This is a genomic window from Novosphingobium sp. 9U, assembly GCF_902506425.1.
GTDB lineage: Bacteria > Pseudomonadota > Alphaproteobacteria > Sphingomonadales > Sphingomonadaceae > Novosphingobium.
Window position 1 is genome coordinate 278,598 of the sequence record NZ_LR732504.1, and the last position, 55,408, is coordinate 334,005.

At 66.5% G+C, this 55,408-nt stretch carries 62 protein-coding genes and 1 tRNA gene (2 of these 63 only partly in view); 43 read left to right on the plus strand and 20 right to left on the minus strand.

Annotated features, from left to right (window positions below):
- From GV044_RS18045 to GV044_RS18120, 17 genes are all read left to right on the plus strand, one after another.
- Positions 1-31: the 3' end of a FliH/SctL family protein gene (locus GV044_RS18045; RefSeq protein ID WP_236555076.1), read on the plus strand. The gene continues 560 nt to the left of window position 1, outside the view; the window shows 31 of its 591 coding nt (coding positions 561-591); the start codon falls outside the window, past its left edge; its stop codon occupies positions 29-31.
- The gene (locus tag GV044_RS18050) at positions 25-1,350 is read left to right on the plus strand and encodes a FliI/YscN family ATPase (RefSeq protein ID WP_159873432.1); all 1,326 of its coding nucleotides are present in this window, start codon (positions 25-27) and stop codon (positions 1,348-1,350) included. The genes GV044_RS18045 and GV044_RS18050 overlap by 7 nt, the downstream gene beginning before the upstream one ends.
- A 54-nt stretch (positions 1,351-1,404) precedes the next feature.
- Positions 1,405-1,833: a hypothetical protein gene (locus tag GV044_RS18055; RefSeq protein ID WP_159873434.1), complete on the plus strand. Its 429-nt coding sequence runs from the start codon at positions 1,405-1,407 to the stop codon at positions 1,831-1,833.
- Positions 1,834-1,867: 34 nt separating this feature from the next.
- On the plus strand, positions 1,868-3,607 hold the full coding sequence (locus GV044_RS18060) for a hypothetical protein (protein WP_159873436.1): 1,740 nt from the start codon (positions 1,868-1,870) through the stop codon (positions 3,605-3,607).
- 31 nt (positions 3,608-3,638) lie between these two features.
- The gene (locus tag GV044_RS18065) at positions 3,639-4,220 is read left to right on the plus strand and encodes a flagellar basal body-associated FliL family protein (RefSeq protein ID WP_159873438.1); all 582 of its coding nucleotides are present in this window, start codon (positions 3,639-3,641) and stop codon (positions 4,218-4,220) included.
- 8 nt (positions 4,221-4,228) lie between these two features.
- Positions 4,229-5,122 carry a FliM/FliN family flagellar motor switch protein gene (locus tag GV044_RS18070; protein ID WP_236555077.1) on the plus strand — a complete coding sequence of 298 codons (894 nt, stop codon included), beginning with the start codon at positions 4,229-4,231 and terminating at the stop codon, positions 5,120-5,122.
- Positions 5,123-5,181: 59 nt separating this feature from the next.
- A complete protein-coding gene (fliN, locus tag GV044_RS18075; RefSeq protein WP_159873440.1) occupies positions 5,182-5,499 on the plus strand; it encodes a flagellar motor switch protein FliN in 318 nt (105 codons plus the stop codon).
- Positions 5,499-5,780: a flagellar biosynthetic protein FliO gene (locus GV044_RS18080; protein ID WP_159873442.1), complete on the plus strand. Its 282-nt coding sequence runs from the start codon at positions 5,499-5,501 to the stop codon at positions 5,778-5,780. Before fliN ends, GV044_RS18080 begins: the two co-directional genes overlap by 1 nt.
- Positions 5,777-6,571, plus strand: coding sequence for a flagellar type III secretion system pore protein FliP (fliP, locus tag GV044_RS18085; RefSeq protein WP_159873444.1), 795 nt, complete (start codon positions 5,777-5,779; stop codon positions 6,569-6,571). Before GV044_RS18080 ends, fliP begins: the two co-directional genes overlap by 4 nt.
- Before the next feature lie 22 nt (positions 6,572-6,593).
- Positions 6,594-6,866 carry a flagellar biosynthetic protein FliQ gene (locus GV044_RS18090; protein ID WP_159873446.1) on the plus strand — a complete coding sequence of 91 codons (273 nt, stop codon included), beginning with the start codon at positions 6,594-6,596 and terminating at the stop codon, positions 6,864-6,866.
- 12 nt (positions 6,867-6,878) lie between these two features.
- Positions 6,879-7,661, plus strand: coding sequence for a flagellar biosynthetic protein FliR (gene fliR / locus GV044_RS18095; protein ID WP_159873448.1), 783 nt, complete (start codon positions 6,879-6,881; stop codon positions 7,659-7,661).
- Positions 7,662-7,671: 10 nt separating this feature from the next.
- Positions 7,672-8,814 carry a flagellar biosynthesis protein FlhB gene (locus GV044_RS18100; protein WP_159873450.1) on the plus strand — a complete coding sequence of 381 codons (1,143 nt, stop codon included), beginning with the start codon at positions 7,672-7,674 and terminating at the stop codon, positions 8,812-8,814.
- 30 nt (positions 8,815-8,844) lie between these two features.
- Positions 8,845-10,302: a flagellar filament capping protein FliD gene (gene fliD / locus GV044_RS18105; RefSeq protein WP_159873452.1), complete on the plus strand. Its 1,458-nt coding sequence runs from the start codon at positions 8,845-8,847 to the stop codon at positions 10,300-10,302.
- Between the two features lies 1 nt (position 10,303).
- Positions 10,304-10,675: a flagellar protein FliS gene (locus GV044_RS18110; protein ID WP_159873454.1), complete on the plus strand. Its 372-nt coding sequence runs from the start codon at positions 10,304-10,306 to the stop codon at positions 10,673-10,675.
- A 158-nt stretch (positions 10,676-10,833) separates the two neighbouring features.
- The gene (locus GV044_RS22330) at positions 10,834-10,980 is read left to right on the plus strand and encodes a hypothetical protein (protein ID WP_236555078.1); all 147 of its coding nucleotides are present in this window, start codon (positions 10,834-10,836) and stop codon (positions 10,978-10,980) included.
- A gap of 2 nt (positions 10,981-10,982) precedes the next feature.
- Positions 10,983-11,435, plus strand: a complete 453-nt coding sequence (locus tag GV044_RS18115) for a response regulator transcription factor (protein WP_236555079.1) — start codon at positions 10,983-10,985, stop codon at positions 11,433-11,435.
- A gap of 301 nt (positions 11,436-11,736) precedes the next feature.
- Positions 11,737-11,970: a hypothetical protein gene (locus GV044_RS18120; RefSeq protein WP_236555080.1), complete on the plus strand. Its 234-nt coding sequence runs from the start codon at positions 11,737-11,739 to the stop codon at positions 11,968-11,970.
- Here GV044_RS18120 and GV044_RS18125 read toward each other — a convergent pair.
- From GV044_RS18125 to GV044_RS18150, 6 genes are all read right to left on the minus strand, one after another.
- Positions 11,967-12,092 (minus strand): entericidin A/B family lipoprotein, encoded by a 126-nt coding sequence (locus tag GV044_RS18125; protein WP_159873458.1) that lies wholly within the window; start codon positions 12,090-12,092, stop codon positions 11,967-11,969. The genes GV044_RS18120 and GV044_RS18125 overlap by 4 nt on opposite strands.
- A 177-nt stretch (positions 12,093-12,269) precedes the next feature.
- Positions 12,270-12,345 (minus strand) — tRNA-Val (locus GV044_RS18130).
- 136 nt (positions 12,346-12,481) lie between these two features.
- A complete protein-coding gene (locus tag GV044_RS18135; protein ID WP_159873460.1) occupies positions 12,482-13,468 on the minus strand; it encodes a winged helix DNA-binding protein in 987 nt (328 codons plus the stop codon).
- A 164-nt stretch (positions 13,469-13,632) separates the two neighbouring features.
- Entirely contained in the window at positions 13,633-14,646 is a 1,014-nt protein-coding gene (gene hemH, locus GV044_RS18140) for a ferrochelatase (protein ID WP_159873462.1), read from the minus strand.
- Entirely contained in the window at positions 14,643-16,898 is a 2,256-nt protein-coding gene (locus tag GV044_RS18145; RefSeq protein ID WP_159873464.1) for a molybdopterin cofactor-binding domain-containing protein, read from the minus strand. Before GV044_RS18145 ends, hemH begins: the two co-directional genes overlap by 4 nt.
- 32 nt (positions 16,899-16,930) lie before the next feature.
- A complete protein-coding gene (locus GV044_RS18150; protein ID WP_159873466.1) occupies positions 16,931-17,914 on the minus strand; it encodes an Mrp/NBP35 family ATP-binding protein in 984 nt (327 codons plus the stop codon).
- Positions 17,915-18,006: 92 nt separating this feature from the next.
- Between GV044_RS18150 and hflK the strand changes: the two genes are divergently transcribed.
- The 3 genes from hflK (at position 18,007) to GV044_RS18165 (ending at position 21,817) form a co-directional block, all read left to right on the plus strand.
- The gene (hflK, locus tag GV044_RS18155) at positions 18,007-19,257 is read left to right on the plus strand and encodes a protease modulator HflK (RefSeq protein WP_236555081.1); all 1,251 of its coding nucleotides are present in this window, start codon (positions 18,007-18,009) and stop codon (positions 19,255-19,257) included.
- On the plus strand, positions 19,254-20,093 hold the full coding sequence (hflC, locus tag GV044_RS18160) for a protease modulator HflC (protein WP_159873468.1): 840 nt from the start codon (positions 19,254-19,256) through the stop codon (positions 20,091-20,093). The genes hflK and hflC overlap by 4 nt, the downstream gene beginning before the upstream one ends.
- A 182-nt stretch (positions 20,094-20,275) precedes the next feature.
- Entirely contained in the window at positions 20,276-21,817 is a 1,542-nt protein-coding gene (locus GV044_RS18165) for a Do family serine endopeptidase (protein ID WP_201299158.1), read from the plus strand.
- 159 nt (positions 21,818-21,976) lie between these two features.
- On the opposite strand, the gene GV044_RS18170 is transcribed toward GV044_RS18165, so the two are convergent.
- The 3 genes from GV044_RS18170 to msrB form a co-directional block, all read right to left on the minus strand.
- Entirely contained in the window at positions 21,977-23,191 is a 1,215-nt protein-coding gene (locus tag GV044_RS18170) for a HAMP domain-containing sensor histidine kinase (protein ID WP_236555082.1), read from the minus strand.
- A 78-nt stretch (positions 23,192-23,269) separates the two neighbouring features.
- Positions 23,270-25,504 carry a transglycosylase domain-containing protein gene (locus GV044_RS18175; protein WP_159873470.1) on the minus strand — a complete coding sequence of 745 codons (2,235 nt, stop codon included), beginning with the start codon at positions 25,502-25,504 and terminating at the stop codon, positions 23,270-23,272.
- Positions 25,505-25,605: 101 nt separating this feature from the next.
- Entirely contained in the window at positions 25,606-26,025 is a 420-nt protein-coding gene (gene msrB, locus GV044_RS18180; protein ID WP_159873472.1) for a peptide-methionine (R)-S-oxide reductase MsrB, read from the minus strand.
- A gap of 228 nt (positions 26,026-26,253) precedes the next feature.
- Between msrB and GV044_RS18185 the strand changes: the two genes are divergently transcribed.
- Positions 26,254-27,009 carry a Crp/Fnr family transcriptional regulator gene (locus tag GV044_RS18185; RefSeq protein ID WP_159873474.1) on the plus strand — a complete coding sequence of 252 codons (756 nt, stop codon included), beginning with the start codon at positions 26,254-26,256 and terminating at the stop codon, positions 27,007-27,009.
- A 46-nt stretch (positions 27,010-27,055) separates the two neighbouring features.
- Here the strand turns inward: GV044_RS18185 and ligD are convergent, their stop codons facing one another.
- From ligD to lptB, 5 genes are all read right to left on the minus strand, one after another.
- On the minus strand, positions 27,056-29,587 hold the full coding sequence (ligD, locus tag GV044_RS18190; protein ID WP_159873476.1) for a DNA ligase D: 2,532 nt from the start codon (positions 29,585-29,587) through the stop codon (positions 27,056-27,058).
- 221 nt (positions 29,588-29,808) lie between these two features.
- Positions 29,809-30,762 (minus strand): Ku protein, encoded by a 954-nt coding sequence (locus GV044_RS18195; protein WP_159873478.1) that lies wholly within the window; start codon positions 30,760-30,762, stop codon positions 29,809-29,811.
- Between the two features lie 182 nt (positions 30,763-30,944).
- The gene (locus GV044_RS18200) at positions 30,945-31,622 is read right to left on the minus strand and encodes an energy transducer TonB (RefSeq protein ID WP_159873480.1); all 678 of its coding nucleotides are present in this window, start codon (positions 31,620-31,622) and stop codon (positions 30,945-30,947) included.
- Between the two features lie 159 nt (positions 31,623-31,781).
- Positions 31,782-33,278, minus strand: coding sequence for an RNA polymerase factor sigma-54 (gene rpoN / locus GV044_RS18205; protein ID WP_159873482.1), 1,497 nt, complete (start codon positions 33,276-33,278; stop codon positions 31,782-31,784).
- Positions 33,279-33,334: 56 nt separating this feature from the next.
- Positions 33,335-34,126: an LPS export ABC transporter ATP-binding protein gene (gene lptB / locus GV044_RS18210; RefSeq protein ID WP_159873484.1), complete on the minus strand. Its 792-nt coding sequence runs from the start codon at positions 34,124-34,126 to the stop codon at positions 33,335-33,337.
- Positions 34,127-34,355: 229 nt separating this feature from the next.
- On the opposite strand from lptB, the gene GV044_RS18215 reads away from it, so the two are divergent.
- On the plus strand, positions 34,356-34,742 hold the full coding sequence (locus tag GV044_RS18215; RefSeq protein ID WP_159873486.1) for a hypothetical protein: 387 nt from the start codon (positions 34,356-34,358) through the stop codon (positions 34,740-34,742).
- Positions 34,743-34,839: 97 nt separating this feature from the next.
- Positions 34,840-36,186, plus strand: coding sequence for a TldD/PmbA family protein (locus GV044_RS18220; protein WP_159873488.1), 1,347 nt, complete (start codon positions 34,840-34,842; stop codon positions 36,184-36,186).
- 11 nt (positions 36,187-36,197) lie between these two features.
- Here GV044_RS18220 and GV044_RS18225 read toward each other — a convergent pair whose 3' ends face one another.
- Positions 36,198-37,484, minus strand: coding sequence for an HNH endonuclease (locus tag GV044_RS18225; RefSeq protein ID WP_159873490.1), 1,287 nt, complete (start codon positions 37,482-37,484; stop codon positions 36,198-36,200).
- On the opposite strand from GV044_RS18225, the gene GV044_RS18230 reads away from it, so the two are divergent.
- Positions 37,477-38,823, plus strand: coding sequence for an oligosaccharide flippase family protein (locus GV044_RS18230; protein WP_159873492.1), 1,347 nt, complete (start codon positions 37,477-37,479; stop codon positions 38,821-38,823). The two genes, GV044_RS18225 and GV044_RS18230, sit on opposite strands and share 8 nt — an antisense overlap.
- 2 nt (positions 38,824-38,825) lie before the next feature.
- On the opposite strand, the gene GV044_RS18235 is transcribed toward GV044_RS18230, so the two are convergent.
- Positions 38,826-39,512, minus strand: a complete 687-nt coding sequence (locus GV044_RS18235; RefSeq protein WP_159873494.1) for a glycosyltransferase — start codon at positions 39,510-39,512, stop codon at positions 38,826-38,828.
- Between the two features lie 32 nt (positions 39,513-39,544).
- On the opposite strand from GV044_RS18235, the gene GV044_RS18240 reads away from it, so the two are divergent.
- The 4 genes from GV044_RS18240 to GV044_RS18255 all read left to right on the plus strand — a co-directional run bounded on the left by GV044_RS18240 (position 39,545) and on the right by GV044_RS18255 (position 41,405).
- Positions 39,545-40,060, plus strand: a complete 516-nt coding sequence (locus GV044_RS18240; RefSeq protein WP_159873496.1) for a hypothetical protein — start codon at positions 39,545-39,547, stop codon at positions 40,058-40,060.
- A 224-nt stretch (positions 40,061-40,284) separates the two neighbouring features.
- A complete protein-coding gene (locus GV044_RS18245) occupies positions 40,285-40,659 on the plus strand; it encodes a hypothetical protein (RefSeq protein ID WP_159873498.1) in 375 nt (124 codons plus the stop codon).
- A gap of 12 nt (positions 40,660-40,671) precedes the next feature.
- The gene (locus GV044_RS18250; protein ID WP_236555083.1) at positions 40,672-40,890 is read left to right on the plus strand and encodes a KTSC domain-containing protein; all 219 of its coding nucleotides are present in this window, start codon (positions 40,672-40,674) and stop codon (positions 40,888-40,890) included.
- Positions 40,891-40,970: 80 nt separating this feature from the next.
- A complete protein-coding gene (locus GV044_RS18255) occupies positions 40,971-41,405 on the plus strand; it encodes an MAPEG family protein (protein ID WP_159873500.1) in 435 nt (144 codons plus the stop codon).
- A 47-nt stretch (positions 41,406-41,452) separates the two neighbouring features.
- On the opposite strand, the gene GV044_RS18260 is transcribed toward GV044_RS18255, so the two are convergent.
- The 3 genes from GV044_RS18260 to GV044_RS18270 form a co-directional block, all read right to left on the minus strand.
- The gene (locus GV044_RS18260; protein ID WP_159873502.1) at positions 41,453-42,703 is read right to left on the minus strand and encodes an aminotransferase class I/II-fold pyridoxal phosphate-dependent enzyme; all 1,251 of its coding nucleotides are present in this window, start codon (positions 42,701-42,703) and stop codon (positions 41,453-41,455) included.
- Positions 42,704-42,709: 6 nt separating this feature from the next.
- Positions 42,710-42,949: an acyl carrier protein gene (locus GV044_RS18265; RefSeq protein WP_159873504.1), complete on the minus strand. Its 240-nt coding sequence runs from the start codon at positions 42,947-42,949 to the stop codon at positions 42,710-42,712.
- A 98-nt stretch (positions 42,950-43,047) separates the two neighbouring features.
- Positions 43,048-43,410 carry a response regulator gene (locus tag GV044_RS18270; protein WP_159873506.1) on the minus strand — a complete coding sequence of 121 codons (363 nt, stop codon included), beginning with the start codon at positions 43,408-43,410 and terminating at the stop codon, positions 43,048-43,050.
- Here GV044_RS18270 and GV044_RS18275 point away from each other — a divergent pair.
- The 5 genes from GV044_RS18275 to GV044_RS18295 are packed head-to-tail and all read left to right on the plus strand — an operon-like array spanning position 43,397 to position 46,757.
- Complete coding sequence (locus tag GV044_RS18275; protein ID WP_159873508.1) at positions 43,397-43,744, plus strand: DUF3572 domain-containing protein; 348 nt, start codon at positions 43,397-43,399, stop codon at positions 43,742-43,744. The genes GV044_RS18270 and GV044_RS18275 overlap by 14 nt on opposite strands.
- The gene (locus GV044_RS18280; RefSeq protein WP_159873510.1) at positions 43,741-44,394 is read left to right on the plus strand and encodes an HAD family hydrolase; all 654 of its coding nucleotides are present in this window, start codon (positions 43,741-43,743) and stop codon (positions 44,392-44,394) included. Before GV044_RS18275 ends, GV044_RS18280 begins: the two co-directional genes overlap by 4 nt.
- Entirely contained in the window at positions 44,391-44,855 is a 465-nt protein-coding gene (locus GV044_RS18285; protein ID WP_159873512.1) for a RidA family protein, read from the plus strand. The genes GV044_RS18280 and GV044_RS18285 overlap by 4 nt, the downstream gene beginning before the upstream one ends.
- Positions 44,833-45,621 carry a glycerophosphodiester phosphodiesterase family protein gene (locus tag GV044_RS18290; RefSeq protein ID WP_236555084.1) on the plus strand — a complete coding sequence of 263 codons (789 nt, stop codon included), beginning with the start codon at positions 44,833-44,835 and terminating at the stop codon, positions 45,619-45,621. Before GV044_RS18285 ends, GV044_RS18290 begins: the two co-directional genes overlap by 23 nt.
- Positions 45,618-46,757 carry a GNAT family N-acetyltransferase gene (locus GV044_RS18295; RefSeq protein WP_159873516.1) on the plus strand — a complete coding sequence of 380 codons (1,140 nt, stop codon included), beginning with the start codon at positions 45,618-45,620 and terminating at the stop codon, positions 46,755-46,757. Before GV044_RS18290 ends, GV044_RS18295 begins: the two co-directional genes overlap by 4 nt.
- 151 nt (positions 46,758-46,908) lie before the next feature.
- On the opposite strand, the gene GV044_RS18300 is transcribed toward GV044_RS18295, so the two are convergent.
- Positions 46,909-47,250, minus strand: a complete 342-nt coding sequence (locus GV044_RS18300; protein ID WP_159873518.1) for a hypothetical protein — start codon at positions 47,248-47,250, stop codon at positions 46,909-46,911.
- Positions 47,251-47,545: 295 nt separating this feature from the next.
- Here GV044_RS18300 and dksA point away from each other — a divergent pair, with 295 nt between their 5' ends.
- The 10 genes from dksA to GV044_RS18350 form a co-directional block, all read left to right on the plus strand.
- Positions 47,546-48,004, plus strand: a complete 459-nt coding sequence (dksA, locus tag GV044_RS18305; protein ID WP_159873520.1) for an RNA polymerase-binding protein DksA — start codon at positions 47,546-47,548, stop codon at positions 48,002-48,004.
- Positions 48,005-48,134: 130 nt separating this feature from the next.
- Entirely contained in the window at positions 48,135-48,494 is a 360-nt protein-coding gene (locus GV044_RS18310) for a PilZ domain-containing protein (RefSeq protein ID WP_159873522.1), read from the plus strand.
- A gap of 23 nt (positions 48,495-48,517) precedes the next feature.
- A complete protein-coding gene (locus GV044_RS18315; protein WP_236555085.1) occupies positions 48,518-50,092 on the plus strand; it encodes an ABC transporter substrate-binding protein in 1,575 nt (524 codons plus the stop codon).
- 60 nt (positions 50,093-50,152) lie between these two features.
- Positions 50,153-50,536, plus strand: a complete 384-nt coding sequence (locus tag GV044_RS18320) for a DUF4112 domain-containing protein (protein WP_159873818.1) — start codon at positions 50,153-50,155, stop codon at positions 50,534-50,536.
- Positions 50,537-50,577: 41 nt separating this feature from the next.
- Positions 50,578-50,796, plus strand: coding sequence for a hypothetical protein (locus tag GV044_RS18325; protein WP_159873524.1), 219 nt, complete (start codon positions 50,578-50,580; stop codon positions 50,794-50,796).
- A gap of 45 nt (positions 50,797-50,841) precedes the next feature.
- Positions 50,842-51,858, plus strand: coding sequence for an adenosine deaminase (locus tag GV044_RS18330; protein ID WP_201299159.1), 1,017 nt, complete (start codon positions 50,842-50,844; stop codon positions 51,856-51,858).
- An 85-nt stretch (positions 51,859-51,943) separates the two neighbouring features.
- Complete coding sequence (locus tag GV044_RS18335) at positions 51,944-52,735, plus strand: SDR family oxidoreductase (RefSeq protein ID WP_159873528.1); 792 nt, start codon at positions 51,944-51,946, stop codon at positions 52,733-52,735.
- Positions 52,732-53,157: a nuclear transport factor 2 family protein gene (locus GV044_RS18340; RefSeq protein WP_159873530.1), complete on the plus strand. Its 426-nt coding sequence runs from the start codon at positions 52,732-52,734 to the stop codon at positions 53,155-53,157. Before GV044_RS18335 ends, GV044_RS18340 begins: the two co-directional genes overlap by 4 nt.
- Positions 53,158-53,349: 192 nt before the next feature.
- On the plus strand, positions 53,350-55,260 hold the full coding sequence (locus GV044_RS18345) for a glycosyltransferase family 2 protein (RefSeq protein WP_159873532.1): 1,911 nt from the start codon (positions 53,350-53,352) through the stop codon (positions 55,258-55,260).
- A gap of 84 nt (positions 55,261-55,344) precedes the next feature.
- Positions 55,345-55,408, plus strand: the 5' end (the start) of a protein-coding gene (locus tag GV044_RS18350) for a hypothetical protein (RefSeq protein WP_236555086.1). Its footprint extends 374 nt past the window's final position; the window shows 64 of its 438 coding nt (coding positions 1-64); the start codon lies at positions 55,345-55,347; its stop codon lies beyond the right edge, outside the window.

Below are 55,408 nucleotides of genomic sequence, written 5' to 3' on the forward strand. Positions count from 1 at the left end.
CGCCATCGCCGAGGCGCTGCACCAGTGCTGAACCTGTTCGACCCGATCCTGCGTGAACTCTCCGCCGAACCGATCGACCTTGCGCCACGCCGTTATGGATTGGTGGTCGCCTGCGATGGCGGCCTCCTCGAAGTGAGCGGGTTGTCGATCCCGGTCGGCGCGATGTGCCGGGTGGTGAACGGGCGCAACTCCAGCCTCGCCGCCGAAGTGATCGGCTTTCGCAATGGCCGCACGCTGATGATGATGCTGGGCGATTCGGTCCTGCTGCGCCCGGGCGCGCGGGTCTATCCCGAGGGACGACCCGGCATGCTGCCGGTCGGCGCCGCGTTCCTCGGCCGTGCGGTCGATGGCGAAGGCATGCCGATCGACGGCGGCCCGGCGATCCAGGTCCGCAGCGAGTGGCCATCGGGCGGCCTGCGCACCTCTGCGCTCGACCGCAGCCCCGTGCGCGAGACGTTCGACACTGGCGTGCGTTCGCTTAACGCGCTCACCACGTTCGGCGTCGGCCAGCGCATCGGCGTCATGGCCGGCTCGGGCGTCGGCAAGTCGGTGCTGATCGACATGATCGCCCGCGGAGCGGAGGCCGAGATCATCGTCGTCGGCCTGATCGGCGAGCGCGCCCGCGAAGTCTCCGACTTTGTCGAGCGGCACATGCATGACGAGAAGCGCCACCGCACCGTGGTGGTCGCCGTGCCCGCCGACCACGCGCCCAACTTGCGCCTGCGCGGCGCCATGCTCGCCACATCGATGGCCGAGCACTTCCGCGCGCAGGGCAAGAAGGTCTTGCTGATCCTCGACAGCCTCACCCGCGTCGCCCACGCCGCGCGCGAGATCGGCCTGTTGCTGGGCGAGCCGGGCGCGGCGCGCGGCTATCCGCCCTCGGCTCTGGCCACCATTACGAAACTGGTCGAGCGCGCCGGCAACTCGGCGGCGAGCGGCGGCTCCATCACCGGTCTCTACACCGTGCTTGCAGACGGCGACAACCAGGACGACCCGGTGGTCGACACCGCACGCGCCATTCTCGACGGCCATGTCGTGCTCAACCGCGCTCTGGCGCAGCGTGGGCAATACCCCGCAGTCGACATCGCGGCCTCGCTCAGCCGCGTGATGAACGACATCGTCTCGCCCCAGCACCAGAAGCTCGCCCGCGAGTTCCGCGCGCTGACCGCCAGCTACGAGGCCAATCGCGACCTCGTCCTGATGGGCGCGTACCGTGCCGGCGCCGACCCACAGCTCGACAAGGCGATCGCCATGAACGAGCTGCTGACCGCCTTCCTCTGCCAGATCGGCGGCGAGGTGATCGACCTCGACACCAGCGCGGCCCAGCTCGCGGCGCTGCTGGGCGCGTAAGCCTCATGGCGTCTTGCCCATTTCTGTTGCGAGTGACCCTCGGAGCGCGAATCCATGAACGCTGAGGAACGCGCGCGCTTGCTGCGGCTGAAGCGGCTGGAGAAGATCCGCGCCATCGCCAAGCAGACCGCTGCGCGCGAGGCGGCCGAGGCGGAGAGCACGCTCTCGCAATTGCGCATGCTGACCGATCGCACCGGCAAGCTCGCGGCCGACTATGGCGCGCGGCGTGGATCGCAGGACGGCGCCTCGCTGCGCCAGCTCGCCGGGTTCGTCGATGGCTTGGGCATGCTGACCCGCAACACTCGCGCTGACGCGCAGCGCGCCGAAGCGATCGCCGACGCCAAGCTGCGCATGCTCGCCGAGGCGGAGCGCCGCCGTTCGGCCGTCGAAGAGCGGTTCCGGCTGCAGGAAAAGCTGATCGCACGCGGGGCCGAAGCGCCCGCCCTGGGCAGCCGCAAGCAAACTGGCACGGACCTTGTATAGTTAACCCGCGTAACCAACGCGAGTTTGCCGGTTCATGATCGAAGTCTCCGCAACTGCTGCTCCAGCCCTGGCCCTGCCGGGCGCGGTCCTGCCAGCCGCAACGGCGGCCGTTGGCGGCGAAGGCGCGCAGATCGTGGACTTCTCGGCGCTTCTCACCGGTGCGACGCTGACGATGGAGAGCCCCGCGGCTCCTGTCACGGAGCCGGTGCCGGTCCAGGCCCAAGCGCAGGCACAGCTCGTCCCGGCTGCCCCGCAGCCTATTGCCACCGGCAAGACCGGCACCGGCGGCAAGGCAAGCGGCAAGATCTTGCCGGACGGCAAGCTGCCGGAGCCACGCAAAGCCGCCACCGCCGGGGAACCGTCGCCCGAAAGCACGCAGGAGCAGTCGCTCGCAACCGATGCGCTCGATGCTGTCCGTCCCACGGCTGCAACGCTGCCGACGGCGCCCGCTGCCGTAATCCCGCAGGCAATCATGGCGCAAGCCACACCGCAGCCCGCTGCGCAGGCGACAACGCAGGCCATGGCCTCGCAAGAACAGCGCACCACGCCGCTTCTGCCCGCCAAGCCCCTCGAATCCGCGGCCCGCACCAAGGTTGTAGCTCCGGAACCGCTTGCGCGAGCCGTTCAGCCTGCAATCGCGCCCATGCCGGCCGCCACGATCGCGGCAACCCCGCCGGTGCCAGCTGCCACGGCTGCGCCCTCGCAAGCTGCTCCGGCTGTGTTCGCTCAGGGCGCGACGCCGTCCGCTCGGCGGGTTGACCGTGCGCCAGTCAGGCAGTCGGTGGCGCCCGCTGCCGCAGTCCAGGCGCCGATGATCGTCGCACCCGTCAACATGGCGAGCACCGTCCCGCAAGTCGCCGCGCCGGTGCCGCTCGAGCTCAAGGCAGTCCTGACAGCCCCGGACCTCACCGTCACTCCGCCCGAGCAGGCCGCCACCATAAGCGTTCTGCCGGGGCTGACGCGTATGCCCGTTCCTGCGCAAGCCAAGGACGTGATCGCACCCGCTCCTGCCACTCCGGTCGCGGTCGAGCAGCCGCAAGGCACCGCCGCTCCAGCGCCCAAGCCAGCCGCACAGCCCGCCGAGGAAGCTCCGATCCGCAGCACCGGCGATTGGGCCGCAAATCGCGCCGCGATGGTCCTCGCCGCGGCAGTCGATGCTCCTGCGCACAAGCCGGTCGTGCCGGCGCTCCCTACCGCCACGATCGACGCCGCGGCACAGCCTGTGCGCGCCGACATGATCGTCGCCACGTCGCCGGAGCTGCGGCCGGCTCCTGCGATGCCGACCGTCACGCCATCCGTACCGACCGCGCCGACTCAGGACATCGCCGCGCTGGTCGACCGCATCACCGAAGCGCGCGCCGCGGCCGCTCCGCATGCCGTGCGTGCCGCGCTGGTCCACGAGGACTTCGGCTCGATCTCGCTGAACCTGCGGGCCGAGAATTCGCACATCCACGTGACGCTCGGCAGCGCCGATCCGACCTTTGCCCCGGCCGTGCATGCCGCCGCGGCGGCCTCGCTGGCATCCAACGCCGGGGATCAGTCGAGCGACAACGCTCGCCGCGATGCCCAGGGTCAGCAACAGGATACGCCGGCCACCAACACCAGCCAGCCTTCGCAGCAGCAAGCGTCCGGCCAGCAAGGGGCACGCGACCGTGCTGCCGCGGGCGAGCGCAGTGCGGCACGTGAGCAAACTATTAACCATCCTCGCGCCAAAGGTGACGAGCGCGGTCCATCTACTCCGGCGTCGCCGCGACGCAGCGGCATTTACGCCTGAACCCCGTGATTGAGGTCCCCAAGGTAGCACGATGAGCGACAACACCGAAAAGAAGCCCAAGAAGAAGGGCAAGGGCCTGCTGATGAAGGCGGTCGGCGGCGTGGTGCTGCTTGGCGCCGGTGGCGGCGGCGTGTTCGGTCTGATGCAGGCCGGCGTCATCGGCAGCCATGCCGAGGCCAAGGAGGACAACAACCCCAAGCTGATCCGCAAGGGCGAGGAAGATCCCTACGCGCCCAAGAAGGAAGGCGAGGAAGAGGGCGGCGCCGAAGCCGTGTATGGCGAAGGCGGCAGCGAGTACCGCACGGCCTATTACACCTATGACGGCGATTTCACGTCCAACCTCAAGGGTTCGGACTCGCTGATCCAGGTCAGCATCGCCTCGTCCACCCGTCGCGATGGCCGCGTGCTGATGTGGCAGAAGGAGCACGAGCTGGCGATCCGCTCCGCCATTCTCAACGTGCTCGCCGATACCTCGGAAGAGCAAGTCACCTCGATCCAAGGCAAGGAGCAGCTGCAGAAGCGGCTCACCGCTGCGATCAATCACGTCCTCACCGAGGAAGAAGGGTTCGGCGGCATCGACGACGTCTTCTTCCGCAGCTTCATCATTCAGTAAGGCACACCGTGCGGCCCGAACGCTCCTTCATCGCCGACCGTGTCGCGGCGCAGCACTGCCCGGAACTGCTCGGGCCGGCAGCTCCGTGCGACGCGGATCTGCTGCCTTCGCTGGCCCTGCTGTCGGGCCGGCTGGCGCTGACGCTCGCGGGCGGTCTGGCGCGCCTGTCGGGCAGCGAGGCCCCTGCCGTGCGCCCCGACGCTCCGCGTGCGCTGCTTGCCGGCCAGTTGGGCCAGGACGCGTCGAGCCTGGCGAGCCATGCCGTCCTCGGCATCGGGCCGGAGCGGCACCAGGTGCTGCTGACATGCGCAGCGGCGCCGGTGTTCCGGCTTGTCGACCGCGCCTTCGGCGGCCTCGGCACCGTTCCCAATCCGCTGCCCGACGCCTTCCCGCTCTCGGCCGAATTGTTGATCGGCCGTCTCGAGCGGACCCTGGCGACGGCGTTGCAGGATGCGCTGGGCGGTGCGCTGCCGACGGTGCCGCTGCAGCGCGACACCCGCCTGTCGCAGATCGCGCCGTTCACGCCCGATCAGACGGTGTTCGAGCTATCGATGGCAGTCGAGGAGCCGGGCTGTGAGCCCTGGCTGCTCTCGCTCACCTTCCCGCACGCAACCCTGGCCGCCCTCTTCGCCGGTCGCGAGCGCAAGCTCCCCAAGCCCTCGACGCCGCACGCGCCCGATCCGATGAGCGAACCCTTCGCCTCGCTGCCGATCACGCTGACGGCGGTGCTGGTCGACATGATGGTGCCGTTCACCCGGCTTGCCGCGCTGCGTCCGGGAGACGTCATCCCGGTGGCCGTCGCCCGCAGCGTACCGCTCAAGGCAGGCGAGCGCACCGTCGCCACCGGTGCCATCGGCGAGTTCGAGGATCGCATCGCGGTTCAGATCACCACCGCGTTCTGATTCACCAATTCTTTACCATCCAAATTTACCAGACGTTCATCGAACTGGGGAGTTCACCAATGTCCATCCATCCGCGCGGCTTCGACTTTCTGAAAGATGTCGACGTCCGCCTCTCGGTCGAGCTTGGCCGCACCGACATGAAGCTCAAGGACGTGCTGTCGCTTGGCCAGGAAAGCGTCGTGGTGCTTGATCGCCTGACGGACGAGCTGCTCGACGTCATGGTCAACGGCAAGCCGATCGCCAAGGGCGAGATCGTAGCGCAGAACGGCCGCTTCGGCCTGCGCATCGTCGAACTCGCGGGCGAGCAGCAGAGCGCGCCCGTGCCTGAAATCGCTCCGGTCGACTTCGCAGCTTTGGGTGCCGGGAACCTCGGCTGATGTTGTGGTACATCCTCAAGCTGCTGATCATGCTGCCGCTGATCGGCCTGGCGATTTGGGGGTGCCTCAAGCTCGCCCAGAAGGTCCAGGCCAAGGCCGGCATCGGCGGCGGTGCGGGCAAGTCGGTGCGCGTGATCGAGACGACGATGCTCTCGCCCACGCTGAAGCTGGCGGTAATCGAGTTTCATGGCCGTGAGATCCTGGTTTCGGCGGGGCGCAACGGGCTGACGCGACTGGCGGAAGCGCCGGCGCGGGTGAAGCCTGCGGAGTTCGTGGAGTGAACCCGGTACGATCCCTGGTACGCTTGTCGGCAATCGCTGGCACGCTGGCCCTGCTACCCACTACTGCCTACGCACAGGCCCAAGCCGCGGCGCCCGCAGCCTCGTCCGCCATCCCCGGAGCGCTCGATCGCGCATTCGGGTCGATGGGCGGCACCGGCGGCCAGGGCATGACGCTGTCGCTGCAGCTCCTCATGATCATGGGGCTGCTGACGATCCTGCCCAGCCTGGTCCTGATGATGACCAGCTTCACGCGCATCCTGGTCGTGCTCTCGATCCTGCGCCAGGCGCTCGGCCTGCAGCAGTCGCCGCCCAACCAGGTGCTGATCGGCCTTTCGATGTTCCTCTCGCTGTTCGTCATGGCGCCGACGCTGGAGCAGGTGAGTGCGCGCGCAATCCAGCCTTACTCCGCCGGCACCATCAACGCACAGCAGGCCATCCAGAACGCAGGGCAGGAATTCCACCACTTCATGATCCGCCAGACGCGCCAGCGCGACCTGGCGATGTTCGCGGAGATGGCCAAGGCGCCCAAGTTCCAGAACAGCAACGACGTGCCGTTCTCGATCCTGCTGCCGGCCTTCGTCACCAGCGAGCTGAAGACCGCCTTCCAGATCGGCTTCATGCTGTTCCTGCCGTTCCTGGTGATCGACCTTGTCGTCTCCTCGGTGCTGATGAGCCTTGGCATGATGATGATGAGCCCGATGGTGGTTTCGCTGCCCTTCAAGCTGCTGCTGTTCGTCCTGGTCGACGGGTGGGCGCTGCTGATGGGATCGCTCGCTTCAAGCTTCGGTTAACCATTTTCGGCGAGAGAGCCTTATGGACGATATCACCGCTCCGCTGGCCCTTGCGGACCAGATGCTCTGGACCACTGCACTGGTCGCTGCTCCGATCCTGCTGGCCTCGCTCGCCGTCGGCCTCGTGGTGGGCGTGATCCAGGCAGCGACTTCGGTCAACGAGCAGACCCTCACCTTCGTGCCCAAGCTCGCCGTCACCGCGCTGGTGTTGGTCATCATGGGCGGCTCGATGATGGCACTGGTCGGCGACTTCACGCAGGACGTCTTCACCCAGATCGCAACGATCTCGAAATAAGGTCCCGCACTCGTGCTCCAGCTCGATTTCGGCTTCGGCCCGCTGGAGGCCGAGTTCTGGCGCCTGGTCTTCGTGATGACCCGCGTCGGTGCAGCGCTGGTGGCCGCGCCGCTGTTCGGCATGGCCGGCGTACCTGCGCAAGCGCGCGTCATGATGGCGGGAGCCGTCGCGGTTTTGATCTGTGCCTGGTCGCCGGTCGCGGCGCCGGCCAACCTGCTATCGGTCGCCGGTATGGTCAGCGTTGCGGGCGAAGTGCTGGTCGGCCTGGCGCTCGGCTTCGTGCTCCAGTTCGCGTTCGCTGCGCCGGTGATCGCGGCCGAGATGATCGGCGGCGCCATGGGCATGAGCATGGCGACCGCGGTCGACCCCAACTCGGGCAGCCAGTCTCCGGCCCTTGGCCAGTACTTCACCGTGGTCGTCACCCTCATCTTCCTGGCGCTCGGCGGTCACTTGCAGTGGATCGCCTTGGTGATCGACAGCTATCGCGTGTTTCCGCCCGGGCAGACCTGGCTTGGCGCCGAGCGCTTCGCCGAAATCGCCGGGTTCGCCGGCACCATGTTCATCACTGCCGTCGCGATCGCACTGCCGGTCTCGCTGATCATGCTCGTCGTGCAAGTGGTCACCGGCATGCTCAGCCGCTCGGCCCCGGCACTCAATCTGTTCTCGCTGGGCCTGCCCGCGGGCGTGCTGGCCGGGATCGCCGGCCTGATCGTCGCCGCGCCAGTGCTGACCGACCAGGCCAGCCTGCTGACGCAAGAGGCGCTGGCGGCCACTGCCAAGGTGATGACGAAGTGAGCGCGGCCCCATGAGCGAGGACAGCGGCGAAAAGACCTTCGCGCCATCTGCGAAGCGCCTGCGCGATGCGGCCAAGAAGGGCGACGTCCTGCGCTCGCGCGAGCTGGCTACAGCCGGGGCGACGCTGGTCGCGGCCGCCTGGCTGCTGATCGCCGGGCCCTGGGTCTTGGGTCTGTTGGCCGAGACCTTGCGCACCAGCTTCACCTGGGACCGTGCCTCGCTGGAGAACTTCTCGCCCGGCACCATGCTGCTCAAGACTACACTCGCCGTGATGCCGCCCATCGCGGTGCTGGGCGTCGCCGTCATCATCGTCAGCCTCGTCTCGCAATTGAGCTTCGGCGGCGAGGGGCGCTGGATCGGCAGCAATCTCGCTCCAAAGGGTTCACGCCTGAACCCGATGTCGGGCCTCAAGCGCATGTTCGGCGCGAATGGCTGGATCGAAATGGCCAAGGGCCTCGCCAAAGTCGCGCTGCTCGGCACCATGGCCTGGAGCTGGGGGCGCAACAACGTGCCCCAGCTGAGCCGCCTCGGCCGCGGCGACTTGTTCGAGCAGCTGGCCTATGGCTGGCACCAGATCGTCATGCTGCTCTTCGTGCTAGCCGGGGGCCTGACGCTGATCGCCTTCATCGACTTTCCGGTGCAGTGGTTCCGGCGCCATCAGCGGCTGAAGATGTCGATGCAGGAGATGCGCGACGAGCACAAGGAAGCCGAGGGCGCGCCCGAGAAGAAGCAGGCGCAGCGCGAACGCCAGCGTAAGATCGCCATGGGCGGCCTGATCCCTGCCGTCAAAGACGCGCAGTTCATTCTCACCAACCCGACCCACTTTTCGGTCGCGCTCGCCTACGATCCCGAAAAGGCCGGCGCGCCGATCGTGCTGGCCAAGGGACGCGGCGACAAGGCGCTGGCAATGCGCGAGCTCGCCGCCGAGTACCAGGTGCCGGTGCTGGAATACCCCGCCCTCGCCCGCTCGGTCTACTACACCACGCGCGAGCGGCAGGTGATCCGCGAAGAACTATACGTCGCAATCGCCGCGATCCTCGCCTTCGTCTTTGCACTGAAGCGCGGCGAGCATCCGCCTCGCCCCGACGTCGCCGTACCGTTGACCCTGCGCTTCGACACCGAGGGTCGCCTAGATCCCTCGATCGTGGCTTAATACCCATGCGCGCGAGCCGTTCTTAACGCCATGACGACGACCACCTCGACGACATCGACGAGCGCCACGCAATCGCTCGTCAGCCAGCTCGGCGCCGGCAGCGGCATCGACATGGCGGCGCTGGCGACCAACCTCGCCACCGCGCAGTTCGCCAGCAAGGTCGATCGGCTGTCCGCCAAGTCGGACACGCTGACCGCACAGATCTCCTCGGCATCGAACATGAAGGCGATGTTGCTGAATTTCTCGACCTCGGTCGGCGATCTCGTGCGCACCGGCAACCTGTCGCCACAGCCACAGTTCAGCGGGGCGAGCGTCGCGAGCGGCACCCTCTCGGGCACCCGCACGCCGTCCGGCTCCTACTCGCTCGAAGTCACCCAATTGGCCAAGAGTCAGACTCTGGCGAGCGCGGCCTACACCAGCCCCACCGCAGCGACGGACGTGGTCGGGGCCGGGACGCTGAGGTTGCGCTTCGGCACGATCTCAGGCTCGTCGTTCGCCGAGGACGCCGGCCACGCCGCAGTCGACGTTGCCATCGCGCCGGGCGCCACGCTCAACGATGTCGCCAATGCCATTAATGCCAAGAAGACCGGCGTCACTGCCTACGTCGCGCAGACCGGCGCCGGTGCGCAGCTGGTCTTCAAGGGCCAGGAAGGCGCCGCCAACGGCTTTGTCATCGAGGCGAGCGAGGACAGCGCAAATCCGGGGTTGTCGAAGCTTGCGTGGGATCCGTCCGCTACGACGGGCCAGCTCGTCGCCACCGCCGGCGACGCCAGCTTCAAGGTCGACGGCCTGGCGCGCACCTCCAAGTCCAACACGGTGTCCGAGGCGATCCCGGGCGTCACGCTGAAGCTGACGGCGGTCAGCACCGGCACGCCTCCTGTGCCGACCAACGTCACCTTCACCGACACCTCGGCCGCGCTCAGCACGACGATGACGGACCTGACGGGGGCACTCAACGAGATAGCTTCGGCTCTCAACGCCGCGACCGATCCGACCTCGGGCGACTTGCGCGCAGACAGCGGGGCGCGTGCGCTCAAGAAGACGTTCAGCAAGCTTGCCGGCACGACCGTCATGCCGAACGCCACCGGCGCGGCCAAGACGCTGGCCGACCTTGGTCTCTCGACGCAGCGCGATGGTACCTTCGTGCTCGACACCAACCGGTTGAAGGCGACGCTCGCCAAGGACCCCGACGGGGTCGCGTCGATGTTCACGACCGGGCTCTATGGCGTCTACGCCACCGTCGACAAGCTGTACCGCAATGCCACCGCGGCAAGCGATCCGGGCTCGCTCGGCGGCTCGATCACACGCTTCACTAAGCAGCTGGGCCAGGTCAAGGAAGACCAGACCACCGTGGCCGCAAAGCAGGAAACCCTGCGCGCGAACCTGACCGCACGCTTCGCCGTCTCCGACAGCCGCATTTCCGCTTCGCAATCGACGCTCTCGTTCATCCAGAACCAGATCGCCGCCTGGAACAAGTCGGACAGCTGACATGCTGGCGATGCGCTCTCCCCAAGAAGCCTACCGCCGCGTCGACTTCGACGCACGCGTCGCTGCGTCCCGGCCGGCCGATTTGGTGCACTTGTGCATCGAGCACCTGATCGGCGCGCTGGGCACGGCGCTGCATTCGGCCGAAGCGGGCGATAACCACCTCAAAAGCCGCTCGCTCACCCGCGCGCTGACGGCGGTCACTGCGTTGCAGCTGGGCGTCAGCGGCGAGGACGGCGTCGCCTCGGCCTTGCGCCACATGTACGAGGCCGCGCGGCGCACGATCCTGGATTGCGCGACCGACTTCGACTCGGCGCGGATCACCACGTTGCGCGCCGATTTCGTCGATATCGGCCGGGCGCTGCGCGGCGGATGAGCCGTTAATCTCCCGATTCGGTTTCTACGCAGGCCGCTGATTACAACGCCGTCCGCGCGCTCGGCCTTGACCTACCTCGGAAACGGATCGGATCGTCCACCCGCAACCGGCAAAAGTCCGGAATAATCCCCTAGGACAATCCTTTAGGGGCACTGCTGGTGGAACACGTTTCCAATCTCATCCTGATCGATCGCGATACGCGCCGCCGCGCATCGATCAGCCATGCGCTTGCGGCCAGCAGCATCCATGTCGAGCCTTTCGAGAATATCGACGACTGGCAATGGCGTGGCCACGCTCCGGCGTGATCATGATCCATGACGAAGCCGGGACGATCCCCGACCTGATCGAAAAGATGGCCACCGATGGCGAGTGGTATCCCATCATCGCCTTCTGCGAGGAGCCCTCGCCCCGCCAGATCGTCCAGGCCGTGCTCGATGGCGCGGTCGATTATGTCGCCTGGCCGATCAGTGCCGAGGACCTGAACGACACGCTCGCCCGCGCGATCGACAAGTCGGAAGGCGCCGGCAACACCAAACTGCGCGAGGTCATGGCGCGCTCGCGCCTCGATCGCCTGACCAAGCGCGAGCGCGAGGTGCTGGACGGCGTTGCCAGCGGGCTCTCCAATCGCCTGATCGGAGAAAAGCTGTCGATCAGCCCACGCACGGTGGAAATTCACCGCGCCAACATGCTCAACAAGCTCGGCGCCAATCATACCTCCGAAGCGATCCGCATCGCGATCGAAGCTGCGCTGGTGAACTGACGCGACATGGCTTGCTGACGTTCGCCAGACGATGCGGGGCCGGGTACCGCCGGCTTGCTGTTGATAGGCGACGGACAAGCCACACGATCCACAGGGTCTGGGCTGAGGCCGTGCTTTTCCAAGCAAGCCCCCGGCCTGTGCGTGTTGCGCGGGTTCGTATGCCGTCGTCGTAGGACGCGCCCGTCTCGACAGCGTGCTCGTTGCGCCCCATGCTCGCTGTCGCACACTAGCAGCCCAAGGATCTCGCATGACACCTCTCGAACGAGCAGCACGGGCACTTTGGGAAATGTCAGAGCGTACGATGAAAACTCAAGTCGCCGCAGGCAGCACCGTTCCGGAGAGCGAGCCGGACTGGGAGCGATACCTGCCCCAAGTGCGTGCCGTTCTTCAGGCCGTGCGCGAACCGAGCTCTGAGATGAGCGAGGCGGGCGCGGAGATCGTCAGGAACGTGCATGCCGAAGAAGCGGAAGCCGCCTTCGCCAGTGATGCCGCTAACACGTGGCGTTTCATGATCGACACGGCGCTATCGGGCTAATCGACTGTCTCCAAGGCCTGCCCCGCTGAGCCGAGGTCCTTGCCGAAGCCGCGAACGGTGTTGCACCCTGCCAAGGCGAGACTTCCCGCGATAAGTGCGAAAGTGAAGATGCGACGAGCCATGATGCTTGTTCCAGTAGGAGCGTGGTCCACACCCTAACGCAGTCAGCGGCGCTTCCCAAGCTCACCGCGAATGAGCCGAGCGACAGCATGTTCTCGTCGCCAGTTATCGGGAGCGTCCGCCGCTAGCGCCCGCACCACACCGCATGACTGTCAGCAACAAGCCCGACAACAGGACTGTGGTGGGCGGTGAGGGGCTCGAACCCCCGACCCTCTCGGTGTAAACGAGATGCTCTACCAACTGAGCTAACCGCCCGCGCGGTCACCTGGATGACGCGCATGTGCGAGGCGCTATGGCGGGCGCGCTTCTTGCGGTCAACCATCCGGTGCGTTGCGAATGCTCAAGCTTGACCAACCGTGGGCGGGGACGACCCCAGGTTGCGAAAGTCGCTTCAAACCACAGCAGTGCCGGGCCCGATCTCCGCGAAGTAGCGGGCCATGGCGTCGGCGCAGCGGTCGCTCAGTTCGATGAAGGCGCGGCGACGGTCGGTCTGGTCGCCGACGCGCACGAACAGGCCTTGCTCCACCATCTGTCCGATCCAACGCAGCGCTGTGGTCGGCGGAACGCCCGAGGCGATGCACAGCGAGGTCACCGACACGCGGCGGTGCTCGGCGCGCGCCGCCGTGAGATCGAGCAGCATGTCCCAGGCAGGATCGGCGAAGAGCTGGCTATCGAAGTGGCGCGCGCGAAGCTGGCGATGGCGAATGATCCTGCGCACCAGCCGCGGATCGGGCAGCGGCGGACGCAGTGCTCGGGTGACGCGAGCGTCGTCTGAATCGGTTGCGCGGCCGGTCGTCCCGGGAGCGGCCGCAAGCCCTTGCGCGGCCGCCTGCTCGGACGGCGCAAGGCGCTCGATCCGGCCGGCGATCTGGCCGACCTGCTCCGTCAGACGCATGAGGAGATGGCGCTCATCCTCCGACAACTCACGCAGGCGCGCGGAGGGGAACTGCGCGAGAACATGGCCGAGCGCGATCACCCGATCTGCGCGATCGGGGTCGACCAGGATCTGCGCGCCACTCTGGTCCAGGCAGCCGAACACGTCTTCCAACGCGTCCACCACGGTCGAGACGATCAGCCGCGTGCCCGTTCGGGCGGCGCGCACGTCCAGCCGGCTGAGCGCCGCGAGCGTGCCGCCGTCCGCGACCGGGCAGTCTACCATAACCACGTCGCCAAGCGGGCGCGCCTCACCCGTCACAAGCGCGGCAAGATCGCCAACGACGCTGACCCGCAACCCGGCAGCGGCCGCATCCTCGCTCAGCATCCCGCGGATTCGCGATCGGTCGGCATAGATCGACAGCGTCGGCGCCAGCCCGCTCACCTCGTCACCGGTGGCGCCGTAGGTCCAATCCTGGGCGAGCGAATGATCAGCTTTGTTCATCGCGTGTTCTCATCCTAGTGGGACTACATACGAACAATTACGGAACAAACAGAGTATATGTCAAGAATGGATGCGAACAGAGTTCCTCGCCGGCCGATTTGCCGCCAAGTGCCTGAGAGCGCAGACGAAAGCTCGGGGCGGTCGTCGCCTAGCCAGGCCAAAGCTCAAGCCCAGCCGGAGAGCTCGCGGCGAATCAGCTGCTCGATCATCGCCATTCCGGCACTGCCGTCGTTGAGGCATGTCAGTGTCGCGTATTCGCTGCCACCCGCGGCCAGGAAGCTGTCGCGGCCCCGGATAGCCAGTTCCTCAAGGGTCTCCAGGCAGTCGGCCGAGAAGCCTGGCGCGGCCACGACCAAGCGGCACGTGCCGCTGCGGGCTTCGCTCTCGATCACGGTGTCGGTGGCGGGCTCGAGCCACTTGGCGCGGCCGAAGCGGGATTGGAACGTCGTCGTGATCCGCAAATTCGGGAAGCGGCCGGCAAGCGCCGAGGAGAGCAGGCGCGCGGTCTTCTGGCAGTGGCAGTAATATGGGTCGCCGAGACGCAGCGTCCGCTCGGGCATGCCGTGGAACGACAGCAGCAGCGTCTCGGGCACGAACGGCAGCGCGTCGATCTGGGCGCCGAGGTCTTGAGCCAGCGCGTCGATGTAGCCGGGATCGTCGTAGTACGGCGGCAGCGTGCGCACAGCAGGCTGCCAACGCATCGCCGCCAGCGCCTTGCACAGAGCATCCATGACCGAGGCGTTGGTGGCCGCCGAGTACTGCGGATAGAGCGGCGCCACCAGGATGCGGTCGCAGCCTTGCGCCTGCAGCGCGGCGAAGCGGTCGCCGAACGCTGGCTTGCCATAGCGCATCGCCCAGTCGACGATCACGCCATCGCCGATCCCTTCGCGCAAGGCGCGCGCCTGGCGTGCGGTAATGGCAGCGAGTGGCGATCCATCCTCGCCCCATACCTGGGCGTAAGCGTGTGCGGACTTGCGCGGTCGGGTGCGCAGAATCACGCCATGCAGGATCGGCCGCCACACGGCCCGCGGGATCTCCACCACGCGGCGGTCGCTAAGAAACTCGGCCAGGTAGCGGCGCACGGCAGCGGGGCTCGCATCCTCAGGCGTGCCGAGGTTGACGAGCAGCACGCCGACGCGGCCGAAGGCAACGCGCGGGTGATCAGGGGGCCGGGTCACACATCCTCCGAAAGCAGGGGTAACTGCCGCAAGCGCAGCCCGGTTGCCGAGAACAGCGCGTTGGCGACAGCAGGCGCCACGGCGGCCACCCCGAGTTCACCCGGATCGGCAGGTTCGGCCACGCTCTTGACGAAGGCAACCTCGACCGAGGGGCAATCCGCCAGCACCGGCAGGCCCAGTGCGCCGAGCCGCCCGGTGACCGGCAGTCCGGCTTCGTACGCCGTGCTGCACCCGAGCGCGAGCCCGAGGCCGAAGACGAGGCCGCCCTCGATCTGCTGGCGCGCGATATCCACATTGACGATGCGCCCGATGTCGGCAACCGCGCTCAGCTTGTCGACGCGCACGCCGTCTGCATCGCGCCGGGCACTGGCAACCACGGCGATGCGGCCTTCTCCGATCACGTGGCAGGCGATGCCCTGCCCACTGTTATCGGCGCCGCCGCCCCACCCCGATAGTGCGGCGACACGCTGGAGGCATTCGGCCAGGCGTGGGTCGTTGCCCAGCATCGCCATCCGATACGCCAGCGGTTCGCGGCCCGCACGATGCGCCAGTTCATCCACGAAGGATTCGGTGAAGAAGGCAGTGTAGCCGTGGGCGTTGCCGCGCATCCGTCCGCTTGGCAGAGGCACCTCGGCGGGCACGTGGTCGATCGCCAGGTGCTCGATGGCATAGGGTGGGACGGCGCCGGCCAGGACCATCGCGTCAGCCTCGCCCCGCACGGCGGCGATCGCCTCCAGCGGCGCATCCCCGTGGAGCAGCCGGCGGCCGAACTCCTTGGCCGCGGGCGGCGCGGCGATCCGCGCGCGCAGCCCGCCCAGGCGACCCGCCGGATCGACGTTGGCGCCCAGCACCGCGATGACGGGCGTGCGTGGGCGGCCGGCAATGTGCTCCTGCTTGCGCGACCACATGAGCTGCACCGGGCGTCCGCACTCTTTGGCGACCAGCGCCGCCTCCACCACATGGTCGTGCTCCAGGCGCCGATCAAAGCTGCCGCCCAGCGGCATGGGATAGAGCGTAACCAGCAGAGGATCGATGCCGAGCGCACTTGCCGCCGCAGCCCGTGCGGCTTGCGGCGCCTGCGTTCCCACCCAAAGCTCCAGCCGACCCTCATGGAAGTGCGCGGTGGCGCTGGCCGTCTCGATCGTGGCGTGCAACGCGGGGGCGACTTCGTAGCGCAGCTGCAGCGGCAGGCGGCCCGACAAGTAGCTGTCAGGGTCACCGCGACTGTGGATGCGCGTAGCATCGCCCGTTTGCATGGCCTTGTCCATGGCCTCGTCGATCAGGCTGCTGTCGGCGCGGTCGGTGGCGGAGAAGCCTGCATCGATCCGGGAGAGCGCGGTATCGGCCGCCCACCAGTTGGTAGCGACGGCGGCGATCCACTCCGGATTGTGAACCAGCGTGATGAGGCCGCGAACGGCGTGCGCCGCCTCCTTGTCGTAGCCCGCAAGGCGCGCAGCCCCGATCGGCCCGTGGCGGATCGAGGCATGGACCATGCCCGGCAGGCGCACGTCTCCTGCAAAGACCAGACTCCCATCGACTTTCGCGGGCAAGTCGAGGCGCGGGAAAGTCTGGGGCGAGCCGGCGGGCAAGTCGTCGGGGTTCTCACCCGGTGCCTCGGCGCGCAGCGGGGGCGTGCCCGGCGGGTCGAAGCGGGCGGCGAGGCTGGCCAGCGGGCCGAACGGCAGGCGCTTGCCTTCATGCACGACGAACCCCTTTGCGGTGCCGCATTCCTGCCAGGCCACGTTCCAGCGGCTGGCGGCGGCCATGCACAACAGCGCTCGCAGCGAGGCCGCGACATTGCGCACTTGCGCCTCGTAGGCGGCGAGCGCCGTGCCGTCCGCGGTGACGGTGAAGGCATGGTCCTGCGCCCAGCGGCGGACCCAGGCGCCGCCCTCGCCGACGAGCCAGCCGGGCGTTGCCGGCATCGTCAGCTCCGCCCACTGCGCGGCAAGCGGCACGTTGGCGTACAGCGGACTGATCGGCGCGGGCTCCACTGCGATCTGGCGCCAATCGGCACCCAGTTCCTGCGCCGCGACTTGCGGGATCAAGGTGGTGACGCCCTGCCCCATCTCGACTTGCGGCACTGCGACGGTGACCACGCCATCGGCGGCAAGCTTGATCCAGGCGTCGAACGCGACCTCGTCCTTGCCGGGCGTCAACGGCAGGGCATAGCGGCGCGGGCGCACCATGTAGCCGACGACAAGCGCACCGCCTGCCAGACCACCGACCAGGACGCCGCGGCGGCTGGCCATGGCTCAGCGGCGCTCCGCCAAGACGCGCCGGGTCACTGCGACTCCAGCCAATCGGCCAAACGCCGCGCGATCTGCACGAACGCTTCTGCCTGCGGCCCCTCGCCCGCGGCCGACGGTGTACCCGCATCGCTCTCGCGGCGGATGACAATGTCGAGGGGGATGCGGCCCAGGAACGCGTAGTCGAATTCGATGGCGGTGTTCTCGGCGCCGCCATGGCCGAACGGATCGCTAACCTCGCCACAGTGCGGGCAGGCGTAACCGGCCATGTTCTCGACCAAGCCGATCACCGGCACGCCGCCCTTGTCGAACAGCCCGATCGCGCGGGTGGCGTCGATCAGCGCCAGGTCCTGCGGCGTCGAGACGATCACCGCGCCATCGGGCTTGAAGCGTTGCAGCATGGTCAGCTGGATGTCGCCGGTGCCGGGCGGCAAGTCGACGATCAACACGTCGACATCGGTCCAGTCGCCTTCCAGCATCTGCACCAGGGCATTGCCCGCCATCGGTCCACGCCAGGCGATCGCCTGGCCGGGTTCGGCCAGGTGCGCCATCGACAGCACCGGCACGCCCCAGCAGCTCTGCACCGGGATCAGCTGCTTCTCGCGCGCGATCGGGCGCTGCCCTTCGGTGCCGAGCAGCCGCGACTGAGAGGGGCCGTATATGTCCGCATCGACCACACCGACCTTGTGGCCCGCACGCTGCAACGCCACTGCCAAGTTGGTCGAGACGGTGGACTTGCCAACCCCGCCCTTGCCGGATCCAACGGCGATGATCCGCGGCTTGCGCGGCGCAGCGGAGCCTCGCTCCGCCGTCATCGCGACGTGGACTTCCGAGACGCCCGCGGTGCCTTCAAGGGCAGCACGCGCTTGCTCCTCCAGGCCGGTTCGAGCCGCTGCATCCAGTCCCGATGCATCGAGCACTAGGATCGCACGGCCCTCGTTCAGCCGCAGCGAGGTAATCCGCTCAAGCACTTGCGCAGGAAGGTGCGCCTTCAGCGCTTCGACGGGGTCGCTCGACATGTCCTCTCCGGATGGTTCGCGCGACCCCTAGCAAGGAAAAAGCGCGAGAAGGACACTGTTTTTAGCGACAAGCCGTTCCTATAACGACAGCCATGAAAAGGATCGGTGGTGCACTGGCACGCGGGGCGCTCGCCATGTCGGGACGTCGCAGCCCATGGGGCGGTGGCGACGGCAAGGACGGAGAGCCGGGGGATGAGCCTGGCAAGGGCAGCGCGTCAGGAGACGGCGGCCCAAGTGGAGGCGGCAGGGGCGAAGGTCCTTCCGAGCCGGCGCCTCCTCCTGAGCGCGGCCCACGCAATCCCTGGCTGCCGCCCAGCAGCGGCACGCCGGGCGAACGCCCGCGCCGCTCGGCCAGCATCGAGGATATCTTCAAGTCGCGCGATGCACGCAAGCCCGGCAATGGTGGCGGCGGCGGTCGCCCGGGCGGCATGCCGCGCATGCCCGTCCGCCCCGACGGCAAGAGCTGGCTGCCGCTGATCGTCGCAGGCGTCGTGCTGGTCTGGCTCGGCGTTACCAGCGTGCACATGGTGGGCCCGAAGGAAGAGGGCATCGTCATGACCTTCGGCAAGTATGCGCGCACGATCGGCCCGGGCGTGTCGGTGACACTGCCCTGGCCGCTGCAGACTGTCGAAGTCGCGGACGTGACCTCGATCCAGCGCTACACCATTCCCGAGGGCGAGGGTGAGAAGCTGATGCTCACCAGCGACCAGAACCTGGTCGACCTCTCATATCTGGTGCGCTGGAACATCAAGAACCTGATGGACTACCGCTTCCGCCTCTCCGATCCGGAGGACACCGTGCGCGAAGTGGCCGAGGCGGCGATGCGCTCGGCGATCGCCGAAGTGACGCTGGACGGGGCCCTTTCGGGCGCAGGCCGCGCACAAGTCGAACAGGCCGTGCGCGAGCGCATGCAGCGCGTGCTCGATTTCTATCGGGCTGGCGTGGTGGTGCAAGGCGTAGAGGTCAAGAAGGCCGATCCGCCCGCGAAGGTCATCGGGGCTTTCCAGCAAGTCACCGCGGCACAGCAGGATGCCGAGCGGGACCGTTCGAACGCACGCGCCTGGGCGCAGCAGCTGCTTGCCCGCGCGCAAGGTGACGCCGCCGCCTTCGACAAGGTGTACGAGCAGTACAAGCTCGCGCCCGAGGTCACCAAGCGACGCATGTACTACGAGACGATGGAGCGCGTGCTGAGCAACAACGACAAGGTCATTGTCGAGACGAACGGCGTGACACCTTACCTTCCGCTGCCCGAAGTGCGGCGGCGCACTTCGCCGAGCCCCTCGCCATCGGCTACGCCCGGAGCACCCGCGACAAGCGCGACCAGCGGGGGAGCGACGCCGTGAACACCCTCTGGCATGACTACAAGGCGCCGATCGTCGCCGCCATCGTGCTGCTTATAGCGCTGTTATCCAGCGTGATCATGGTGCCCGAGGAAGAGCAGGCTGTGGTGCTGCGCTTCGGCGAACCGGTGCGCGTGATCAACCGCTATCGTCCGAACGTCGCGTATGGCAGCACGGGCGCCGGCCTTTCGCTGCGCATCCCCTTTGCTGAGCGCGTGATGCGCATCGACAAGCGGCTGCTCTCGCTCGACATGCAGCCCCAGCAGGTGCTCTCCACCGACCAGTTGCGGCTGAACGTCGATGCTTATGCCCGCTTCCGCGTGATCGACCCGGTGAAGATGGTCCGCACCGCCGGCTCGCCCGAGCGCGTGCAGGAGCAGCTTGAGCCGATCCTCACCTCGGTGCTGCGCCAGGAACTGGGCAAGCGCACGTTCCGCTCGCTGCTGACGGCCGAACGCGGCCAGGCGATGGAGAACATTCGCGCCGGCCTCGACAAGGAAGCGCGTGAATATGGCGCGCAGATCGTCGACGTGCGGATCAAGCGTGCCGACTTGCCCGAGGGTGCGCTGGAAAGCGCCTTCTCGCGCATGCAGGCCGCACGTGAGCAGGAATCGACGACGATCCGCGCCCAGGGCCAGAAGCAGGCGCAGATCACCCGCGCCGATGCCGAGGCGCAGGCTGCCAAGACCTACGCGGACAGCTTCGGTAAGGACCCGCAGTTCTACGACTTCTATCGCGCAATGCAGAGCTACGACTATGCTTTTGCCGAAGGCGAGGCCGGTACGACCATCGTTCTGTCGCCTGACAACTCCTACTTGAAGGAGTTCAAGGGCCGCTGAAGCCCGGCTTCAACGCGTTTATTCCCGTTGTTGCCGTCGCCTGTGGGAACGCCGGCCATTCAATACCGGTTAAGCCGCCAACGCCTGAATTCTCGAGGGTGCTCGGCGGCGAGCCGGATAGGACGGGGGGTCTCCTGGATGTGGGGGCCACCGCATTGGAGGAAACAAAGGACGTGAAGCCCGTGCGCTATGCTTATGGATTGACCACCGCCCTGCTGGTCGGCGGCGCGACCGCCACGCTCGTCACCGGCCTGCCCGCCGGCGCGCAAGTCGCCCAGAACGAAGCCAGCCAGATGACCAACGTCGTGCCCAGGGCTGGCGCACCGGGCAGCTTCGCCGATCTGACCGCGCAGCTCGCCCCTGCCGTGGTCAACATCTCGACCCGGCAGCGCGTGCAGGTGCAGTCGCAGCAGAACCCGTTCGCCGGCACGCCCTTCGAAGGCCTGTTCGGCGGCCAGGGCGGCGGCGGCAACCAGACGCGCGAGGCGCAGTCGCTCGGCTCCGGCTTCATCATCTCGGCCGATGGCTACATCGTCACCAACAACCACGTCATCACCGCCGACGGTAAGGGATCGCAGGTCGAATCGATAACCGTCACCATGCCGGACGGCACCGACTACCCCGCCAAGCTGGTGGGCAAGGATCCCGAATCCGACCTCGCCGTGCTGAAGATCAGTGCGTCGAAGTCGCTGCCTTTCGTGAAGTTCGGCGATTCCAGCAAGTCGCGCGTGGGTGACTGGGTGATCGCCATCGGCAACCCGTTCGCGCTGGGCGGCACCGTGACCGCTGGCATCATCTCGGCCGTGTACCGCAACACCGGCGGTGGCGCGTACGATCGCTACATCCAGACCGATGCCTCGATCAACCGCGGCAACTCGGGCGGTCCGCTGTTCGACATGAACGGCACGGTCGTGGGCATCAACAACGCGATCTTCTCGCCCACCGGCGGCAGCGTCGGCATCGGCTTCGCGATCCCGGCGGAGACAGCCGCACCCATCGTGCAGAAGCTGATCAAGGGCCAGGCGATCGAGCGCGGGTACCTGGGCATCCAGATCCAGCCGGTTACCGAGGACCTTGCGGCCTCGCTCGGCATCGCCCGCAATCGCGGCGAATTCGTCCAGGCCGTGACCCCCGGAGGCGCCGCGGCCGCCGCTGGCCTGCAGGCCGGCGACGTGGTGGTCCGCATCGACGGCAAGGAAGTGACGCGCGAGCAGACGCTGAGCTTCATCGTCGCCAACGAGCGTCCCGGCACGCGCATCCCGGTCGAGGTGATCCGCAACGGCAAGCGCCTGACGCTGAACGCCACGGTGGGCAAGCGTCCGACGCAGGAGCAGCTGGCACAGGAAGACTTCGGCGCCGATCAGGGCCAGGGCCAGGATCAGGACGACCTGACGCAGCCGCAGCAGGATCCCAATCCGGCGCTGAGCAACCAGTCGCTCGGCTTCGCGTCGATCCCGCTGACGGCGCAGATCGCCCGCCAGCTCGGCGCGGCCGATGGCACCCGCGGCGTGGTGGTGACGGCCGTCGACCCCAGCTCCGACGCCGGCCAGAAGGGCCTGCGCCGCGGCGACATCATCCTCTCGGTCAACTACCAGGACGTGACCGGCCCGCAGGACCTCGACGCCGCCGCACGCACTGCCAAGAGCACCAACCGCGACGCCGTGCTCCTTCGCGTTCAGCGCCGCGGTCAGCCCGCCGCCTACCTGCCGATCCGCATCCGCTGATTGCGCCAGCTCCCAACCTCCTCCGTTAAGGGAGGAGGTTGGGAGCTGGGTGTACTTACGCCGGCGTGGACGCGCCGCCTGGCAGCATCGCTCCTCCACCTCGCACCCCTCCCCGCTTTGGAGGGGAGACTCAGCCGAAGATGATCATGCCCCAGGCGTTCAAGCCGGCCGCGGCGCGTCCAGCAGGCGCCTTGGCATGGCGAACGTGAAGCAGGTCTCCTCCGGGCTCGACGTGACGTTCAGCTCCCCATTGTGCGCCTTGGCGATGGTCGCTGCGATGAACAAGCCCAGGCCCAAGCCATGGCGCGCATCGCTCTGCCCTCCGCGCTCAAACGGTTGGAACAGCCTCGCCTGCGCGCCCGGAGAGATTTCATCACCCGCATTGGTCACGGAGATCTCCAGCACGCCGTGATCCGTGCGGCAGCGCACGGTAACCGGTTCGTCGGGCGAGCCATGCGTCAGGGCATTGCCTACGAGGTTGGAGATCAGCTGACTGACGCGCTTGGGATCGCAGAACACAGAAGCTTCAGTGTCGCAATCGATGACGAGCTCGCGGGCCGGGTGATGCGCGGCCAACTCATCGACGACTTGGACGACCAGTGCCCCGACGTCGCAAGCGACGAAATCCAGCGCAATGCCGTCACCCAGCCGGCCGCGTGAGAAATCGAGGATGTCGTCGATCAGCAATGCCATGCGATCGACACTGCCCTGCATCCGGTCCAGGATCAGCGCCGTGCGCTCCTCATCCGGCTTGCTGCGAAGCATGGCGACGCCCGCCTGCACGGAGGCCAGCGGATTGCGCAGGTCATGGCCGAGCATCGCCATGAACTGCTCACGCTGGATACCGGACGTACGCTCGGCATCGAGATCGGCTTCCGACAGGTCCAGCCGATTGGCCATGTTCAGGTGAAAGCCGATCAGCTCGGCGAACATCTGGAAGATGTTGCGAATTTCAGGGCGATCCAGATCCCGCGGCTGAGGATCGATCGCGCACAGCGTTCCCCACATGCTCCCATCGCCAACGATGATCGGCACGGAGATGTAGCTTCTGAAGCCGTATATACGCGGCGTGTGGTGATCGCGGTACACCGGGTCCGCCTGGGTATCGCTTATAATGACTGACTGGCGTGACTGGCGTATGTCGTTGCAGATCGTCGTATCGAGCTTCAGGTCCCCGCCCGGCTTCAAGCCGAAGTCGATATCGTCGCGAACGGCGCAGGCGACCCATTCCGTTTCGGTGACGCGCGCCACGGCAGCAAAGCCCATCCCGGTCACCCTGCACACGGTGTCGAGGATCGTCGGGACGGCTTCTATCCGGCCGACGACCTCAACAGCATGAGGCTGCGCCATGGCGCGCTGAGCTTTGATGTCCATACGAAGTCATTAGTGGGGCCGACGGGTCCCGAGCAAGGTCCATCTATGCACGGGCAGCGGAGACGCAGCCCCGCAGCGTTACTGCCCGTACGCAGGGGACGTCGTCGGCCGCGGTTGCGGCACGATCCGCACCGGCTGCTGAGGATTCGACCCAGGACGATAACCTCCTGGCGGCGGCGGCGCCCGACGTAGCGCCGGGTCATCCTGGCGCTGGCGTCCCGTCGCCTGCTCCAGGAAGTCATCACCAGCTGCGGCAGGTGCACCGCCCTGTTCCGGATCGCCGCCTGGGGGAGTGCCAGGGCCCACCGAACCATCCTCGTAGCGCGATGGCCCCTCATCGGGACGACGCCGCCCGGCGCCGCCCGGTTGGATCAGGTTGCCGTTATCGTCGGTGTAATAGTAGTCCTCCGGGCTGCCGCTCATCTGCTCGTCGTCGGGTTCCAGCTGCCATTCGGGGAGCTTGAGCTCGGTATCGAACGGCTTGACCGGTCGGCCCTTCACCGCCGTGCGCATGAACGCCGCGAAGGCCGACGCCGGCGCATGGCCGCCCTGCAGGCCCGGCACAGGCCGGGCATCGTCGCGGCCCATCCACACGCCGGTAGTGATCCCGCTAGAGAAGCCCAGGAACCAGCCATCCTTGTTGGAGCTGGTGGTGCCGGTCTTCCCTGCTACCGGCCGCCCGATCTGAGCCGCTCGGCCGGTGCCCGTGGCGACGGCGGACTGCAGCAGGTCGGTGATGCCTGCGGCAACATGCGGCGGCACCAGCACTTGCCCTGCCTGGACCTTGTGCTGGTAGAGCAGCTCGCCCTTGGTCGTGGTCACCTTGACGATACCGTAAGGCTCGATCGCGGTGCCGCCGGCCGAAATGGCCGCGAACGCGCGGGTCATGTCGATCACCCGCACTTCGGACGTGCCCAGCACCATCGAGGGGTTGGTCGCGACCGGCGTGGTGATGCCGAAGCGCCGCGCCATCGAAGCCACCGTGCCGAACCCGACTTCGTTGCCGAGCGAGGCCGCGACCGTGTTCTTCGAGTACGCAAAGGCGGTCCGCACGTCGATCTCGCCCGCAAAGGTGCGGCCCGAGTTGTGCGGGCTCCAACCCTGGATCGTCACCGGCTCGTCCACCACGCGATCGTCGGGCGTGTAGCCCGCCTCCAACGCAGCGAGGTAGACGAACAGCTTCCACGCCGAACCCGGCTGGCGCATCGCCTGGGTCGCACGGTTGTAGTTCGAGTTCACATAGTCGGTGCCGCCGACCATCGCCCGCACGGCGCCGTCGCCGTCGAGGCTGACCAGCGCGCCTTGCGCCCCCTTGGGCACGTTGCCGTCGATCGCCTGCGTCGCGGCGCGCTGCATGCCGGTGTCGAGCGTGGTCCAGACTTCGATCGGCTCATCGGTATCGGGCAGCAGCACGTCGAGCTGCGGCAGCGCCCAGTCAGTGAAGTAGCGGACCGAGTTCTGGCCCTTCTCCTTGGCGATCTTCACCGCATCGAGATCGATGCTGTCGGCATCGGCGTACGAGATCACGCCGGCCTTCGCCATCTGGCTCAGCACGACCTTGCCGCGGTTCTTGGCGGCATCGACGTCGGCGGTCGGCGAGTAGTTGGATGGTGCCTTGACCAAGCCAGCGATGATCGCGGCTTCGGCAGTCGACAGCTCGGTCGCCGGATGGCCGAAGAACTTGCGGCTGGCGGCGTCGATGCCATAAGCGCCGCCGCCGAAGTAGACCTTGTTGAGGTATAGCTCGAGCACCTCGTCCTTGCTGAACTTGCGCTCGATCGCCAGCGCGAGCACGCCTTCGCGGATCTTGCGGCCGAAGGTGCGGCTGTTGTTCAAAAAGATGGTGCGCGCGAGCTGCTGGGTAATCGTCGACCCGCCCTGCCGCCAGCGGCCCTTCTCCACACGGACCATGACCGAACGCGCGATACCCAGCGGATCGACACCGGGATGCTCGCGGAAACGCCGATCCTCGACTGAGACGATCGCGTCCTTCATCACGTTGGGGATACGCTCGTAGGGCAGCCACTGGCCGTAGCTAGGCCCGATCGAGACCAGCTCGGTCCCATCGCGCGCGCGCACGACGATCATCTGCCCATTCTGGCTGCTTTGCAGCGAGGAGAACGAGGGCAGCTCGCGCGCGGTCATGAACACCGCGGTGCCCAGGAAGATCGCAGCCAGCAGCGCGAGCGCCGTTCCCCAGATCAGAACGCCGCGCACGATGCGCCGCCACAAGGGTCTGCGCGCCGGCCCAGGCACCGGCTCGACGGAACGGCGGCCCGGACCTTCGCGGCGCCGGCCGGTATCTTTCGGCATTCCTGGTACGAACCCCCGTAACGAGCGATCAACAGCCTGCGACGCCTACACCGTGGCGCAAGCTTTTGTAACCCGCGCTTAACGGCGCTAAGTGCGCAAGCTCAGGCCTGGGTACCCTGCGCTCCATCCTTGGGCTCGAAATCCAGCGCCGCCGAGTTGATGCAATAGCGCAAGCCCGTGGGTCCGGGACCGTCAGGGAACACGTGGCCGAGATGGCCCTCGCACGTGGCGCAGCGCACTTCAGTGCGGACCATGCCATGGCTGGCATCGCGATGCTCGTCCACGGCGCCGCCCTCGACGGGTGCGGTGTAGCTCGGCCAGCCCGACCCAGAATTGTACTTGGTGTTGGACGAGAACAGAGGCGAACCGCAGCCGGCGCAGGTATAGAGCCCGTCCTGCTTGTTCTTCTCGTACTTGCCGGTGAAGGCGCGTTCGGTGCCGGCCTGGCGAAGCACCTGATACTGCTCCGGGCTCAGCTTCTCGCGCCACTCGGCTTCGGTCAGTTCGACTTTGTCGGTCATGCGTGTGATCTCCTTGGATGCCAAGATGGCGATCGTTCACCGCCATTTCCAGCGTGAGGACCCGTTCATGCGCTACGGCACTCGTCCGTCCTGGAAACGCTCGCGCAACGAACCTTGCACTTATGTGAACCAATTAATCCTTGTTGCGTTTGAATCGCAGAAGCGACCTTGCCTTGCAGCGCTCCGCGCCCGTATGGCTTAACAAATGTTGAGAGTTGGAGTGCTTTAGTGAACGATCCCTTGGGCAAAGCACGTCTTTTCCTCAAGGGACGCCTTCGCCACGCGCTGAGTGATCAAGAGGCCGCGCTGCTCGACTCCGTGATCGACGACGGGGAGCGCGTCCCCGATGGTTATCTGGTGCAGCGCCGGGCCGTGCCGGCCACGCACAGCACGCTCCTGCTTGACGGCTTCATTGCCCGGGTCATCGATGATGGCGGCACGCGCAATATCGTCAGCGTGCAAGTGCCCGGCGATTTTGTCGATCTGCATGCCTTTGCGCTGAAGCGGCTCGATCACGATGTCGTGACGATCGGCCCCGCGCTGCTGGGCAGCGTGGCGCACGAGAAACTCGCGCAGATCGTCCGAGACGAGCCGCACCTGACGCGGGTGCTGTGGTTCTCCACGCTGCTGGATGCCGCGATCCATCGCGAGTGGATCCTCAAGCTCGAACAGTTGAAGGCCGAGGAGCGGCTGGGCCACATCATGTGCGAGTTGTGGCATCGGCTGAACTTCGTCGGGCTGGCCGACGCGCATGGGTTCAACATGCCGCTGCTGCAGACGCACCTCGCGAATGCCTGCGGCACGACCGCGGTGCACATCAACCGGGTGATTAAGGCCGTGCGCCAGCGCGGATTGCTGGAGATCAACCGCGGCCGCGTCACCATGCCCGACCGTCCGGCGCTGGAGCGCTTCTCGCATTTCAAGCCGGACTATCTCTATGGGCATGGCTCGCTGTTTCTCAGCGAGGATTTGCGGGAGCCTTAGACCGGTTGAGACCCTACCGTGCAAGGGGAGGACCTGACCAAAGTTCTTACAACTCCGGCAGCGCCTGCTCTGCGAAACCCCAGCCTTTCAGCGGCTTGCCCTGCGCTCGCTGCAGCAGCTTAGCGCTATCGGCAATGGTGAAGCCGTTGGCACGATCAAAGCCGTCGAGTTCGTCCCAGGCGATCGGCACGGCGACAGGCGCGCCGGCCCGCGCCCGGGCGGAGTAGGGCACCACCGCCGTCGCGCCGCGCTGGTTGCGCAACCAGTCGATGAAGATCTTGCCCTTGCGCTTGGCCTTGCTCATCGTTGCGACGAAGCGATCCGGCTCGGCCATCGCCAGCGCCTCGGCAAAGCGCCGGGCAAAGTCCTTGTGCGTGTCCCAATCGTGGTCTGGAGTGAGCGGGGCGATCACGTGCACGCCCTTGCCACCCGACAACATGGCATAAGTCGTCAGGCCTAGGTCGGCGAGACGATCGCGGATGTCCTTGGCCGCGCTTTTCACATCGCCGAAGTCGAGGCCTTCGTCGGGGTCGAGGTCGATGATCAGGCGGTCAGGCCGTTCGACCGCGTTCGCCCGCGCGCCCCAGCCGTGGAATTCGATCGTTCCCATCTGCACGCACTGCAGCAGCCCGTCGGCGCTCTCGACGTAGAGATAGTCCTCGCTGCCGCCGTCCTTTTCGCGGACGGGCACATGGTGGACGTGCTCGCCGAACGTCCCACTGTCGTGCTTCTGGAAGAAGCACTTCTTCGCCCGGCCTTGCGGACAGCGCACCAGGCTGATCGGGCGGTTGCCAGCGAAGGGCAACATGATCGGTGCGACTTGCGTGTAATATGCGGCGAGTTCGCCCTTGGTCTGGCCGCTCTCGGGGAAGATCACCCGATCGGGATTGCTGATTGCAACAGTGGGCGCGGCGGCGGGAGCCTTTGCCGGCGTTTCGGGCGCCACCTGTTCTGCCGGCTTGTCGCCACGCAGACCCAGGAAGCTGGCGTGCCGCACCCGTCCTTCGCCGGTGAATTCGGCAAAGGCGATCTCTGCGACGAGTTCGGGTCTGACCCACTTGGCTCCGCGCGCCTCGACGCGCGGCACCTCCAGCGGCGCCTTGTCGAGACCAATCGGCTCAAGCTTGCTCCAGAGGTCGGCGAGAGTATCACCATCGAAGCCGGTGCCGACCTTGCCTTTGTAGACCAGCTCGCCGCCTTCGTTCTGGGCCAGCAGCAGGGAGGCGAACGGCCGTAGCTTGGTGCTCGACTTGGTCCAGCCGACCACCACGAATTCCTGCCGGCTGATGCACTTGACCTTGACCCAGCTCTGCGAGCGCTTTCCGAGGTATGGGGCGTCGATCTTTTTGGCGATGATCCCTTCCTGGCCCGCCGCACACATCGCACCGAACAGCTTCTCACCCGCGCCGATGACATGGTCGGCGACATGGATCGGCGGCTGCGCCTGCGCCAGCAGCGCTTCCAGCCGCTCTTTGCGCTCGATGTTGGGCAGGCTGGTCAAGTCTTCGCCATTCAGCTCCAGCAAGTCGAAGGCGAACATCTCCAGCAGGTCCTTGTCGGTCTGCGAGCCATGACCGCGCTTGAGCACCGCCTGCAATGAGGAGAAATCCGGATTGCCGTCCTTGCCATAGGCGACGATCTCGCCGTCGATCAGGCATGGCGGCAAGTCGAGCGCGGCCAGCGCGCGCACCAGCGGTGCGAACTTGTCGCTCCAGTCGTGGCCGTTTCGGGTGTAGACGACCACTTTCTCACCAGCCGCCGCGACCAGCGCTCGGTAACCATCGAACTTGATTTCGTGCATCCACTGGTTGCCGGCGGGTACGGCATCGACCAGCGTCGCAAGTTGCGGAGCGCGAAAAGCCGGCGGCTTGCCTGCGCCCTTGCGCTTCGGCCTGGCAGGCTTGGACTCGGCCGCGTTGTGCTCGGCCGCGGCCTCCATCTGCGCGGTGAAGGCCTTGCCTTTCTTGCCGGCAAGCGCGAACTCGCCCTGCTTGTCGGCCTCGATCTCGGCTAGCGAGCGGCCGGTGAGCACGCTGGTCAACGCGTGTTCGACCAGCTGGTCGCCTTCCTGCGCGAACTGGTCCTTCACCTTTCGCAGCAGCCAGTTCTCGCGCTTTTCGCCAGGACGCGGCTTCAGGCGGATCAGCATCCACTCGCCTTTCATCCGCTCGCCATCGAGGGTGAAGTGCAAGTGCCCTTGCTCCAGGTCCTTGGCACTCTTGCCCGCGATCGGTGCCCAGGTTCCCTTGTCCCAGAGCATCACGGTGCCGCCGCCGTACTCGCCTTTCGGAATCGTGCCCTCGAACTCTGCGTAGCTGAGCGGGTGGTCCTCGGTGCGCACCGCCAGGCGCTTGTCGTCGGGATCGGGGCTCGGGCCCTTGGTGACGGCCCAGGACTTCATCACGCCGTCGACTTCGATGCGGAAGTCCCAATGCAACCGTGTCGCCGCGTGCTTCTGGACGATGAAAAGGTTGCCGGTGTCGCTCTTGGCCGCCTTGCCGGCAGGCTCGGCGGTCTTCTTGAAGTCACGCTTGGCGTTGTATTCCGCGAGGGGATCGGATTTCGTGCGCGTCGCCATGGCTCAGCCCTCTCCTGGGCTGCACGAAGGCGCGGTGCCGGTAGCCCACACGACCTCGTCACCCTGAACTCGTTTCAGGGTCCATCGTGCCGTACGCCCTGTGCTCGGTGTCAGTAAACCGCCGATGCCGATGGCGCCCCCACCCGTCAGGCTATCTCGACAGATGGACCCTGAAACGAGTTCAGGGTGACGATGAGCATGACGACGGTTCGGCTGGCCGCTCATGCGCGTTTACGCGCGCGCGGAGCGGGGGCATCGGTGGTTTTCTTGGTCGGCGCCTTCTTCGCGGGCGCCTTCTTGGCAGGTGCCTTTGCCGGCGCCTCCTCCTTCTTTGCGGCTGCCTTCTTGGGCGCTGCCTTCTTCGCCGCCGGCTTCTCGCTCGCAGCAGCGCCGCTGCCCACCGAGCGCTTGAGCGCCGCCATTAAGTCGATCACGTTCGAACCGCGGCTGGCAGGTTCCTCGACATCCTCGAGGATTTTCTTGCCCTTGGCCTTGGTCTTCTTCTCGATCAGGCCTTTCAGCGCGTCGATATAGCGATCGTGGAACTCGGCCGGCTCGAAAGGCGCGCTCTTCTTGTCGATCAGCGTCGTCGCCAGGTCGAGCAGGTCTTCGCTCGGTTTGTCCTCGGGGATTTCGTTGAAGTAGCTCTGCGCGCGCTTCACTTCGTCTGCATAGCGCAGCGTCTCCATGACGATGCCCTTGCCGCAGGGCCGCAAGGACACGAGCTGCTCACGCCCACGCACCGACAGCTGCCCGAGCGCGATCTTCTTGGTCTTGCGCAACGCCTCGCGCAATACGACGAACGCCTCGTCCGCCAGATCGTCGGCCGGAACGACGTAGTAAGGCTTCTCAAAATAGAACACGTCGATCTCGTGCTGATCGACGAACTGGACCAGTTCCAGGGTCTTGCGGCTCTCGATCTTCACCGCCTCGATCTCGTCGTCTTCCAGCAAGACGAAGTTGCCCTTCGACACTTCGTAGCCCTTGACGATCTCGTCGTGGTCGACCGGACCGATGCCCTGGACCACCTTCTCGTAATTGATCGGCTTGCCCGAGGGCTCATGAATCTGGCGGAAGCTGATCGCCGCGCCGGACTTCGTGGCGGGATAGATCTCGACCGGAATCGAGACCAGCGCCAGCCGGATCTGACCCTGCCAATACGCCCGTGCCGCCATGTCACGCTCCTTTTCGCGGAGTCCATAGCTCGCGAGGCGGAGGAGGGTTCCCGTGGGTGGGAGTGGTTCTTCCAAAGGATCGAAGGTATCCGGGACGACGCCTCGTGAGGCGCGGAAAGGAGGCGCCGCCCCGGAAAGGTGCGTCCGGCTTATTGCTGGCCGGATCGCCCTGGCTCGTTGGCTCAGTCCTGCGGGATGACCCAGTGGATCGAGCCGGAATAGGTGCCGCTCACGCGTGCGCCGCTGCCGTCCGTTGCGGGTTCGAAGCGGGCGCGCTTGGCGACATACTTGCAGGTCGCCGCGTCGAGTTCGGCAGCGCCGCTGGAGCTGGTGACGCGGCAGTCGGTGACCTTGCCATCGCCGCCCACGGACACTTCGAAGCGTGCGATGCCCTGCTCGCCGCGACGCAAGGACACGGCCGGGTAGTCGCTGGTAGTGACCCACTGGACGGGATCGTTGCGCGGGCGCACCGACTTGGGCGCAAAGGCCGGCTTGTCGACGAACGGCGTGGCACTCGGCCCCGGCGGGTCGATGGTCGGTGGATCGATCGGCTTGATCGGCAGGTTGACGATGAAGTCATCCGTCGCGAAGCGATTGGGTGCAGCATCGAGAGGAGGCTGCGACCGTGCACGTGGGGTCTGCGCAGTTGCCGTCGCCTGCTCGACCGGCGTCACCTCCGGGGGCGGAGGCGGCGTCTTCTCGATCGGGATGTTGGTGCCCTGCAGCACGGTCGTGAACTTCTCGACGTATTCGACACCCAGTCCCGTTACCAGGCCATAAAGCGCCATGCCGTGCAGGCCCGCGACGGTTACAACCGCCAGGGTCTTGTTCCTGTTCGGCATCCTTTCAGCGTAAGCCATAAGGACATCCTCTCCATGTCGGGGCTTCTCAACTGCGGTTCGTCGCAGCGGAGCCTCGATCATGTAAGAAGCTACCACGATTATAGAAAAGGCAAACAGCTTTTTACTAAGCAATACAAGCATGTACTTAAACCTGCTTACCATCACCTAGCTAAGTACCTACCGCACTGCAGCAATCGCCTTCTGTCGTCGGCGCTGGACCGAGCTGCCGAGACCGATTGCCTCGCGGTACTTGGCAACCGTGCGCCGCGCGAGATCGTAGCCCTGCGCCTTCAGCAGATCGACAAGCGCGTCGTCGGAAAGGATCGCCTTAGGCGCTTCGGCATCGATCAGCTTGCGGATGGCGGACTTCACCGCCTCGGCCGAAGCGCCCTCGCCGCCAGCCGTCGAAATACCTGAGGTGAAAAAGTATTTTAGCTCGAACGTGCCCCGCGCGCAGTGCAGATACTTGGAAGACGTGACCCGGCTGACGGTGGATTCATGCATGCCGATCGCTTCTGCCACCGTCTTCAGGGTCAAAGGCTTCAGGTGCGAGACGCCGTTGCGGAAGAAGCCTTCCTGCTGCTTCACCAGTTCGCTCGCGACCTTAAGGATGGTCTTCTGGCGTTGGTCCAGCGCCTTGATCAGCCAGTTCGCATCTGCGAGCTTCTCGGAGAGCCACCCGCGTGAAGCCTTGTCGCCGCAGCTGCCTTTCAGCTCCACGTAGTAGCTGCGGTTGACGATCAGCTTGGGCAAAGTCGCCTCATTGAGCGCGATTCGCCAGCCGCCATCGCTTGCCGGCTCGATCAGGATGTCGGGCGTCACTGCGCCGCCGCTCTCGCCGCCATAGCGCAGGCCGGGCTTGGGATCGTAGCCGCGCAGCTCGGCCAGCATGTCGGCGAAGTCTTCCTCGTCGACACCGCACATCTTGCGCAGGCGGGCGAACTCGCCGCGCGCGACCAGGTCGAGGTTGTCGATCAGCCGCGCCATGCACGGATCGTAGCGGTCCGCCTCGCGCGCTTGCAGCGCCACGCATTCGGACAAGTTGCGTGCGCCGACGCCAGTGGGGTCTAGCGCCTGCACGGCGGCAAGCGCCTCTTCCCCATCGGCAAGCGGCACGGCCAGGTCCTCGCAGACCTCGCGCAAGGGCACCGGCAGGTAGCCGGCATCGTCGAGCAAACCGATCAGATAGCGCGCGATGCCTGCCACATGCGGATCTGGAGCGACGAGGCCGATCTGCGCCTCAAGGTGCTCGACCAGCGTCTCGCCCAAGGCACCGCGCTCGTCGATGCCGGGCCCCTCCTCGCCGCCGCCGAGCCGCAGCTCGCTGCTCCAGGATGTATCGAGGCCGTCGCCGGTGTCACGCTCGGGCGCGGCCGCGGCAGGATCGATGTCGAGCGGGCGGTCGTCGGCGGCTCGGCCCTCGCCGATCAACTGGTCGACGCGCGAGCTTTCCAGGCTGGTCGCGCGGGGGTCCGGCAGTTCCGACGCGTCGCCGATCGCAGGCTCTGCCGGCGCGGCACCGACGTCGAGCAAGGGATTGGCCGCCAGCGCATCGCCGATGAAGGTCTCGATCTCGAGATTGGACAGCGCCAGCAGCTTGATCGCCTGCTGCAGCTGCGGCGTCATCACCAGCGACTGGCTCTGCCTGAGATCGAGGCGTGGCCCCAGCCCCATCGCTTAGCTGCCCGTGGCAGGACTCACAGCGTGAAGCCCTCGCCCTGCCAATGGATTCACAAGGTGAATCCTTCACCGAGATACAACCGTCGCACGTTCTCGTCGGCGACCAGCGCTTCGGGGCTGCCCGCGAAGAGCACCTGGCCGCCATAGATGATGCAGGCCCGGTCGACGATGTCGAGCGTTTCGCGCACGTTGTGATCGGTGATGAGAACGCCGATGCCGCGCGTCTTCAGGTCCTTCACCAAGTCGCGGATGTCGGAAATCGAAAGCGGATCGATGCCGGCGAACGGCTCGTCCAGCAGCATGATCGACGGCTTGGCCGCCAAAGCGCGCGCGATTTCGCAGCGGCGGCGCTCGCCACCCGAGAGCGCCATCGCGGGACTGGAGCGCAAGCGGGTAAGCCCGAATTCCTCCAGCAACCGCTCCAGCTCGGACGCGCGCAGGGCCTTGTCGGGCTCGACCAGCTCGAGCACCGCGTTGATGTTCTGCTCGACGGTCATGCCGCGGAAGATCGAGGTTTCCTGCGGCAGGTAGCCGAGCCCCAGGATCGCGCGCCGGTACATCGGCAGGCGGGTGACATCGACGCCATCCATAAGGATGCGGCCCGAATCGGGCTTCACCAAGCCCATGATCGAATAGAAGCAGGTGGTCTTGCCGGCACCGTTGGGTCCGAGCAGGCCCAGCACCTCGCCCTTCGCCACGGATAGCGAGATATCGGTCAGCACCGCCCGCTTGTCGTAGCTCTTGGCAATCGAGATCACCTCCAGGCCGCCGTGCAGAGCCAAGGCCTCGGTATCGATGGCGTCGGGCGGCGCGTCACGCGTCGTGGAGGCAGTGTCGGTCATTGCCGTGCGGTTTACGCAGTGCTCGGAAGGCAGGCAAGGCGGCTTTTGTCGGCCTTGAACCGGAGTGGCAGAATTCGTGCATGGGAAGCAAGGAGCGCGGCTGACGTCTTCGTCCCATAGCAAGCACTCGGCCCGATGCGGTTGCATTTGTCGTCAACCCGCTTGCTCAAATCGCAAGACGGTGATCTAGTAAGCCTGAAGATCGTGCCGAGCGAGAAGAGGACGCCGGATGGACAAAGCCACGCAGCGCAGTGCCGCCTTGCCGCACGCACGGTCCGATGTCCGCGTCGACTGGCGCCGCCGGATGAGCGATCACATCGCCTACGCGCTGCTGGTCTATACCGCGCTCCAGATCTTCGTGACCATCGGCGCTCTCAAGGCGCACGGCGGTTCGTTGCTGCCCTACCTCGCGCTCATCATCCTGGTCGTCGCGATCATCCCTGCCTGCCGCCGTTTCGAAGCGCGCTGGAACCGCCTGGATGACGAACAGGCGCACGATCCCGCGCTCGCGCCGCATTACCGTCGCGACCGCTTCGCACTGTGGCTGCTGGCGATCGGCCTACCCTTCGCGCTCACCGCGGTCTTCAAGGGCCTGGCGATTGTCTTCGCACGCTGATGCCCGCACTTTAGCCAAGCGATTGCCCTGACCCGCTTGCATCCCTAGTTCGGCCTCCAGGCCAGGCGAACGCCTGCGCCCAGGAGACCTGTCGACAATGCTGAGCCCGCAAGAAGCCACCGACCGCGCTGCCGATCTCATTGCACGCGCCCGGCAAGCAGGCGCGGACGCAGCCGATGCCGTCTACTCCGCCAACGCGTCCGAAGGCATCCAGGTCCGCTTGGGCAAGCTCGAGGACGTCGAGCGCTCGGAGGGCGAGCACATGGGCTTGCGCGTCTTCATCGGCCAGCGTTCGGCCAGCATCGGCTCGTCCGACCTCAGCCCCGCCGCACTCGACGAACTGGCCGAGCGTGCGGTGGCGATGGCGCGCGCCGCGCCCGAGGATCGCTTCGCCGGCCTCGCCCCCGCCGAAATTCTGACCCATGCGCCGTTCGCCGACTTCGACCTCTACGATCCCGCAGACCCCGGCGCCGAGGCCTTGCGCGCCGCTGCCGAGGAAGCCGAGGATGCAGCCCGGGCGATCGAAGGCGTCACCAACTCCGACGGTGCCAGCGCCAGCGCCGGCTTCAGCGTCTTCGCGCTGGCCACCAGCCACGGTTTTGCCGGCGGCTATCGCGGATCGAGCCATTCGGTCAACGCGAGCATGGTCGCGGGTGACGGTGCGGACAAGCAGCGCGACTCGAACTGGCGCCACACCCGTCACCGCAGCGACCTGCCTTCACCCGCCGAGATCGGCGCGCTGGCCGGCACCCGCGCGGTGCAGCGGCTGCGTCCGGGCAAGCTGCGCAGCGGCCCGATGCCCGTCGTGTTCGACCCGAGGGTGTCGAGCGGCATCATCGGCCACCTGATCTCAGCCATGTCGGGCAGCGCCATCGCGCGGCGCAGCAGCTTCCTGCTCGACAAGCGCGACGCACAGTTGTTCGATCCGTCGCTGCGCCTGGCGGAGAACCCGCATACCCCGCGCGGCACCCGCTCGCGCCCCTTCGACGGCGAGGGCTTGCCGACCACGCCGCGCAACCTCGTCGAGGATGGGCGCATCACCGGCTGGCTGATGGACAGCGCGTCGGCCCGCCAACTGGGCGAGAGCCCGACCGGCCACGCCGCGCGCGGCGGCGGCGGTGCTCCGGGCGTGACGGTTGGCAACGTCCATCTCGAACCGGGCGAGCTGTCGGTGGAGGAACTGATCGCCGACATCACGGAAGGCGTGCTCGTGACCGAACTGATCGGCCAGGGCGTCAACGGCGTCACCGGCGACTACAGTCGCGGCGCGAACGGACTGCGTATCGTGAACGGCCAGATCGCCGGCCCCGTCGCCGAATTCACCGTCGCCGGCAACCTCCTCGCCATGTTCGCGCAGATGAAGCCTGCCAACGATCTGGAATGGCACCGCCCGATCAACGTACCGACCTTGCGCATCGACGGCATGACGGTAGCGGGAGACTAGCGGCGGTCCTTTCATCCTCGGAACACGTGCTCGCGATGCCAGGCGAGGCAACGAGGATCGGGCCGCCATTCCGGATTGACCGGAAGTCTCGCTTGGCGATCCGGAAAGATCAACGCTGCGAGGCGCGCCCTGTCCTCTAGGTGGTCGGAGAAGAGGATCCTTCCGGTATCGCTCATCGACAACAAGCCCGTGTCGAAAAGCCAATGCATCGAGGATGAGAGCCCGAGAACGTTCCAAATTTCGTTGGGGCCGTTAGCTTCGACGCTCCGAACGTGAGCAACCTGCACTTCCGCTGCGCCGCCGGCGACACCCCAGCGCAAGCCGGTGAAGGCGCATGTGCGATTATAGGCATGCAACATGACCTGCCTCAACCTTCCATCCCGGCGCGGCCGGCTTACGATCTCGGCTGCGCGTTCGACCCGGCCGTCCCAGTCTTCACGATCACCACGCATCCGGTAATCGGGTGCAGACCTGGGTTGCACAAAGGTCAGATCGCCCTGCGCCTGGCCAAGGCTGTCGATCCGGCGGTAGTCATCCTCGCTGATCGGCCTGACCGGCTCCAACGCGCGTGCGGTGTTGAGCCGCCCCGAACCATAGTCGAGCCCTCGCTCGACGGGTCGTTGATCGCGGCGATATGGGACTACGGCCAAGAAAGTGCGAAAACTGCCGCTCTCCAGAAGCGCCATGTGCACATCGCCGACTATGCTTTCCGGTACGATCTTCAGCACCTTGGCCGTTGCGAAGTAAGCGCCGGGTTGCTTCCTGTCGCAGTGCTGGAAGATGATCCAGTTACCGACCAATTCGCCCATCTGGTCCAACCAGAGTGCGTCGAAGCGGTACCATTGCTTGAGGTTGTCCTGCGCCACGGCTTGTGGGTCCACCAGCAGCACGCCCTTACGACTGACACCGGCACCGTTCGCCCAATCCATGTCGCGCAGCCGGAACGAGCCACGATCGAGACGCTCGAGCATTCCCACGTCATGCAAGCGCTTGAGTTCCAGCGCCAGGCGCCGTCGCGCCGCAAGGCTGCGCGAGCGGGTCTGAGCAAGGATGATGTTCAGCTGGTTATCCGCCAGAGCCTGCCGGGTGAACACGGCACTTCCGGTGCGCCTGACATACCTGCGAACAGCGTCTTCGACCGCTTGTGACCAGGTACGCCGCGCAGCCATACGCCAAAGCGTATACGTGTAAGTGCGTATGCAGCACAAGCATCGGTGACTGGGCCTTTCTCGATGTAAGGGCTTTTGCGCAGGCCATCGCGGCACCCTACTTGCGAGATCCGATCCGTCGATGACCACACCTGCTCCTGCGAATGGCTCCATCGCCGCCAAGTCGTTGTGGACGATCGGCACTTACGTCGGCTCGGCGGGTATCCGGTTCGGCAGCAATGTCGTGCTATCGCGGCTGCTGGGGCCTGAGATCCTGGGAGTGGTGGTGATCGCGCAGGCGGTGCGTACCGGTTGCGACCTGCTGACCGATCTAGGCCCTGAGCAGAACGTGGTCCACAGCCCGCATGGCGAGGACGAGCGGTTCCTCAACACCGTGTGGACGCTGCAGGTGCTGCGCGGGTTGCTGGTGTCGCTGGCGTGCCTGGCGCTCTCGCCGGTGCTGGCGCACTTCTATCGGATCGATGTCGGCGTGCTGATGGTGGTCAGTGCCGCGCCGCTGCTGAACTCGTTCATGTCGACCTCGATCTTCAGCGCCGCCAAGCGCATGGACGTGAAGGCGCGCAACATGCTCGAGCTGGTGGCAGAGGTCGTCGGCCTGGCGATCAACCTGGGGCTAGCCCTCAGCCTGCGTTCCGTCTGGGCGCCGATCCTGGGGATCGTCCTGTCGATCGCGGCGCGTTCGGCGCTGACGTACTGGCTGCCCCATCCGCGCCATCGCTTCCTCATCGATCGCGCGCATGCTGCGCAGATCCTGGGGTTCAGCAAGTGGATCATGCTGTCGTCGGTGTCGTTCTATGCCGCGATCTTTGCCGATCGGCTCTACCTTGGCCGCGTGGTCTCGCTGGCGACGCTCGGCGTCTACGGGCTCGCGAGATCGGTCTCGGAACTCCCCGCGACGGTGGCGGGGCGCCTGGCGTTCCAGATCGTCTTCCCCTTCGTCGCGCAGCACGGCGATGCGTTCGGCACTGCCACGCCGGCCCGCAAGGAGCTGGGGCGGATGCGGGGGCTGTTCCTGCTGCTGGTGCTCGCCGGCATCGCCACGGTCATGGCCTGGTCCGACTGGGCAGTGCGGTTGGTCTATGGCCATCGCTACATCGAAGCGGGATGGATGGTGAGCTTGCTGCTGGTGGGCGGCTGGATCTCGGTGCTGTGCTCGCTCAACGAAGCGACGGTGTTCGGGCGAGGAGCGCCGCGCAACGTCGGGTTCGCAAACCTGCTGCGCTTCGGAACGATGGCGGCGGTGCTGCCGATCGGCTTTCACACGGCCGGCCTGCCCGGCGCACTGCTGGCGCTGCCGGCAAGCGAGCTGATGCGCTACTTCATCCTGCTCAAGGCGCAGCGCAGGCTACGCACCACGTTCGTCGCGCAGGACGTGGCGTTCAGTCTCACCTTGCTCGGCGTGTTCGGAGCCTGGGTCCTGCTACGCCTGGCGATGGGCCTCGGCGAACCCTGGCAGCTGATGAGCTGAGCTCAGGCGCGCTTCATCAGTTCGGCTCGGTGCGCATAGACCGTGTCCTCGTTGTAGAGCGTGCCGCTGGCGGCCGCCTGGCCGATGAGTTCGGCCAGCGTGGCGCGGTCCCGATGCAAGCGGACGACCTGCGCCGCTAGAGCGGCCACGTCGTTCTGCGGTGCGAACACTCCGCCGCCCTGCCGCGCGACGAGGTCGCGAGGGTAGGCGCTGTCGTAGCCTACGATGGGACAGCCGCAGACCAGCGCCTCGATCAGGCAGCGCGCCGATTCGGGCGTTTTGTGACAGAACAGCAGGAGATCGCTCTGCTTCAGCCGCGCGAGCAGCAGCTCGCGGCGATCCTCGAACCCGGGCAGCTCTACGCTCGCGCCGAGACCCAGCGCGGCGACCCGCTCGCGGATGGCGGGCAGGTCAGGCCCATCGCCGATCCAGGTCGCGCGGAAGGGCACGCCATCCTGATGCAGCCGCTGCAGCGTCTCGATCCAGTCGAACGGACCTTTCATGGCCGTGGCGCGGCCAAGATAGACGATGTCGAGGGGCGCTCCGTTGCGCGCCCGCGCCTGCTTCGCCTCGACCATGGTGGGGGCGATCTGCTCGTCGGCACTTGTGTGGATGTCGTACGTGCAGTGCGGATCGGGGGCGAAACGGGCGTAAGCTTCGAACGTGTCGCCGCCCTGCAGCAGCGCCACGTGCTGTGTTGCAGCGCGTGCCGGATACCCCAGTGACCAACGGGCACGATCGCCTCCACCATGGCGCGCCGGCGCCATCCTTGTGCAAGCTGGCGCAGGATCGGCGCCTCGACCCGGTCAATCCAGGCGGAATAGCGCCGCTTCTGCCGGATCGCTTCGAGCGCCGCCACGAACGGCCAGTCACCGATCACCATGCCCAGCGTGAAGCACAAGTGGCGGTGTGCGGCGATCGCCTGGCGCAGTTCGCGGCGTACCCCGCGCCAGGCGCGCGCCATGGCGGCAGCACCGTAGCCGTTCGGCAAGGCGCGGATGGTCGCGCGCTCGCCCATGAGACCGGTGTTTGTGTCGACCCAGGCGGAGGAACTCGCCCCTTCGGTGAGGATGCCGTAGAAGGTGACCATGTCGAAGTGGCGGCACCACTGCTCGATCCCGGCGGCGGTCTGGTCGTCGATCTGCAGGCCGTTTGCGCCCTGCCGCACATGGACGTGGGTGACGAGCAGCAGCGATGCCTGTTCCTGCACGCGATCTCACCCCCGCAAACACCCTGAGGCGCGTGTCGCAGCTTCGCTCCTGGTACGCCAGTGCGAATCGGCGTGCCCGTTCCTCCGCTCGGCTGGCGTTCAGGTTGTGCTGCTAGGATCGAGCACCACGTGATACATTCGTCGTCCTGACGCGTCGGCTCGTCGAGTCCCTCCGGGGACTTGCCGCCAACCTGCAACCGGCAAGCCGCGCGCGGCATTCACCGGACGACACGCCATAAGGAAGAACCCGAATGATCAGGATCCTGGCTTTAGGCGCCGCACTTGCCCTCGCCACCCCCACTCTGGCGCAGAGCACGGGGGACGACGCCGCCGATGACGCCGCCTTCAACAACCCGAACGTGATGACCGTGCGCAACGTCACCCGCACCGAAATGGCGCACGGGCTCCAGATCTTCGATGCAGGCGGCAAGCCGGTCGGAACGGTAGAGCGGATGTCGGGCAACGACGTGATCGTCACCAGCGGCACGCGCGAGATCACCGTGCCGATCACCGACTTCTTTGCCTACAACCAGCACGGCAAGGATTACTTTGCGACGCGCACGCCCAAGGCCGTGCTGGAAGCGCAGTCCTCCACCTCGGGCACCAAGCCGCTGGCGTTGCGATAGGGATTGAGGGTGGTGGAAGCGTTGCCGTCCACCGCCATCCGCGACTTTCGCTACGATGCGCGAAGCCGCACACTCGACGTGACATTCGTGAGCGAGCGCCGGTACCGCTACATCGCAGTGCCGGCGGATGTCGCTGCGGCCTTCGAGATTGCCGAGTCGAAAGGCGGCTTCTTCAACGCGCGGATACGCGACGTTTTCGCGTTCAAGGAACTCACCCGCGGCCGCCCATAACTCTGCCCATGTTACTGGGGCGCTTGCTCCGGCCGCCGTGGCCATGCATCCTCCGCTGAGATAATCAGGGGGAACACAGGATGCCTTACGCCACCAATCAGACGCTGATCTTCCTACCGGTGCTTGTCGTCGTGGCGCTCACGCTGGTGGGCTTCGTGCGAATGGCGACGGGCCGCGCGGCCGCGGTCAAGGCCGGGCACGATCCTGCTTTCTACCGCGCCCACATCGGCACGCCCGAACCCGAACATGCCGCGGCTGGCGTTCGCCACTGGGACAACCTGTTCGAAGTGCCCACGCTCTTCTACGCAGGTTGCCTCGCGGCATTCGTACTGGGCGGCGTGACCGGCTGGGCCCTGGCCTTCGCCTGGGGGTTTGCCGTTGCGCGCGTTGTGCAGAGCCTGGTGCACATCACCTACAACAACCCCGGCCAGCGCGGCCTCGCCTTCGTGCTGGGCGTGCTGTTCGTCTTCGCGCTGTGGATCAACATCGCGCTGAAGGTGTTCGCGGGGCTTTGAGCCGGGGTCGGCTACTCCTCTCTCCGCCAGGGAGAGGAGAAAAGGCCTTAGAGAATCCCCGCTTTCGCGCCGGCCCGCTGGAACATGCCGATGATCTGCTGCACCTGCTCGGCCGAGTGCTCGGCACAGAGCGAGCAGCGCAGCAGCGTCATGTTGGCAGGCGTTGCCGGTGGGCGCGCGAGGTTCACGTAGAGCCCTTCATGCAGCAGCGCTTCCCACATCGCAGCGCCCCGCTCCAGGTCGGGCATGATCACCGAGATGATCGCGCTCTGCGGAGTCTCGGTGCCGAGCTGGAACCCGGCGTCCTTCAGCCCGCCGTGCAGCACGCGCGAGTTCTCCCACAAGTGCGCACGCTTGTCGGCCGCACCCATCAGCTTGCGGATCGAGGCGCAGGCGGTGGCGACAACGCTGGGCGGCAGGCTGGCGGTGAACACATACGGCCGGCAGACCAGGCGCATGATCTCGAACTTGGGGTGGTTCGAGACACAGAAGCCGCCCACAGTACCGACCGACTTGGAGAAGGTGCCGATCACGAAGTCGACGTCGTCCAGGCAGCCCTGATCCTCGGCCACGCCGCGGCCGTTGGGACCGATGAAGCCCATCGAGTGCGCCTCGTCGACCAGGACCATGGCGCCGTACTTCTTGGCGACGGCAATCATCTCCTTAAGCGGGGCGATGTCGCCCATCATCGAGTAGACGCCTTCCAGGATCACCAGCTTGCCGGCGCCCTCGGGAATGCGGCGCAGGCGCTTTTCCATCGCGTCGATGTCGTTGTGCTTGAACGGCACCACTTCGGCGTCGCCCATCTTGCAGCCGTCCCAGATGGAGGCGTGGCTGTCGATGTCGAGGACGATGTAGTCGCCCTTGCCCGCGATCGTGGAGATGATGCCCAAGTTCGCCTGATAGCCCGTGGAGAACACCATGGCGTGGTCCATGGCGTAGAACTCGCAGAGCGCCTGCTCGACCGCCTTGTGTCCGGCGTAGGTGCCGTTGAGCACGCGGCTGCCGGTGGTGCCCGAGCCGTAGTCGATCAGCGCCTGCTTGCCCGCTTCGATCACGTCGGGGTCGAAGGTCATGCCCATGTAGTTGTAGGTGCCGAGCAGGATTGTCTCGCGCCCGTTGCAGATCGCCGTGGTGGGAGAGAGCACGCGCTCCATCACCAGTCCGAACGGATCCTCCACGCCCGAGGCCAGCAGGTTCTCGCGCATCTGGATCAGCGGGTCGAACTTGCTGAACAGGTCGCTCTGGCCGCCTTCCAGGGTCTGCGGCTGATCGGGTTGGCTCACGGCATCGGTCATGTCAGATCACCCCTTCAGCTTCACCACGGCGTCGACCAACTGGCCGTAGGTCTCGATCTCGGCCTGCGCGTTCATCGAGATGATGATGTCGAACTCGTCCTCGATCGCGGCGACGAAGTCCATCACGGTCAGGCTGTCGAACTCCAGGTCGTCGGTGAAGCGGGTGGCGTGGGTGATGGCGACGCCCTTCTTGTTGAAGGGCTCGATCAGGGCGTCGATGCGGGCCTTGGTGGCGTCGCGGTCCATGGTTTAACTCCAAATGTCTGGGCGGCGGTGTGGCCGCGGAATGGGGCGCAAAAGCGGCGGAGATGCCGTGAAGTCAAGTTCGCCAGCGCGACAAGTGCTCAAACCAACGCCCGCACCGCCTGCATGAACGGCCCGATCGAGACCGGCTTGGCCAGGTAACCCTCCGCACCCGCATCGCGAATGCGTTCCTCGTCGCCCTTGCCGGCGTAGGCGGTCACCGCCAGCACGGGAATCGCGCGCAAGGTGGCGTCCTTCTTGGCCGCCTCGATCAGGTCCAGCCCCGAGACATTTGGGAGCTGGATGTCCATGATGATCAGGTTGGGCACGAACTGCCGCGCCCGCTCCAGCGCATCGCGCCCGTCGGCGATCGGCTCCACCGCGAAGCCCTGGCTCTTGAGCACGTCGCAGAACAGCCTCCGGTTGAGGTCGTTGTCCTCGACAACGAGAATGCGCTTTGCCATTCGCTCTTGCGACCACCATCTAGTTGTTGCTGCCCTCTATGGCACCCAAGCGAGGCTGACAATTCTCAAGCAACCTGCACCGCAATCCGACCCGCAGACCCTGGCGCTCAATGCGCTGGGATGGATTATCGTCGACGAAGAGCGTGCCGAGCGCTTCCTGTCGCTGACCGGCCTCACCCCCGACGAGCTGCGCGCTTCGATCGGTTACCCTTCGACCCTGGCTGCCGTGCTGGACTTCCTGTGCAGCCACGAGCCCGATCTCGTCGCCGCCGCCGACGCGATCGGCTGCCGCCCGCAAGACCTGGTCGCCGCGCGTGAAAGGCTTGCCGCATGACTGACGTGACACAGGGCCGCCCGCTGGTGATCACCGACTGCGACGAAGTGCTGCTTTATATGATCTCGCACTTTCGCGACTGGCTGGCCGAGGAGGAGGGCATCACCTTCGACATGGCGCGGCACGATTTCGTCTCCGCCATGCGCCACACTGATTCGGGCGAGCTAGTGCCGCAAGACCAGATCTGGGCGCTGCTCAACCGCTTCTTCGACGATCAGATGCACCGTCAGACACCCGTCACCGGCGCGATCGAAGCGATCAAGGCGCTGCACGAGGAAGCGGACGTGGTGGTGCTGACCAACCTCATGGACTTCCGCCAGGAAGCGCGCACCCGGCAGCTGCTGGAGCATGGCCTGGACCTCAAGGTCTACACCAACCAGGGGCCGAAAGGCCCCGCCCTGCAAAAGATCCTCGACGAGTACCGCCCCAGCCGCGCGGTGTTCATCGACGACTTGCCGCAGCACCACGACTCCGTCGCCGAAATCGCGCCGCAGGTCGCGCGCTTGCACTTGTGCGCAGAGCCGCTGATCGCCCCCAACATCACCTGCGCCTTCGAGGCCGGGCATGCCCACGCGCGGATCGATTCCTGGGAGAAGGCTCTCCCCTGGATCCGCGCCCAGCTCCATGACGAACAGAAGGAACCTGCATGAGCGAGATCGAAGCCCGGCTTGAAGCGCTCGGCCTGACTTTGCCCGAGCCTGCCGCGCCCGTCGCCGCCTACGTGCCGGTGGTGATCGCGGGGGGCCTCGCCCATGTCTCCGGCCAACTGCCGTTCGTCGAAGGCAAGCTGGTGACCGGCCGCCTGGGCGAGGACGTCAGCCTGGAGCAAGGCGTGCTGGCCGCGCAGGCGTGCGGCGTGATGATCCTGGCGCAGCTCAAGAAGGCGCTGGGTTCGCTCGACCGAGTGGATCAGGTCGTCAAGCTGGGCGGCTTCGTGAACTCGACCGGCAGCTTCACCGATCAGCCCAAGGTGATCAACGGCGCATCCGAGCTGATGGCGGCAGTGTTCGGCGATGCCGGCCAGCATGCGCGCAGCGCCGTCAGCGTGCCCTCGCTACCGTTGGGCGCAGCCGTGGAAGTCGACGCGATTGTTTCCGTTAAGCCTGCTTGACCGCTGGCGCGCGCCGCCGCCTGATCCGCGCAAGGTCGAGTGGGTCGGCGCGCAGGACTATGCGCACCGCGGGCTGCATGGAGCCGGCGTACCCGAGAACTCGCTTGCCGCATTCCAAGCAGCGGTCGAGGCCAGACTCGGCATCGAGCTGGACGTGCAACGGTCGAGCGACGGGCAAGCCGTGGTGTTCCATGATGCCGAGCTTGCGCGGCTCACCGGCGAGACCGGAGAACTTGCGCGGTTCAGTGCAGACCAGCTCGGCCGCATCGCGTTGGCCGGCACCGACCAGACCATTCCCACCTTGCGACAGGTGCTCTCGCGGATCGGCGGCCGTGTCCCCGTGCTGATCGAAATCAAGACGCGCCGTGGCGATCGTGTCGCCGCCTTGTGCCTCGCCGTGCGTCGAGTGCTGGAGGGCTATACCGGCCAGCATGCGGTCATCAGCTTCGACCCGCGCGTGTCACGCTGGTACTTCCGCCACTCGCGCCACACTGTCCGCGCGCTGACCATCAGCGAGGGCGAGGACCGCGCGCTCGCCGGCATGATCCGGCGCCGCCTAGCGCTGTGGCATGCGCGGCCCGACTTCCTGACGTACGATATCCGCGACTTGCCCAGCCGATTCGCCGCGCGTCAGCGTGCCCGGGGCTTGCCGATCGTCGCCTGGACCATCGCCACTGCGGCCCATCGGGAGCGTGCGACACACTACGCCGACGCGGACATCATCGAAGGCGAAGGCATAGCACCCTCTGAGGAAACCGGCGCGTGAGCGGCGGCGAACTCATTGCCAAGGTCGCGTCGGGCGTCTCGGCGCTGCCTGCCGACGAATGGGATGCGCTGACCGACGGCACCAATCCTTTCGTCAGCCACGCGTTCCTGTCGGCACTCGAAGATTCGCGCAGTGTTGGCGGGCGCAGCGGCTGGTCGGCCTCGCCGATCGTGATCGAGGATGCGCAGGGCCGGATCGCCGGCGCCCTGCCCGCGTACTTGAAAGATCACAGCCAGGGCGAATACGTCTTCGACCACGCCTGGGCCGATGCCTGGCATCGCGCCGGCGGCCACTACTACCCCAAGCTGCAGATCGCCGCACCGTTCACGCCCGCGACCGGCCCGCGCATCTTGACGCGGGACCCCCAGCTGTCGCTGCCGCTGGTGCGCGCGGCCGAGGCGCTGTGCGTGCAGAGCGGCCTATCCTCGGCCCACGCCACCTTCATTACCCCCGATCAGGTGTCCCTGTTCGAGCAAGCTGGCTGGCTCCTGCGCGAGGACACCCAGTTCCATTGGGAAAACCGCGGCTACAGCACCTTCGACGACTTCCTGGAGGCGCTGTCCTCGCGCAAGCGCAAGGATTTGCGCAAGGAGCGGGCCAAAGCGCAGGAAGGCGTGACGATCCGGGCGCTGACCGGCGTTGACCTCAAGGAGGAACACTGGGACGCGTTCTGGCAGTTCTATCAGGACACGGGGCAGCGCAAGTGGGGCAGCCCCTACCTGACGCGCAAGGCGTTCTCGCTGCTGGGCGAGCGGATGGCGGACCAGATCCTGCTGGTGCTCGCCTACGACGAGGACCAGCCGATCGCCGGCGCGCTGAACTTCATCGGTGGGGACGCGCTCTATGGGCGGTACTGGGGCGCGCTGGTCGACAAGCCGTTCCTGCACTTCGAGTTGTGCTACTACCAAGCGATCGACGCTGCCATCGCGCTCGGGCTGTCACGCGTCGAGGCGGGCGCGCAGGGCGGGCACAAGCTGGCGCGCGGCTACGAACCGGTGGCGACGGTGTCCGCGCACTACATCGTGCACGAGGGCTTCCGAGAAGCGGTGAGCGACTTCCTTCAGCGCGAGCGCGAAGGCGCGGCGCAGGAGCGGATGTGGCTGGGCGAACGTACGCCGTTCAAGCGGGAAGGCTGAACGCCGCCTCAATCCTCCCCTGCAAGGGGAGGTGGCATCCGCGTTAGCGGATGACGGAGGGGTGTCCCGCTATCGAGAGGGTGTCACCCCTCCACCACTCGCTTTGCGAGCGGTCCCCTCCCCTTGCAGGGGAGGATCCAAGTCGAAATGCTCACGCCGCCTTGCGGGTCGTGCTTGCCAGCCACTCGCGCGCGCGGCGCTGCGCTTCGGCAATCTCGCGGGCGGTCATCTCGTCGGCGATGTCGGCGCGGCACATGGCGGCTTCCTCGTGGCCGGCGACGGCGGCGAGGTTGAACCACTTGTGCGCCTCGATCAGGTCGCAATCGACGCCGTGGCTGCCGGTCGAGAAAGCGACGCCAAGGTCATAGTAGGCGCTGACATCCCCTTGCGCAGCCGAGGCCAGGCAGGTCGCGACAAGCGCGTCCTCGATGTCGCGGGCATTGGCGGGGGTGGCCCCCGCGATCAGGTCTTGGTTAATCCAGGCGATGCTCATGGAACTGTACCCCGATCCGCGGGCGCGACCACTCGGCCCTCCGGTCCTAGGCAGACTCTGCCTTCGCATGCTCAACAAACGGTTAACGCGATAAATTAATCTGTGGGACATTCTCGCCGTGCGAACGATGCATCCGCAAACAGGTGCATTTTCGTACACCCTGCGCATCAACGCTTGTGTGCGTTAACACCCCCAATTATAGGCGCGCTCAACCTGGGATGCGGGGGACCACCGGCCAAAACCGGGGTTGCAGGGCGTCGCCGTTCCGGGATGAGAACCTTGCGGAGTTCATCACATGGCGACGGCCCTAGCAGACGAAATCGACGTACTGGCCAAGGCGAAACGCGAGATCGGCGGCGCTTACGTGCCCTCCGACGACGAAGCCTACATGTCCGAAGCGCAGCAGGATTATTTCCGCAAGCTGCTGATGGCTTGGAAGCGGCTGATCCTCCACGCATCGGCCGGAACCCTGCAGCAGCTGCAGGACGGCCCCATCCGGGAGCCCGATCTCAACGATCGCGCTTCCAGCGAGACCGATTGGGGCATCGAGCTGCGCACGCGCGACCGCCAGCGCAAGCTGATCGCCAAGATCGATTCCGCCCTGCGCCGGATCGAGGAAGGCGAATACGGCTATTGCGAAGTCACCGGCGAGCCGATCGGCCTCGGCCGCCTCATCGCCCGCCCGATCGCGACGATGACGGTCGAAGCGCAGCAAGCGCACGAGCGCCGCGAAAAGGTCTCGCGCGACGACTGAGCCGCCGTTTCGACAACAAGCGGTTAAACGTTTTTTTGCGCTTGTGCGTTAGGATCGCAGGCGACGGCGCTCCAGTGTGGTGACGCCGCGTCGAACTCGAGATGCCCGAGACGCATTCGGGATGGAGCCCATGGACGGAAGCGAAAATAGGCAGATCGCGCGCGACAGCCTGTTTCTCATGGCCGAACTGCGTGTCGAAGGCGGCGCCAGCGAGTACCGCGTCAAGGTGCGCAACTTGTCCGAAGGCGGCATGATGGGCGAAGGCGACGCGCGCGTGCTGCGCGGCGACCTCGTCGAAGTGAACCTGCGCAGCATCGGCTGGGTCAAGGGCTCGGTCGCCTGGGTTCAGGAAAGCCGCTTCGGCGTCGCCTTCCTCGAACCCATTGATCCGCGCCTGGCCCGCATTAAGCCGAGCTCCGAAGGCGATTCGGCCCCGCGCTTCACCCGCAACCACCAGCCCGCGACACCCGGCCAGGTCCGCAAGGTCTAGCCCAAGGTCTAGCCTAGGCGATCGTGTCCGAGGCGCCGATGGCCGCCTTTGCCGGCTGCGTGAAATCGACTAGGCCCAAGGGCATGCTCGCCCCGCGACACGTGCCTGCCCTCTCGAGCCTGCGTCTTGCGGCGCTGTCCGTCCTTGGTGCCACGCTGGCAGTGTTGCCCGGATGTGGCTCCAAGAACGGCTCGCAGTTCGCGATCGCCGTGATCGCCGGCGCCGAGGACCATCTGCAATCGGGCATCGATCGCCCGCTGGCGCGCCAGCTTACGCGGTCGGCAGTCGCCGAGGGCCTCGTCTCGTTCGACGAGCAGGGCCGTGTCGTTCCGGCGCTTGCCGACCGCTGGATCGTAACCGACGACGGACAAAGCTACATCTTCCGCTTGCGTGACGGTGAGTGGCGCAATGGCGAGCCGCTGACCGCCAAGTCCGCCAAGGCCGCGCTCGATGCCGCCATCCGTGCGCAGCGCGGGATGCCACTCGAACTCGATCTCGCCACGATCGACGAGATCCGGGTAATGGCTGGCCGCGTGATCGAGATCCGGCTGTTCCGGCCGATGCCGTACTTCCTGCAGCTGATGGCCCAGCCTGAACTCGGTCTGCTGCGCGACAAGCAGGGCGATGGGCCAATGACGGTGGAGCGTCAGGGGAAGCTCGCCCGCTTTACCCCGATCCAGCCTTCGCGGCTGGGCCTACCCGAAGTGCCGAACTGGGATCGTCGCGTCCGCCAGCTGGCATTGACCGAATTGCCCGCAGCAAAGGCGGTCGAGCGCTTCAACGAAGGCGAGGTCGACCTGGTGCTCGGCGGGCGCATCCAGGATTTCCCGCTCACCAGTTCGGTCGGGATCCTGCGCGGCACGATCCAGCTGGATCCGGTGATCGGCCTGTTCGGCCTTCAGGTGGCACGTGGCCAAGGGTTTCTCGGCGATCCGCGCAACCGCGAGGCACTGGCCTTGGCACTCGACCGCCCGGGCCTGATCGCACCCTTCGGGCTTAGCGGTTGGACGCCCTCCACTCGCCTGGTCTCGCCCGGTCTCGAGGGCGACCTGCAGACCAATGGCGAACGCTGGACCGATCAGCCGATCGAGGAACGCCGCTCCGCCGCCGCCGCGCGCGTCCGAGAATGGCTGCAAGATGCAGAGGGCGGCACCGCGCGCACTGCCAAGGTGTCGATCTGGCTGCCGGCGGGACCAGGCTCGGACATCCTGTTCCAGCGTATCGCCAACGACTTTGGCACCATCGGCGTGACCAGTGAGCGCGCGACCTCTTTCGCGGCAGCGGACTTGCGGCTCGTTGACGATGTCGCGCGCTTTCCCCGCGCGCGCTGGTTCCTGAACCGCCTTTCGTGCGCGGCCCGCCGCGGGCTCTGCGATCCCGAAGTCGACGCCATCGTCGCGCAGGCGGCACGCGTCGTGGATGCCTCGCAGCGCTCCGCGGTGCTGGGCGAGGCCGAGGCGCGGCTGACCCAGGCGAACCTGTTCATCCCCTTCGGCACGCCGATCCGCTGGTCGCTGGTGCGTGGCAACGTGGCGGGCTTCGCGCCGAACGCCTACGCCTGGCACCCCTTGATGCCGCTTGCCTGGTTGCCCAAATGACATGGCAGCAAGAGCAACGAGGGTAACCGCGACTTGGTCGAGACCGGAACAGCACGGCGCATGGGCCTGGACCTGCCGCTCGGCAGCGACCCTGCAGCGGTGCGCCAGCGCATCGAAGCGCTGGAAAAGGTGCTGGAGCGCAGCTTTTCGGTTGCGGGCCAGCCGGTGGGTCTCGATGCCATTGTCGGCCTCGTGCCCGTCGCGGGCGACGTCGTTTCGGCAGCGCTGGGCCTCTACCTGGTTTGGGAGGCGCGCAACCTGGGCATCTCCAAGTTCAAGCTCGCCCGCATGCTGGCCAACGTCGGCTTCGACACCGCGGTGGGTGCGATCCCCGTCGCGGGCGATCTGTTCGACTTCGTGTTCCGGTCGAACAGCCGCAATCTCAAGATGATCCGGCGCCACCTCGACAAGCATCACCCGCACACGCGCATCATCGAACAATAGCTTTCGCACGTCCGCCGGCACGCTATGGTGCGGGCGTGAGAATGCTGCTCGTCATCGCCGCGCTGGCGCTAACCGGTTGTCAAAAGGCGGACAATGCGCCGGGTCCCGGCGGTGTCACGGTGGGTGAGGCGCGCGCGCTGGACGAAGCCGCGCAGATGATCGAAGCACGCCGGCCGCCACCCGATCTGCTGGCGCCGTCGAACACCCGCTGGCCGGCAACGGCGCCCGCCAGCGACGCCGCCGCGCCCGATGCGCCCTGACGCACTCTCCTCCATCTCGAGCCGATGCGCCCGGAGCCGACCATGATCGCCGATCTCGACCAGTTCATCACTGCCCTGCCCAAGGCCGAGCTGCACCTGCACATCGAGGGCAGCCTGGAACCCGAGCTGATGTTCGCGCTCGCCGAGCGCAACGGCATCACCATCCCCTACGGCTCGGTCGAGGAGGTGCGCGCCGCATACGCCTTTTCGAACCTGCAGGACTTCCTCGACATCTACTACGCCGGCGCCGCCGTGCTGCAGACCCAGGCCGACTTCCACGATCTGGCCGCCGCCTACTTCGAGCGCGCTGCGGCGGACGGGGTGATCCATGCCGAGATCATGTTCGATCCGCAGACCCACACCGAGCGGGGCATCGCCTTTGGCACCGTGATCGAAGGCCTGCTCTCCGCCATGGCCGAGGCGCAAGCCCGCCACGGTATGACCACGCGCCTGATCCTGTGCTTCCTGCGCCACCTGAGCGAAGACGCGGCGTTCGCCACCCTGGCCGAGGCGGAACCGTGGCTGGCGCACGTCACCGCCGTCGGGCTCGATTCGTCCGAGCTCGGCCATCCACCCGCCAAGTTCTCGCGCGTCTTCGCCGCCGCCCGCGCCAAGGGGCTGAAGATCACCGCGCATGCCGGCGAGGAAGGCCCGCCAGCTTACGTCTGGGAAGCGCTCGACGTGGTCGGCACCGATCGCATCGACCACGGCAATCGTGCATTCGAGGACGCCGCGCTTGTCGAGCGCCTGCACGCCGACGGCATGACGCTGACCGTATGCCCCCTGTCCAACCTGAAGCTCTGCGTCGTCGATGACCTGGCCGACCATCCCATCGATCGGATGCTCGCGGCCGGGCTGAAGGCCACGCTGAACTCCGACGATCCCGCCTACTTCGGCGGCTACGTAGCCGACAACTACCGGGCGGTTGCCAAAGCGCGCGGCCTCGATCACGCGGCGCTCGCCACGCTGGCGCGCAACAGCTTCACCGGCGCGTTCCTGCCGCCCGAGGCGATCGACGCGCACCTTGCCACGCTCGACGGATTTCTCGCCCGGCAAGTCTAATCACCGCCGGCGCGATTGCGAGCGCGCACGGGTTCCTGCACTCTGCGCACCGAGACGCCGAACGGCGCGGGAGAGGCAGCACATCATGGATCTGAACAGCGCACGACACGCCTTCGTTACCGGAGGAGCCAGCGGCATCGGCCTGGGTATCGCACGATCCATGGTCCGCCGCGGGATCGCGGTCACCATCGCCGACATCAACGAGGATGCCCTCGCGCAGGCCTGCAGCGAGGATGCAGCGCTGAGCGCCGTGGTGCTCGACACGCGGGACCGTGACGCATGGCAGACGGTCAAGCGCGAGGTCGAGGCGGCGCGCGGACCCGTCGACGTCCTGGTCAACAATGCCGGCATCGCACCCAACGGACGCAGCTTCACTGACATGGACCCGGAAAGCTTCGACCGCATCCTGGCGATCAACTTGGTCGGCATCGTCAACGGCGTGTTCGCCTTTGCCGGCGACATGAAGGCGCGCGGCCGTGGGCACATCGTCAACACCTCGTCGCTCGCCGGGCTGACGGCCAGCGTCAAGGGAGTGGGCGCCTACGCCGTCGCCAAGTTCGGCGTAACGGCGCTGACCGAGAGCTTGCGCTTGGAACTGCAGCCGCACGGGGTTGGCGTCAGCCTGCTTTGCCCCGGCTATGTCCAGACCAACTTGGCCGAGAACACGGTACGAGCCGGCGGCGAGATCGCCCGGTATGGCGCGGCGATGCCGCCCTCTACGGTCACGCCCGATCACGTGGGCGAGATGGTCGCCGCCGCGATCGAGCGGGACGAGCTTTACGTGATCACCCATGGTGATGCCTGGCCACCGATCGCCCGGCGCATGGACGCCTTGCGTGAGGCGTGCGAGGCTCGCGCCCTGTCGTCGGCGCCATGAACTTAGAGCTCAGACTCGACCGACTAGAGTCCGAGGCGGCGATCGCAGGGCTCGTACACGCCTATGCCCTCGCGATCCGGCGCGACCGGCCCGAGGATGTCGCCGCCCTCTTCGCTCCCGCCGGTACGTTCGAGGTCCGCGAGGGCGCGCCGGACCGCGACGATGCATCGACCATGCAACGTTTCGACGATCCGCCAGCGCTCGTCGCGTATCTGCTTCAGGGCAAGGGGCGCCCTCACCCGGTGCCGATGATCCACAATCTGATCATCAAATTGAACGGAAATGACGCACATGCGAGCAGCGTCATGGTCGGTCCGATCCCCGGTACGACGCACCAAGTGCTTGGCGAATATGCCGATAGCTTCGTGCGGCTGGATGGATCCTGGTACTTTTCCGCAAGGATTTTTACGGTTTTCCGGTGATCGCCGGATTGTTCCCGCCGGGAACCTAAGCCACCCCCTTCGCTTTACCCCGCGTAGCCCTTCGACTGGCCGCATTCGCATATGCAGCGGAGAACCCGTGCGCTTGCGGCGTAAGTTGAAGACCTGGGGGCAGATCCCCAAGCCTCGAAAGCCTGCGCCGTACTCGGCTGATCGGAGCGATTTGACGTGCTGATGCTGACTCGAGCTGCGCTCGATCCGTCGATGTATTTCCTGGCCATCATGGGCCTGCTCGCGTCGTTGATGGTCTCGCGCGCGGTCGTGGCGCCTTTGCGTTATCAGCGCATCGCCTCGCACGAGGGACAGGTGCTGATCGGCAGCGTGGTCTTCGGCGCACTGTTGGCAAGCGCCATCACGGTCGGAATGGGCGGCGATGTCTGGAACCTGATGCCGGTGGTCGCCATCTTCCTGGTCGCCGCGATCCCGGTCGCCCGGCTTGTGCCGCGGCTCAACGTGCCGGGTGTCATCCTGCTCACCACTGAAGTGCTGACCTTCTGGTTCGGCTTCGTCTGGTCGGCGCTGTTCCTGCGCGAAGCAGGACTGCCCGACAACACGCTGATGCTGGCGGGCGCGGGCCTGCTTTTCGGCGCTGTCTTCTTCGCGCTCACCTTTGCCGAGCGGATCGCTCGGGACGCGGTGCTGACGCATGAATCCTGGCGCACGCCGATTGACGCACCGCATGGAGCGCCGGGTCCGCGCGACCAGAAGGTCTCGATCCAACTGCCCTGCTATGCCGAGCCGCCCGAGATCGTCATGGCGACGATGGACCACCTCGCCGCGCTGGATCACCACGACTTCGAAGTGCTGGTCTGTGACAACAACACCAAGGACGAGGCGCTGTGGCGCCCGCTGGAAGCCTACTGCGCGCACCTGAATGAGCGCGCCGGGAAGGAGATCTTCCGCTTTTTTCACGTCTCGCCGCTGCCCGGCGCCAAGGCCGGTGCGCTCAACTGGCTGCTCGACGTGATGCATCCGGACGCCGAGTTCGTCGCCGTTATCGACGCCGATTACCTCGCCACGCCGGACTTCCTGGCGCGCCTGCTGCCCTTCTTCCGCAATCCGCGCGTGGGCTATGTGCAGACGCCGCACGATTACCGAGAATATGAGGGCAGCGCCTACCTGACGGGTTGCTACTGGGAATACATGCCCAGCAACAAGGTCGATATGGTGGGCGTTAGCGAATACGGCGGCGCCTTCACCATCGGCACGATGTGCATCCTGCGCGCGCAAGCGATCCGTGAAGCCGGTGGCTGGGCCGAGTGGTGCCTGACCGAGGATTCGGAGATCTCCGTCCGCCTGCGCGCGATCGGCTATTCCGGCCTCTACATCGGCGAGACCTTCGGCCGCGGACTGATCCCCGAGACGTTCTCGGACTACAAGAAGCAGCGCTTCCGGTGGACCGCAGGGCCCGTGCAGCAGCTGCTGCGCCACTGGCGCCTGTTCCTGCCCTCGCCTTGGGCCAAGCCGCTGCCGGGCTGGACCAAGCTGCTCGAGGTGCTGCGCTGCATGGCGCCGCTGCGCGTGCTGTTCGCGATGATCGGCGGTCTGCTCGGCTTCCTGGCGCTCGTCGCGGCGCTGATGGCCGGCGTGATGGAGCCGTTCCTGGTGCCCGACGCCGCCTGGGTGCTCACCGGGATCGGCACGCTCGCTTGGCTGGTGGGCATCTGGCATCGTTACAAGCTGACCGGCACCACCCGTGTCAGCGACATGATCCTGGGCGAAGTCGCGCGCAATGCGCTGACCTACACGGTGTTGCAGGCTGGCTTGGCCGGTCTGTCGAACAAGCCGCTCGCCTGGCGCCGCACGCCCAAGTTCGCGCTCGAGTCCGGCAAAGGCTCGATCCTGGCCGATTCGCTGCCAGAGACGCTGATTGCGCTGGTGCTCAGCGCGTCGGCGGCTCTGACCCTGGCCGCATCGGACAGGGTCGGCACGAACTTCGCGGCGCTCTCGGCGCTGGCGCTCGCCTCGCTGGCGCTGCGGTTCTTCTGCGCGCCGTTCGTCGCCTGGCTGGCGCTGCGCCATGCCCGGCGGCAGGCGGTGCAGATCGCGGCGGCGCCGGTGCTGGTATCCCAGCCGTCCGCCTGAGCCGGGGCGCTGCAGGACCGTCGCGGTTCGGGACGGAGCTCACGGACGCGTAGCTTCGCGGATTGACGCCCGCCGGCGACTTGCGTGAAGCCTGTGCGATCCGCTGCCGAGCACGAGAAAGTCCCGATGTGCGCTGCCAAGACCGTGA

Excerpts from the sequence above, each read along its gene's own strand:
- GV044_RS18230 (WP_159873492.1), top strand. The coding sequence starts at position 37,477 with ATGACCACACCTGCTCCTGCGAATGGCTCCATCGCCGCCAAGTCGTTG.
- GV044_RS18110 (WP_159873454.1), top strand. The coding sequence starts at position 10,304 with ATGCTGGCGATGCGCTCTCCCCAAGAAGCCTACCGCCGCGTCGACTTC.
- GV044_RS18325 (WP_159873524.1), top strand. The coding sequence starts at position 50,578 with ATGCTGCTCGTCATCGCCGCGCTGGCGCTAACCGGTTGTCAAAAGGCG.
- GV044_RS18145 (WP_159873464.1), bottom strand. The coding sequence starts at position 16,898 with ATGGCCAGCCGCCGCGGCGTCCTGGTCGGTGGTCTGGCAGGCGGTGCG.
- GV044_RS18195 (WP_159873478.1), bottom strand. The coding sequence starts at position 30,762 with ATGGCGGCACGGGCGTATTGGCAGGGTCAGATCCGGCTGGCGCTGGTC.
- GV044_RS18150 (WP_159873466.1), bottom strand. The coding sequence starts at position 17,914 with ATGTCGAGCGACCCCGTCGAAGCGCTGAAGGCGCACCTTCCTGCGCAA.
- GV044_RS18080 (WP_159873442.1), top strand. The coding sequence starts at position 5,499 with ATGTTGTGGTACATCCTCAAGCTGCTGATCATGCTGCCGCTGATCGGC.
- GV044_RS18320 (WP_159873818.1), top strand. The coding sequence starts at position 50,153 with ATGGGCCTGGACCTGCCGCTCGGCAGCGACCCTGCAGCGGTGCGCCAG.
- fliD (WP_159873452.1), top strand. The coding sequence starts at position 8,845 with ATGACGACGACCACCTCGACGACATCGACGAGCGCCACGCAATCGCTC.
- GV044_RS18220 (WP_159873488.1), top strand. The coding sequence starts at position 34,840 with ATGCTGAGCCCGCAAGAAGCCACCGACCGCGCTGCCGATCTCATTGCA.
- GV044_RS18055 (WP_159873434.1), top strand. The coding sequence starts at position 1,405 with ATGAACGCTGAGGAACGCGCGCGCTTGCTGCGGCTGAAGCGGCTGGAG.
- GV044_RS18100 (WP_159873450.1), top strand. The coding sequence starts at position 7,672 with ATGAGCGAGGACAGCGGCGAAAAGACCTTCGCGCCATCTGCGAAGCGC.
- GV044_RS18345 (WP_159873532.1), top strand. The coding sequence starts at position 53,350 with ATGCTGACTCGAGCTGCGCTCGATCCGTCGATGTATTTCCTGGCCATC.
- dksA (WP_159873520.1), top strand. The coding sequence starts at position 47,546 with ATGGCGACGGCCCTAGCAGACGAAATCGACGTACTGGCCAAGGCGAAA.
- rpoN (WP_159873482.1), bottom strand. The coding sequence starts at position 33,278 with ATGGGGCTGGGGCCACGCCTCGATCTCAGGCAGAGCCAGTCGCTGGTG.
- GV044_RS18255 (WP_159873500.1), top strand. The coding sequence starts at position 40,971 with ATGCCTTACGCCACCAATCAGACGCTGATCTTCCTACCGGTGCTTGTC.
- GV044_RS18170 (WP_236555082.1), bottom strand. The coding sequence starts at position 23,191 with ATGGACATCAAAGCTCAGCGCGCCATGGCGCAGCCTCATGCTGTTGAG.
- GV044_RS18120 (WP_236555080.1), top strand. The coding sequence starts at position 11,737 with ATGAAAACTCAAGTCGCCGCAGGCAGCACCGTTCCGGAGAGCGAGCCG.
- GV044_RS18260 (WP_159873502.1), bottom strand. The coding sequence starts at position 42,703 with ATGACCGATGCCGTGAGCCAACCCGATCAGCCGCAGACCCTGGAAGGC.
- GV044_RS18215 (WP_159873486.1), top strand. The coding sequence starts at position 34,356 with ATGGACAAAGCCACGCAGCGCAGTGCCGCCTTGCCGCACGCACGGTCC.
- GV044_RS18065 (WP_159873438.1), top strand. The coding sequence starts at position 3,639 with ATGAGCGACAACACCGAAAAGAAGCCCAAGAAGAAGGGCAAGGGCCTG.
- GV044_RS18310 (WP_159873522.1), top strand. The coding sequence starts at position 48,135 with ATGGACGGAAGCGAAAATAGGCAGATCGCGCGCGACAGCCTGTTTCTC.
- GV044_RS18090 (WP_159873446.1), top strand. The coding sequence starts at position 6,594 with ATGGACGATATCACCGCTCCGCTGGCCCTTGCGGACCAGATGCTCTGG.
- GV044_RS18340 (WP_159873530.1), top strand. The coding sequence starts at position 52,732 with ATGAACTTAGAGCTCAGACTCGACCGACTAGAGTCCGAGGCGGCGATC.
- fliN (WP_159873440.1), top strand. The coding sequence starts at position 5,182 with ATGTCCATCCATCCGCGCGGCTTCGACTTTCTGAAAGATGTCGACGTC.
- lptB (WP_159873484.1), bottom strand. The coding sequence starts at position 34,126 with ATGACCGACACTGCCTCCACGACGCGTGACGCGCCGCCCGACGCCATC.
- GV044_RS18125 (WP_159873458.1), bottom strand. The coding sequence starts at position 12,092 with ATGGCTCGTCGCATCTTCACTTTCGCACTTATCGCGGGAAGTCTCGCC.
- GV044_RS18285 (WP_159873512.1), top strand. The coding sequence starts at position 44,391 with ATGAGCGAGATCGAAGCCCGGCTTGAAGCGCTCGGCCTGACTTTGCCC.
- GV044_RS18265 (WP_159873504.1), bottom strand. The coding sequence starts at position 42,949 with ATGGACCGCGACGCCACCAAGGCCCGCATCGACGCCCTGATCGAGCCC.
- hflK (WP_236555081.1), top strand. The coding sequence starts at position 18,007 with ATGAAAAGGATCGGTGGTGCACTGGCACGCGGGGCGCTCGCCATGTCG.
- GV044_RS18300 (WP_159873518.1), bottom strand. The coding sequence starts at position 47,250 with ATGAGCATCGCCTGGATTAACCAAGACCTGATCGCGGGGGCCACCCCC.
- GV044_RS18245 (WP_159873498.1), top strand. The coding sequence starts at position 40,285 with ATGATCAGGATCCTGGCTTTAGGCGCCGCACTTGCCCTCGCCACCCCC.
- GV044_RS18335 (WP_159873528.1), top strand. The coding sequence starts at position 51,944 with ATGGATCTGAACAGCGCACGACACGCCTTCGTTACCGGAGGAGCCAGC.
- GV044_RS18135 (WP_159873460.1), bottom strand. The coding sequence starts at position 13,468 with ATGAACAAAGCTGATCATTCGCTCGCCCAGGATTGGACCTACGGCGCC.
- GV044_RS18270 (WP_159873506.1), bottom strand. The coding sequence starts at position 43,410 with ATGGCAAAGCGCATTCTCGTTGTCGAGGACAACGACCTCAACCGGAGG.
- msrB (WP_159873472.1), bottom strand. The coding sequence starts at position 26,025 with ATGACCGACAAAGTCGAACTGACCGAAGCCGAGTGGCGCGAGAAGCTG.
- GV044_RS18060 (WP_159873436.1), top strand. The coding sequence starts at position 1,868 with ATGATCGAAGTCTCCGCAACTGCTGCTCCAGCCCTGGCCCTGCCGGGC.
- ligD (WP_159873476.1), bottom strand. The coding sequence starts at position 29,587 with ATGGCGACGCGCACGAAATCCGATCCCCTCGCGGAATACAACGCCAAG.
- GV044_RS18175 (WP_159873470.1), bottom strand. The coding sequence starts at position 25,504 with ATGCCGAAAGATACCGGCCGGCGCCGCGAAGGTCCGGGCCGCCGTTCC.
- GV044_RS18275 (WP_159873508.1), top strand. The coding sequence starts at position 43,397 with ATGCGCTTTGCCATTCGCTCTTGCGACCACCATCTAGTTGTTGCTGCC.
- GV044_RS18280 (WP_159873510.1), top strand. The coding sequence starts at position 43,741 with ATGACTGACGTGACACAGGGCCGCCCGCTGGTGATCACCGACTGCGAC.
- GV044_RS18200 (WP_159873480.1), bottom strand. The coding sequence starts at position 31,622 with ATGGCTTACGCTGAAAGGATGCCGAACAGGAACAAGACCCTGGCGGTT.
- GV044_RS18115 (WP_236555079.1), top strand. The coding sequence starts at position 10,983 with ATGATCCATGACGAAGCCGGGACGATCCCCGACCTGATCGAAAAGATG.